Origin of the sequence: Thalassolituus sp. ST750PaO-4, from assembly GCF_020320405.1 — a bacterium.
GTDB lineage: Bacteria > Pseudomonadota > Gammaproteobacteria > Pseudomonadales > Oceanobacteraceae > Venatoribacter > Venatoribacter alkanivorans.
Map to the genome: position 1 here is coordinate 238,490 of NZ_JABVCB010000012.1, position 54,763 is coordinate 293,252.

The 54,763-nt window shown below is 53.5% G+C and carries 59 protein-coding genes (2 of these 59 cut by a window edge); 27 read left to right on the forward strand and 32 right to left on the reverse strand.

The features are described 5' to 3' along the window. Positions 1–72, forward strand: the 3' portion of a protein-coding gene (gene dnaQ / locus HUF18_RS14185; RefSeq protein WP_145468534.1) for a DNA polymerase III subunit epsilon. 627 nt of this gene lie to the left of the window's left edge; only the last 72 of its 699 coding nucleotides appear in the window; the start codon falls outside the window, past its left edge; its stop codon occupies positions 70–72. A gap of 31 nt (positions 73–103) precedes the next feature. Here the strand turns inward: dnaQ and nhaB are convergent, their stop codons facing one another. Beyond that, positions 104–1,615: a sodium/proton antiporter NhaB gene (gene nhaB, locus HUF18_RS14190; RefSeq protein ID WP_145468536.1), complete on the reverse strand. Its 1,512-nt coding sequence runs from the start codon at positions 1,613–1,615 to the stop codon at positions 104–106. A 259-nt stretch (positions 1,616–1,874) separates the two neighbouring features. On the opposite strand from nhaB, the gene HUF18_RS14195 reads away from it, so the two are divergent. Beyond that, entirely contained in the window at positions 1,875–3,518 is a 1,644-nt protein-coding gene (locus HUF18_RS14195) for a hypothetical protein (protein WP_145468538.1), read from the forward strand. A gap of 1 nt (position 3,519) precedes the next feature. After that, complete coding sequence (locus HUF18_RS14200; protein WP_225692650.1) at positions 3,520–4,161, forward strand: hypothetical protein; 642 nt, start codon at positions 3,520–3,522, stop codon at positions 4,159–4,161. Between the two features lie 64 nt (positions 4,162–4,225). Here HUF18_RS14200 and HUF18_RS14205 read toward each other — a convergent pair whose 3' ends face one another. Further along, on the reverse strand, positions 4,226–4,540 hold the full coding sequence (locus HUF18_RS14205) for an SCP2 sterol-binding domain-containing protein (RefSeq protein WP_145468542.1): 315 nt from the start codon (positions 4,538–4,540) through the stop codon (positions 4,226–4,228). A gap of 234 nt (positions 4,541–4,774) precedes the next feature. On the opposite strand from HUF18_RS14205, the gene sohB reads away from it, so the two are divergent. The 4 genes from sohB (at position 4,775) to HUF18_RS14225 (ending at position 8,154) form a co-directional block, all read left to right on the forward strand. Then, the gene (sohB, locus tag HUF18_RS14210) at positions 4,775–5,836 is read left to right on the forward strand and encodes a protease SohB (RefSeq protein WP_225692651.1); all 1,062 of its coding nucleotides are present in this window, start codon (positions 4,775–4,777) and stop codon (positions 5,834–5,836) included. A gap of 25 nt (positions 5,837–5,861) precedes the next feature. Further along, positions 5,862–6,854 carry a YhdH/YhfP family quinone oxidoreductase gene (locus tag HUF18_RS14215; RefSeq protein WP_225692652.1) on the forward strand — a complete coding sequence of 331 codons (993 nt, stop codon included), beginning with the start codon at positions 5,862–5,864 and terminating at the stop codon, positions 6,852–6,854. A 132-nt stretch (positions 6,855–6,986) separates the two neighbouring features. Next, positions 6,987–7,700 carry a helix-turn-helix transcriptional regulator gene (locus HUF18_RS14220; protein ID WP_225692653.1) on the forward strand — a complete coding sequence of 238 codons (714 nt, stop codon included), beginning with the start codon at positions 6,987–6,989 and terminating at the stop codon, positions 7,698–7,700. Between the two features lie 73 nt (positions 7,701–7,773). Continuing rightward, positions 7,774–8,154 carry a VOC family protein gene (locus HUF18_RS14225; RefSeq protein ID WP_225692654.1) on the forward strand — a complete coding sequence of 127 codons (381 nt, stop codon included), beginning with the start codon at positions 7,774–7,776 and terminating at the stop codon, positions 8,152–8,154. A gap of 10 nt (positions 8,155–8,164) precedes the next feature. Here HUF18_RS14225 and HUF18_RS14230 read toward each other — a convergent pair whose 3' ends face one another. From HUF18_RS14230 to metH, 6 genes are all read right to left on the reverse strand, one after another. Then, positions 8,165–9,325, reverse strand: coding sequence for a cation:proton antiporter domain-containing protein (locus tag HUF18_RS14230; protein WP_225692655.1), 1,161 nt, complete (start codon positions 9,323–9,325; stop codon positions 8,165–8,167). Positions 9,326–9,431: 106 nt separating this feature from the next. Beyond that, positions 9,432–9,920 (reverse strand): DUF934 domain-containing protein, encoded by a 489-nt coding sequence (locus HUF18_RS14235; RefSeq protein ID WP_145468554.1) that lies wholly within the window; start codon positions 9,918–9,920, stop codon positions 9,432–9,434. Beyond that, on the reverse strand, positions 9,904–11,565 hold the full coding sequence (locus tag HUF18_RS14240; RefSeq protein WP_225692656.1) for a nitrite/sulfite reductase: 1,662 nt from the start codon (positions 11,563–11,565) through the stop codon (positions 9,904–9,906). The genes HUF18_RS14235 and HUF18_RS14240 overlap by 17 nt, the downstream gene beginning before the upstream one ends. Before the next feature lie 169 nt (positions 11,566–11,734). Further along, positions 11,735–12,526 carry a glycerophosphodiester phosphodiesterase family protein gene (locus HUF18_RS14245; protein ID WP_225692657.1) on the reverse strand — a complete coding sequence of 264 codons (792 nt, stop codon included), beginning with the start codon at positions 12,524–12,526 and terminating at the stop codon, positions 11,735–11,737. Positions 12,527–12,564: 38 nt separating this feature from the next. After that, positions 12,565–13,923 (reverse strand): MATE family efflux transporter, encoded by a 1,359-nt coding sequence (locus tag HUF18_RS14250; protein WP_225692658.1) that lies wholly within the window; start codon positions 13,921–13,923, stop codon positions 12,565–12,567. Between the two features lie 3 nt (positions 13,924–13,926). Next, positions 13,927–17,637, reverse strand: coding sequence for a methionine synthase (gene metH / locus HUF18_RS14255; RefSeq protein ID WP_225692659.1), 3,711 nt, complete (start codon positions 17,635–17,637; stop codon positions 13,927–13,929). Between the two features lie 143 nt (positions 17,638–17,780). Here metH and nfuA point away from each other — a divergent pair, with 143 nt between their 5' ends. Then, a complete protein-coding gene (nfuA, locus tag HUF18_RS14260) occupies positions 17,781–18,371 on the forward strand; it encodes a Fe-S biogenesis protein NfuA (protein WP_145468562.1) in 591 nt (196 codons plus the stop codon). Between the two features lie 68 nt (positions 18,372–18,439). Here the strand turns inward: nfuA and HUF18_RS14265 are convergent, their stop codons facing one another. After that, a complete protein-coding gene (locus tag HUF18_RS14265; RefSeq protein WP_186435864.1) occupies positions 18,440–18,742 on the reverse strand; it encodes a PilZ domain-containing protein in 303 nt (100 codons plus the stop codon). 269 nt (positions 18,743–19,011) lie between these two features. Here HUF18_RS14265 and HUF18_RS14270 point away from each other — a divergent pair, with 269 nt between their 5' ends. The 8 genes from HUF18_RS14270 (at position 19,012) to HUF18_RS14305 (ending at position 24,987) form a co-directional block, all read left to right on the forward strand. Then, positions 19,012–20,184, forward strand: a complete 1,173-nt coding sequence (locus HUF18_RS14270; RefSeq protein WP_145468566.1) for a fused response regulator/phosphatase — start codon at positions 19,012–19,014, stop codon at positions 20,182–20,184. Then, positions 20,181–20,675: an STAS domain-containing protein gene (locus HUF18_RS14275; RefSeq protein ID WP_145468568.1), complete on the forward strand. Its 495-nt coding sequence runs from the start codon at positions 20,181–20,183 to the stop codon at positions 20,673–20,675. The genes HUF18_RS14270 and HUF18_RS14275 overlap by 4 nt, the downstream gene beginning before the upstream one ends. A 36-nt stretch (positions 20,676–20,711) precedes the next feature. Beyond that, positions 20,712–21,737 (forward strand): NAD(P)H-dependent glycerol-3-phosphate dehydrogenase, encoded by a 1,026-nt coding sequence (locus HUF18_RS14280; RefSeq protein ID WP_225692660.1) that lies wholly within the window; start codon positions 20,712–20,714, stop codon positions 21,735–21,737. A gap of 51 nt (positions 21,738–21,788) precedes the next feature. Further along, the gene (locus tag HUF18_RS14285) at positions 21,789–22,082 is read left to right on the forward strand and encodes a DUF4389 domain-containing protein (RefSeq protein ID WP_186435865.1); all 294 of its coding nucleotides are present in this window, start codon (positions 21,789–21,791) and stop codon (positions 22,080–22,082) included. Continuing rightward, complete coding sequence (gene sixA, locus HUF18_RS14290) at positions 22,079–22,543, forward strand: phosphohistidine phosphatase SixA (RefSeq protein WP_145468574.1); 465 nt, start codon at positions 22,079–22,081, stop codon at positions 22,541–22,543. The genes HUF18_RS14285 and sixA overlap by 4 nt, the downstream gene beginning before the upstream one ends. A gap of 97 nt (positions 22,544–22,640) precedes the next feature. Beyond that, complete coding sequence (locus HUF18_RS14295) at positions 22,641–23,426, forward strand: alpha/beta fold hydrolase (protein WP_225692661.1); 786 nt, start codon at positions 22,641–22,643, stop codon at positions 23,424–23,426. Then, positions 23,423–24,265, forward strand: a complete 843-nt coding sequence (locus HUF18_RS14300; RefSeq protein ID WP_225692662.1) for an alpha/beta fold hydrolase — start codon at positions 23,423–23,425, stop codon at positions 24,263–24,265. The genes HUF18_RS14295 and HUF18_RS14300 overlap by 4 nt, the downstream gene beginning before the upstream one ends. After that, entirely contained in the window at positions 24,262–24,987 is a 726-nt protein-coding gene (locus HUF18_RS14305) for a lipoprotein intramolecular transacylase Lit (protein ID WP_225692663.1), read from the forward strand. The genes HUF18_RS14300 and HUF18_RS14305 overlap by 4 nt, the downstream gene beginning before the upstream one ends. Positions 24,988–25,012: 25 nt before the next feature. Here HUF18_RS14305 and HUF18_RS14310 read toward each other — a convergent pair whose 3' ends face one another. The 6 genes from HUF18_RS14310 to HUF18_RS14335 form a co-directional block, all read right to left on the reverse strand. Further along, the gene (locus tag HUF18_RS14310) at positions 25,013–25,630 is read right to left on the reverse strand and encodes an RluA family pseudouridine synthase (protein ID WP_145468581.1); all 618 of its coding nucleotides are present in this window, start codon (positions 25,628–25,630) and stop codon (positions 25,013–25,015) included. Then, positions 25,627–26,928 (reverse strand): ABC transporter substrate-binding protein, encoded by a 1,302-nt coding sequence (locus HUF18_RS14315; protein ID WP_225692664.1) that lies wholly within the window; start codon positions 26,926–26,928, stop codon positions 25,627–25,629. Before HUF18_RS14315 ends, HUF18_RS14310 begins: the two co-directional genes overlap by 4 nt. Before the next feature lie 98 nt (positions 26,929–27,026). Continuing rightward, entirely contained in the window at positions 27,027–28,361 is a 1,335-nt protein-coding gene (gene trhP / locus HUF18_RS14320; RefSeq protein ID WP_145468585.1) for a prephenate-dependent tRNA uridine(34) hydroxylase TrhP, read from the reverse strand. Positions 28,362–28,461: 100 nt separating this feature from the next. Next, on the reverse strand, positions 28,462–29,007 hold the full coding sequence (locus tag HUF18_RS14325) for a hypothetical protein (protein WP_225692665.1): 546 nt from the start codon (positions 29,005–29,007) through the stop codon (positions 28,462–28,464). A gap of 72 nt (positions 29,008–29,079) precedes the next feature. Next, complete coding sequence (locus tag HUF18_RS14330) at positions 29,080–29,598, reverse strand: hypothetical protein (protein WP_145468590.1); 519 nt, start codon at positions 29,596–29,598, stop codon at positions 29,080–29,082. Next, entirely contained in the window at positions 29,595–30,638 is a 1,044-nt protein-coding gene (locus HUF18_RS14335; protein WP_225692666.1) for an MBL fold metallo-hydrolase, read from the reverse strand. The genes HUF18_RS14330 and HUF18_RS14335 overlap by 4 nt, the downstream gene beginning before the upstream one ends. Before the next feature lie 447 nt (positions 30,639–31,085). On the opposite strand from HUF18_RS14335, the gene HUF18_RS14340 reads away from it, so the two are divergent. Then, positions 31,086–31,451: a hypothetical protein gene (locus tag HUF18_RS14340; RefSeq protein WP_145468594.1), complete on the forward strand. Its 366-nt coding sequence runs from the start codon at positions 31,086–31,088 to the stop codon at positions 31,449–31,451. Between the two features lies 1 nt (position 31,452). On the opposite strand, the gene HUF18_RS14345 is transcribed toward HUF18_RS14340, so the two are convergent. The 3 genes from HUF18_RS14345 to HUF18_RS14355 are packed head-to-tail and all read right to left on the reverse strand — an operon-like array spanning position 31,453 to position 33,529. Further along, positions 31,453–32,070: an IMPACT family protein gene (locus HUF18_RS14345; RefSeq protein ID WP_225692667.1), complete on the reverse strand. Its 618-nt coding sequence runs from the start codon at positions 32,068–32,070 to the stop codon at positions 31,453–31,455. Positions 32,071–32,078: 8 nt separating this feature from the next. Next, complete coding sequence (locus HUF18_RS14350) at positions 32,079–33,167, reverse strand: class I SAM-dependent methyltransferase (protein ID WP_225692668.1); 1,089 nt, start codon at positions 33,165–33,167, stop codon at positions 32,079–32,081. Further along, on the reverse strand, positions 33,167–33,529 hold the full coding sequence (locus HUF18_RS14355; protein WP_225692669.1) for a hypothetical protein: 363 nt from the start codon (positions 33,527–33,529) through the stop codon (positions 33,167–33,169). The genes HUF18_RS14350 and HUF18_RS14355 overlap by 1 nt, the downstream gene beginning before the upstream one ends. Positions 33,530–33,688: 159 nt before the next feature. Here HUF18_RS14355 and HUF18_RS14360 point away from each other — a divergent pair, with 159 nt between their 5' ends. After that, positions 33,689–34,633, forward strand: coding sequence for an AEC family transporter (locus tag HUF18_RS14360; RefSeq protein ID WP_225692670.1), 945 nt, complete (start codon positions 33,689–33,691; stop codon positions 34,631–34,633). A 64-nt stretch (positions 34,634–34,697) separates the two neighbouring features. Then, positions 34,698–35,627, forward strand: a complete 930-nt coding sequence (locus HUF18_RS14365; protein WP_225692671.1) for a DUF4062 domain-containing protein — start codon at positions 34,698–34,700, stop codon at positions 35,625–35,627. A 9-nt stretch (positions 35,628–35,636) separates the two neighbouring features. On the opposite strand, the gene HUF18_RS14370 is transcribed toward HUF18_RS14365, so the two are convergent. Beyond that, positions 35,637–35,975 carry an ArsR/SmtB family transcription factor gene (locus tag HUF18_RS14370; protein ID WP_145468606.1) on the reverse strand — a complete coding sequence of 113 codons (339 nt, stop codon included), beginning with the start codon at positions 35,973–35,975 and terminating at the stop codon, positions 35,637–35,639. Positions 35,976–36,192: 217 nt separating this feature from the next. Here HUF18_RS14370 and HUF18_RS14375 point away from each other — a divergent pair, with 217 nt between their 5' ends. The 3 genes from HUF18_RS14375 (at position 36,193) to sthA (ending at position 39,010) form a co-directional block, all read left to right on the forward strand. Beyond that, entirely contained in the window at positions 36,193–37,230 is a 1,038-nt protein-coding gene (locus tag HUF18_RS14375; protein WP_225692672.1) for an FAD:protein FMN transferase, read from the forward strand. 17 nt (positions 37,231–37,247) lie between these two features. Further along, the gene (gene nqrM / locus HUF18_RS14380) at positions 37,248–37,481 is read left to right on the forward strand and encodes a (Na+)-NQR maturation NqrM (RefSeq protein WP_225692673.1); all 234 of its coding nucleotides are present in this window, start codon (positions 37,248–37,250) and stop codon (positions 37,479–37,481) included. Between the two features lie 137 nt (positions 37,482–37,618). Continuing rightward, the gene (sthA, locus tag HUF18_RS14385; protein WP_145468612.1) at positions 37,619–39,010 is read left to right on the forward strand and encodes a Si-specific NAD(P)(+) transhydrogenase; all 1,392 of its coding nucleotides are present in this window, start codon (positions 37,619–37,621) and stop codon (positions 39,008–39,010) included. A gap of 78 nt (positions 39,011–39,088) precedes the next feature. On the opposite strand, the gene HUF18_RS14390 is transcribed toward sthA, so the two are convergent. The 3 genes from HUF18_RS14390 to tal are packed head-to-tail and all read right to left on the reverse strand — an operon-like array spanning position 39,089 to position 41,327. Further along, the gene (locus HUF18_RS14390; protein WP_225692674.1) at positions 39,089–39,946 is read right to left on the reverse strand and encodes a DNA replication terminus site-binding protein; all 858 of its coding nucleotides are present in this window, start codon (positions 39,944–39,946) and stop codon (positions 39,089–39,091) included. Next, positions 39,943–40,380: a tellurite resistance TerB family protein gene (locus HUF18_RS14395; protein WP_145468616.1), complete on the reverse strand. Its 438-nt coding sequence runs from the start codon at positions 40,378–40,380 to the stop codon at positions 39,943–39,945. Before HUF18_RS14395 ends, HUF18_RS14390 begins: the two co-directional genes overlap by 4 nt. Then, a complete protein-coding gene (gene tal / locus HUF18_RS14400; protein WP_225692675.1) occupies positions 40,377–41,327 on the reverse strand; it encodes a transaldolase in 951 nt (316 codons plus the stop codon). Before tal ends, HUF18_RS14395 begins: the two co-directional genes overlap by 4 nt. Before the next feature lie 165 nt (positions 41,328–41,492). On the opposite strand from tal, the gene HUF18_RS14405 reads away from it, so the two are divergent. Next, a complete protein-coding gene (locus tag HUF18_RS14405; RefSeq protein WP_225692676.1) occupies positions 41,493–41,831 on the forward strand; it encodes a rhodanese-like domain-containing protein in 339 nt (112 codons plus the stop codon). A 44-nt stretch (positions 41,832–41,875) separates the two neighbouring features. On the opposite strand, the gene dusA is transcribed toward HUF18_RS14405, so the two are convergent. Next, entirely contained in the window at positions 41,876–42,865 is a 990-nt protein-coding gene (gene dusA / locus HUF18_RS14410) for a tRNA dihydrouridine(20/20a) synthase DusA (RefSeq protein WP_225692677.1), read from the reverse strand. 227 nt (positions 42,866–43,092) lie between these two features. Between dusA and HUF18_RS14415 the strand changes: the two genes are divergently transcribed. After that, a complete protein-coding gene (locus HUF18_RS14415; protein WP_225692678.1) occupies positions 43,093–43,779 on the forward strand; it encodes a hypothetical protein in 687 nt (228 codons plus the stop codon). On the opposite strand, the gene HUF18_RS14420 is transcribed toward HUF18_RS14415, so the two are convergent. The 5 genes from HUF18_RS14420 to HUF18_RS14440 all read right to left on the reverse strand — a co-directional run bounded on the left by HUF18_RS14420 (position 43,774) and on the right by HUF18_RS14440 (position 47,458). Further along, positions 43,774–44,430 carry a hypothetical protein gene (locus HUF18_RS14420; RefSeq protein ID WP_225692679.1) on the reverse strand — a complete coding sequence of 219 codons (657 nt, stop codon included), beginning with the start codon at positions 44,428–44,430 and terminating at the stop codon, positions 43,774–43,776. The genes HUF18_RS14415 and HUF18_RS14420 overlap by 6 nt on opposite strands. 145 nt (positions 44,431–44,575) lie before the next feature. Continuing rightward, positions 44,576–45,226, reverse strand: a complete 651-nt coding sequence (hflD, locus tag HUF18_RS14425; RefSeq protein ID WP_225692680.1) for a high frequency lysogenization protein HflD — start codon at positions 45,224–45,226, stop codon at positions 44,576–44,578. Further along, on the reverse strand, positions 45,223–46,320 hold the full coding sequence (gene mnmA / locus HUF18_RS14430; protein WP_255606140.1) for a tRNA 2-thiouridine(34) synthase MnmA: 1,098 nt from the start codon (positions 46,318–46,320) through the stop codon (positions 45,223–45,225). The genes hflD and mnmA overlap by 4 nt, the downstream gene beginning before the upstream one ends. A 2-nt stretch (positions 46,321–46,322) precedes the next feature. Further along, on the reverse strand, positions 46,323–46,772 hold the full coding sequence (locus HUF18_RS14435; RefSeq protein WP_225692681.1) for an NUDIX hydrolase: 450 nt from the start codon (positions 46,770–46,772) through the stop codon (positions 46,323–46,325). A gap of 59 nt (positions 46,773–46,831) precedes the next feature. Beyond that, complete coding sequence (locus HUF18_RS14440; protein ID WP_225692682.1) at positions 46,832–47,458, reverse strand: pseudouridine synthase; 627 nt, start codon at positions 47,456–47,458, stop codon at positions 46,832–46,834. Positions 47,459–47,722: 264 nt separating this feature from the next. On the opposite strand from HUF18_RS14440, the gene HUF18_RS14445 reads away from it, so the two are divergent. Continuing rightward, positions 47,723–49,957, forward strand: a complete 2,235-nt coding sequence (locus tag HUF18_RS14445; RefSeq protein WP_225692683.1) for an NADP-dependent isocitrate dehydrogenase — start codon at positions 47,723–47,725, stop codon at positions 49,955–49,957. Between the two features lie 81 nt (positions 49,958–50,038). Here the strand turns inward: HUF18_RS14445 and cspD are convergent, their stop codons facing one another. Beyond that, on the reverse strand, positions 50,039–50,308 hold the full coding sequence (gene cspD, locus HUF18_RS14450) for a cold shock domain-containing protein CspD (RefSeq protein WP_225692684.1): 270 nt from the start codon (positions 50,306–50,308) through the stop codon (positions 50,039–50,041). 225 nt (positions 50,309–50,533) lie between these two features. On the opposite strand from cspD, the gene clpS reads away from it, so the two are divergent. After that, positions 50,534–50,914 (forward strand): ATP-dependent Clp protease adapter ClpS, encoded by a 381-nt coding sequence (gene clpS, locus HUF18_RS14455; RefSeq protein WP_225692685.1) that lies wholly within the window; start codon positions 50,534–50,536, stop codon positions 50,912–50,914. A 14-nt stretch (positions 50,915–50,928) separates the two neighbouring features. After that, positions 50,929–53,187 (forward strand): ATP-dependent Clp protease ATP-binding subunit ClpA, encoded by a 2,259-nt coding sequence (gene clpA, locus HUF18_RS14460; RefSeq protein WP_225692686.1) that lies wholly within the window; start codon positions 50,929–50,931, stop codon positions 53,185–53,187. 28 nt (positions 53,188–53,215) lie between these two features. Here clpA and infA read toward each other — a convergent pair whose 3' ends face one another. The 3 genes from infA to aat form a co-directional block, all read right to left on the reverse strand. Then, positions 53,216–53,434: a translation initiation factor IF-1 gene (gene infA, locus HUF18_RS14465; protein ID WP_028292799.1), complete on the reverse strand. Its 219-nt coding sequence runs from the start codon at positions 53,432–53,434 to the stop codon at positions 53,216–53,218. A gap of 100 nt (positions 53,435–53,534) precedes the next feature. After that, a complete protein-coding gene (locus HUF18_RS14470; RefSeq protein ID WP_225692687.1) occupies positions 53,535–54,239 on the reverse strand; it encodes an arginyltransferase in 705 nt (234 codons plus the stop codon). Beyond that, a protein-coding gene (aat, locus tag HUF18_RS14475; protein WP_225692688.1) for a leucyl/phenylalanyl-tRNA--protein transferase crosses the window boundary here: on the reverse strand, positions 54,236–54,763 show its 3' portion. It continues 168 nt past the right edge of the window; only the last 528 of its 696 coding nucleotides appear in the window; the start codon falls outside the window, past its right edge; the stop codon is at positions 54,236–54,238. Before aat ends, HUF18_RS14470 begins: the two co-directional genes overlap by 4 nt.

Sequence of the window (54,763 nt, forward strand, 5' to 3'; positions counted from 1 at the left end):
GAGACTGCCGCGCATGAGAAAATGCTCGATCTGATCGATAAAAAAAGCGGCGGCGCCATCTGGCGCCGCTGATATATGCTCTGTGCTTTCCGGCTCTGAAATCTCAGAGCCAGTGGGTTACCGCGATATAGCCAACACCGGTCATCACAACGGTGTAAGGCAGAGCCATAACCACCATGCGACCATAAGACAGGCGGATCAGCGGAGCCAGGGCCGAGGTCAGCAGGAACAGGAATGCGGCCTGACCGTTAGGTGTTGCGACACTTGGCAGGTTGGTACCGGTGTTAATTGCGGTGGCCAGCAGGTCGAAGTGCTCACGGGTGATATCACCGGCCGTCAGGGCAGCTTTTACTTCCGAGATGTAGACGGTTGCCACGAAAACATTATCACTGATCATCGACAGTACGCCGTTGGCCAGGAAAAACACACCCGGCTGAGCAGCGGTTGATACGTTGTCAGTATTCAGAATCCAGGTGATGATCGGCGTGAACAGATGCTGGGCATGGATAACGCCGACGATTGAGAAAAACACCACCAGCAGTGCGGTGAAAGGCAGGGCTTCTTCAAAGGCTTTGCCCAGCTGATGTTCTTCGATAATACCGTTAAATGCGGTCAGTAATACGATTACCAGCAAACCAATCAGACCAACTTCCGCCAGATGCATAGCCAGACCAATCACCAGGAATATAGCGACCAGTCCCTGTACCCAGAGCTGAGCTACACGCTTCTGAGTCATGTGCTGCTTCTGTTCTTCATTGAAGTTTTCCAGAATGCTGCGTACATCGTCTGGTAATTTGGCGCCGTAACCGAACCAGCTCATTTTCTCCAGTAACAGACAGGTCAGCAGGCCAGCTACCAGTACAGGCATTGTGACCGGTGCCATCATGGTGAAGAATTCACCGAACTCCCAGCCGGCAACTTTGGCAATCAGCAGATTCTGCGGTTCGCCTACCAGCGTGCAGACACCGCCGAGTGCGGTACCGACGGCACCGTGCATCATCAGGCTGCGCAGAAACGCGCGGAAGCTTTCCAGATCGACACGATGCTGTTCTTTCAGCTCATCATCGTTGCCATGGTCGTGGTCGTTGTTGAAGTTCTTGCCGCTCGCGACTTTGTGATAAACGCTGTAAAAACCCACCGATACACTGATCAGAACAGCCGTTACGGTTAAAGCATCAAGGAACGCTGATAAAACCGCGGCAACGGCACAAAACAGAAAGGACAGTGCCATTTTAGAGCGCACACCAAGCAGAATCTTGGTGAATACAAACAGCAGCAGGTCCTTCATAAAGTAAATGCCCGCCACCATAAACATCAGCAGCAGAATGACCGGGAAGTTAGCCAGAGTCTCCTCATACACGATCTCAGGGCTTGCCATTCCGAGCAGGATAGACTCAATGGCGAGCAGGCCGCCGGGCTGTAACGGGTAGCATTTCAGTGCCATCGCCAGGGTGAAAATGAATTCTACGATCAGAATCCAGCCCGTGATGTAAGAACCCAGGGTGTAAAGAAAGACGATGTTCAGGGCCAGAAAGGCCAGGATCGTTTTTTTGTACCAGAGCGGGGCGTTGCCAAGAAAATTACTGACAAAAGCAGCTGACAGGGAGGACTGCATGGTGGGATTCCTTTTGATCAGGCCGAAGGGCTAAGCGCGTGGGCAATTTAATGGGTTTTCAATTATTTGCAACTCATCCTTGAAGGGAATCGTACATATTGAGCCGTTGAAACCAAAGCTGACCCCGTTTGTCTGAATTGCCAAGTGGGTTTTTGTGTACTCAGTATAGTTGAAGGGCAAGGCTTTGCGGAAAACGCTTCGCGCTTTGCTCTTATAGTCGTTAGAATCACACAGATCATAACAATGAATGACGCTAGTAATGGCTGATATATCGACAGGAAGTGAAATCACACAATTTGCCGCCTCCCTGAATCTGGTGAAGGCTGAAATTGCCAATGCATTGGATCAGGCCGCTGCGCAGCTTGATGTGTACTCGGAACATGGAAACGCCGATAACCTGCGTGCCTTTCTTGAAGAGGTGCAGCAGGTTCGGGGTACCTTCAAAATGCTGGACTTCCGGGCAGGCGAGCGTCTGTGCGAAGAACTGGCAGAAACCGGACGGGTAGTGCGCAACCAGAGTGTAGCCGAATCTACACTGGCTGCTTTTACTCAGGCCATTGTTTTTCTGAAGCGATATGTAGACTTTGTGGTCAGCGGCGACCCGGTGGCACCGAGTCTGTTGCTGCCGACGATTAATCTTGTCCGCAAAGAGCGCCACGAAAAGCCGCTGCCGGAAGCTTATTTCTTTCTGGTTAACCTGCGGCCCAAACTGGCCGTTCCGGCGGCAGAAGCCGGAGCTGCCAGTTTTCCCTATCGCCGCGCGCGTCAGCTATATCAGCTGGGGCTGATTGGTCTGATGCGGGGGAATGGGCGTCGCGGACCGTTGCAGGTAATGCTGCGGGCAGTGCGTCGTTTTGAGCGTGCCAGCCGTGGTGGAGCGGCCTGGTTGTTCTGGCATGTTGTCAGCGGTGCGCTTGATGCTTTATCGCAGGATTCATTTGAGATGACACCGCAGCGCCTGTTGCTGCTGGGCACCCTGGATCGTCAGGTGCGTAAAATTCAGGATACTGAAGGTAAGGCGTTTAACGAGAAACTGCCTGACTGGCTGCTGAAAGAATTTTTGTATCTGGTTGCTTTAGCTGAACCGGAAACGGATCTGCTGAGCCAGCTGCAGCAGGAATTCCATATTGACCGCAGCATCAAAGAAAAGCAGCTGGCTGTATCGCGGGCTAAATTATCCGGCCCTGATCAGTCAGCGCTGGAGTCATTGTCGGATGCTTTGCAGGAAGAACTGCAATCGGTAAAAGATCTGGCCGATCTGTTTGAACGTACGGACGTTAGTGAAGCTAACTTTGACGAGTTAGTTTCATCGCTGGCGCGTATTGGTGACACCCTGCAGATAGCCAACCTGGCTGAAGCGGCGGAGCGTACAGGTCATCTGTGTCAGCGTTTGCGTGCCGCGGGTCCGAAAGGTGTGCTGGCTGATATGGCCTTTATTGCCGATGAAATCATTCATATCGAACAGGCAATGCGGGCTCTGACGCATAAAGGGCTGGAAAAGGACTCTCTGGTTGACCCGGTCAGCCTCAGTGAAGCCAAGATTGCCGTATTGTCGGAATCTATGACTGCTCTGACCATGATCAAGCGCGCCATTGGAGCTTACCTTGATTCCAGTGGTGACAAGTTACACGTACGTAATGTTGGGAAGAGCCTGATTGATGTGGCCGGCGCCATGATGTTTCTGGAAAAAGAGCCGGTATACAACATGCTGCTTGATCTGGATACCTTTGTAACCAAACAGGTTCTGGAAGAAGATCTGCCGCCGTCAGAAGCCAAAATGGAGGCTTTTGCTGACGCAATTACCGCCATTGAATACTTCCTTGACTCCCTTAATGGGCAGTCTGCCGGAGCGGAAGAAGCGTTGCAGCTGGCCAGAGAAAGTATTGCGCATCTGAGGAAATAACATGCTGCAGGGAAGCCTGACGGGCTTTACGCTCGTCTTTCTTTTGGTCGCGCTGGCGGTCATTGTTGTGTTGTGGTGGGGGCGTGATTGGTTCATTCAGTGGCTTAAGGGGACTGTTGGTCTGGTCCTGCTGGTCAGCAGTATTGTCGCCGTATTCATGCTGGTTGATATCTGGAGTTACAAGCAGCTGCTCAAAGAAGAGCCGCTGGTCAGTGTCAGTGTTTATCAGCTGGATGATCAGGTGTTCGATCTGACTCTGGTCGATACTGATAATCATGAACGCCGGTTTAAAATTCTGGGTGATCAGTGGCAGCTGGATGTTCGCTTGCTGGTCTGGAATGGGCCTTTTGCTGCGCTGGGCGCGACACCGCTGTATCGCCTTGACCGCTTATCCGGACGCTACCTGTCTCTGGAGCAGGAGCGTACAGCAGAACGCAGTGTCTACAGCCTGGCTGAGTCACGCTGGTTTGATCTCTGGGATTCCCTGCGTCATCACAAACACTGGCTGGATGCTCAGTTTGGCAGTGCGGTTTATATGCCATTGGTGAATGGCGCTGTTTATTCTGTGCAGTTGAGTCCCAAGGGGTTGATTGCGCGGCCACTGAATGACGTGGCGGAGCAGGCTCTACAGGGTGAGTGGTAACAGTGTCTGAACCGCAGGCATAAAAAAAGCGACCGTATGGTCGCTTTTTTTATGCTGTCAGCAATTAAGCAGGGAAGAATTCGCCCAGCTTGGTTGCCAGCATCATGTCGCCTTCAACGCGCAGTTGACCAGACATGAAAGCCTGCATGCCGTCAGTCTCACCAGAAGCGATACCTGCGAAGGTTTCGGTGTTCATGATCAGAGTAACGTTAGCGTCATCGTTTGCACCTTCAGCAACAGCACAAGTGCCATCTTTAACGATCAGGTGATAGGTTTCGCCATCTTCGATGTTGAATTGGAAGATCAGGTCAACACCGGCAGCAGCCGCGGCGTTGAACTTGCTGTTCATGGTTTCGATGATTTCTGCAACAGATGCCATAACGGTTTCCTTATTATTGCTACAAAAGACAGGAGATCTGCTGATGGGTGATGCGCATATCAGCATCCTGTCAGGACTTTGTCTTGCGTCAGACCGCACAACTCTATGGGCTGGCAATGCGGGTGTCAACGAAAAATCATACGATTGTTTGAAACGCACAAAGTGCGCTTACTTGTACGCGCCTGCCATTCAGTTATGCTTGCGGACTATTTTAAATTCATTAAGGAACAAAGCGTGGAATTCCTGGCAGAGTACGGAGCTTTTCTGTTGAAGGCGGTCACCGTTGTGGTGGCCATTCTGGTGGTCGTTGGGGGCGTGGTTTCTATCGGCATGCGTAACCGCCGTTCAGAGGACGGCGAGCTGGTTGTGAAGAAGCTCAATGATGAGCTCGATAACCACAAAGAAGATCTTGAGTATGCGCTGTATTCGAAAGAAGAGCTGAAAGCGCTGGAAAAAGACAAGAAGAAAGAAGAAAAAGCCAAAGAAAAAGCGGAAAAGAAACGTATTAAAGACGGTATCGAAAATACCGAAAAGCGCAAGCGCGTGTATGTGCTCGACTTTGATGGCGATATTCAGGCCAGCCAGGTTGAGCTGCTGCGCCAGGAGATTACTGCGGTACTGACCATGGCTACCGGTGATGATGAGATCGTTGTTCGTCTGGAAAGTGGCGGTGGTATGGTACATACCTACGGCCTTGGAGCTTCGCAGCTCAAGCGTATCCGTGACCGCGGCATCCCGCTGACGGTCTGTGTCGATAAAGTCGCTGCCAGTGGTGGCTATATGATGGCATGTCTGGCTAACCGTATCATTGCTGCGCCCTTTGCTATTGTTGGTTCTATTGGTGTGGTCGCTCAGTTGCCTAACTTTAATCGCTTGCTGAAAAAGCACGATGTCGATTACGAGTTATTCACTGCCGGTGAATACAAGCGTACGGTGACGATGTTTGGCCATAACTCAGCAAAAGCCAAAGATAAGTTCCAGTCTGACCTGGAAGATACCCATGAACTGTTCAAACAGCATGTGAAGCACAGCCGTCCACGCATCGATATCGAGGCCGTGGCTACCGGAGATATCTGGTATGGCCAGCAGGCCTTGGATCATCGTCTGATTGATGATGTCGGCACCAGCGATGATTATCTGGTGGCGGCCTGCGCTAATTCTGATGTTTACAGCGTGCGCTATGAATACAAAAAGTCGCTGCAGGAAAAGCTGGGACTGGCGGTACAGAAGGGGGCAGAGGGCGCCTTTACCCGCCTGCTGACCCTGCTGAACAAACAGCAGCAAAGCAAAGGCTGATACTGATAAAAAATAAGGAGTAACTATGACTTTTCTCGCATACCGGGTAGAAGAAACCGAACAGGGCATGAAGGCCGCCTGGCAGACTCTGAACGATGACGATCTGCCCGCAGGGGATGTGCTGATTAACGTGGCTTACTCCTCGGTCAATTACAAAGACGCACTGTCCGCCAGTGGTAATAAAGGTGTGACCCGTGCTTACCCGCATACGCCGGGCATTGATGTTGCCGGCACTGTGCTGGCCAGTAACGACCCGCAGTTTAAAACCGGTGACGAAGTTGTGGTCTTTGGTTACGACCTGGGTATGAATACCGCCGGTGGTTTTGGCCAGCACGTTCGTGTGCCGGCCGGCTGGGTGCTGCATAAACCGCAGACACTGAGCATGGCGGAAAGTATGGCCTGGGGTACCGCTGGTTTTACGGCCGCCCTGAGTCTGCAAAAGCTGGAGCGTGCCGGTATTCGCCCGGATGCTGGTCCTGTGGTTGTGACCGGTGCAACCGGTGGTGTGGGTTCGGTGGCGGTGGCATTGCTCGCCGCTCAGGGTTACGAGGTTGTGGCGCTGTCTGGTAAGCCTGAGCAGGAAGCTTTTCTCAAAGGTCTGGGAGCAAGCAGGGTTATCGGCCGCGATGAGGTGCTGGCACTGAAGGGCAAGGCCATGGCCAAGCCTTTGTATCAGGCAGCCATTGATACCGTTGGTGGTGATCTGGTCTCTGCACTGATTCCGCAGATCCAGCCGGAAGGCGCGGTGACTACCTGTGGCATGATTGCCGGCGTCAAAGTCGAAGCCAGTGTGTTTCCGTTTATTTTGCGCGGCGTCAGCCTGCTGGGTGTGGACTCGGTTGAAATCCCGCTGGCCGATAAGCAGGCGGTACTGAATAAGGTGGCTTCTGCCTGGCGTCTGCCGCAGCTCGAAGAGATGACCACCGAGATTGGCCGTGCAGAATTACCTGCGGTTCTGGCAGCCATTCTGGCGGGCCAGGGCGTTGGTCGTTACCGGGTGAATTTGCAGCGCGACTGAAGAGTTGTTATCTGATGAGCTGACAAGCCCCGCCATGCGGGGCTTTTTTGTGCCTGCGTTTTAGTGTTCAGTTTTTAGCTTTTCTTGCTGCCATTTTCTGGCAGTATGGCGTTTTTACCGGCCGGAAATTGTATGAGCCGTTCTCAACGTTTGCTTGATCTTATCCAGTTGCTGCGCAGTTACCGCTTTCCTGTGTCCGGAGCAGAGCTGGCGGAGCGGCTGGGCATCTCATTGCGTACTCTTTATCGCGATATCGCCACGCTGCAGCAGCAGGGGGCGAATATTGAGGGAGAAGCCGGAGTTGGCTATATGCTTAGGCCCGGTTTTATGTTGCCGCCGCTGATGTTCAGTGAAGAAGAACTGGAAGCACTGGTTCTGGGAATGCGCTGGGTCGCGGGCCGTACCGACAGACAGATGGCGGTTGCTGCCAGCAGTGCACTGAGCCGGATTGCAGCGGTATTGCCACAGGATTTACGCGATGCTCTGGATGCCAATGCGCTGCTGGTCGGGCCTGCGGCTGAGCGGATGGAAGACAGTGTTGATGTCGCCACCCTGCGTCAGGCTATCCGCAGCGGACATAAAGTGAATATCGATTATCGCGATCAGAACGGCCAGCAGTCGCAGCGGCTGATCTGGCCTTTTGCGCTGGGATATTTTGATCGTGTACGGGTGCTGGTTGCCTGGTGTGAAATGCGCGGGGATTTTCGCCATTTCCGTACCGACCGGGTTCTGGCGCTGATGCCACTGGAAGAGCGCTACCCGCGCCGGCGTCAGCAGTTGCTGGCGGAATGGCGCAGGGTCACCGGGGTGCCTGCACAGGCAATTCACGCTGCTGACAAAAACTGACAGCAGGCTTTTATATTCTGTACGGACTGGGGCAGGAGCCCCGGATTATTTAACACCGCACAGGAATATCCTTATGTTAAACCCGAACCTTGTCATTCTTTACGTTAATGATGCCCGTCGCAGCACCGATTTTTACACCGGGCTGCTTGATTGTGTACCGGTTGAAGCCACGGAACATTTTGCTCTGTTTGCCCTGAACCCGGCATTTCGTTTCGGTGTCTGGTCGCGCAGTGACGTACAGCCGAAAGTAAGCGGCACACAGCTTTCAGGTGGCGGAGAGATCGCCATTCCGGTGGCCGATGTTGCTCAGGTGGATGCACTGTATGCCGATTGGTCTGCGCGGCAGATTGCGGTGGCACAGGCGCCGGTCATGATGGAATTTGGTTATACCTTTACCGTGCTGGACCCGGATGGCCACCGTCTGCGCATCTATGCACCGTCAGGCGCGAACTGATTAACAGGCCCTAATCCCGGCGCAGCTTATCGCTGACAGCAATGGGATTGGGCAGACTGAACACCACGATGTAGCTTGAAATGACAAAGGTCAGAATGGCCGTTGCCTGAATCAGCAATGAGCCCTGTTCACTGAGCAGGGCACTTTGCACGGCGACAAAGCCGATCAGCAGCGAAAACTCACTGATCTGGCCGAGGCGCAGGCCAACGTCCCAGGCCAGCTCGTGTCGTTCGCTGAAACGCCCCAGCAACAGCCTGAAACTCACCGGTTTCAGCACCAGTACCAACAGGGCCAGCAGACTTGCCGGCAGGGCCACATCGGCCAGTAACTGCAGATTGAAGCGCGCGCCCAAAGCAAAGAAAAACATCACCAGAAAGAAATCCCGTAACGGCTTCAGGCTGATAGCAATAAACTGCGCTATCGGACTGGTGGCGAGGGTAACGCCGGCGATAAAAGCACCAATTTCATGGGTCAGGCCAACCAGTTTGGCACTTTCTGCCACAGCCAGGCACCAGCCGATGGCCAGAATAAACAGGTATTCGTGGTAGCGGTCGAAACGCACTATCAATGGCAGCAGAACGCCTTTAACCAGAAGGTAGCAGGCGGCAGCAAGCAGAGGCAGCGCAACAAAGGGCTGCCAGACCGGCATACTGCTACCGCCTTCGAGCACGCCGAGCAGAATCAGTACCAGAATGGCCAGCATGTCCTGAATCAGCAGCAGGCCGATCATCAGCTCGCCGATGTGCTTATGGTGCAGAACCGTGGTGGGCAGCAGTTTAAGGCCGATAATGGTGCTGGAAAACATCATCGCCAGACCGATGATGATGCTGTCCATGGTGCTGAACCCAAAGGCCTGAGTCAGGCCAAAGCCCGCTGCAAAAAACACCAGCGAACTGGCCAGCGCCACCAGCATCGCTTTACGCAACATCGCCAGCAGAGCAGATGGCTGCATATCCAGACCCAGCAGAAACAGCAGGAAAATAATGCCGATATCGGCCATGTCGGCCAGTTCATCCGGGTGTTCAATCCAGCCCATGCCAAAAGGGCCAACGATGGCGCCGAGGGCAATATAAGCAATCAGTAATGGTTGGCGGGTAAACAGTGCGAAGGTCGCCAGTACGAGAGCGCCGGCAAAGACGAGAAAAAACGAAAAAACGATATCTTGTGGCATGAAAAATCCCCGGGTTCAGCCATAAGGGTAAGGCAGGGGGCGGGGATGTGCCATGCCCCCGGCGCAGAATCTGACATTGTCAGCACTGCGCGGGGGCCGGAAAGAACTAGCGGCGACGGAACAGCGGGCGCTGATCGTTAACGTCGTTCTGATAGCAGACGGTGAAGGTCGCGAACGCAGCCAGAGCGTCGTTCAGATCCTGATCGTCACGCAGTGCAAAGCTGTTGAAGCCACAGCGGTTCATAAAGAACAGCTGGTCGATCAGTACGTCACCGACAGAACGCAGTTCGCCTTTAAAACCATGACGTTCACGCAGCAGGCGGGCGGTGCTGTAACCACGGCCGTCGCTGAATTTCGGGAAGTTCACGGCAATCAGTACAAACTGACGGCAATCATCGCCAATCAGGTCGGCGGTTTCATCACTGTTCAGCAGCAGGCCGATTTTACCGGCCTGGGCCAGCGGCAGCAGGGCAGCAGCGTTTTCCTGCCAGCGCTTGAGGCTGATGATGCCGTAGTCAGCGATGATGGCATCGTCTTCGATCAGGTGCCATTCGTCGTTGCTGACGAGCTGGCCTTGTTTAATGAGCTGGGCCATAGATCGCCTCCTTGAATGGGTCATGACCGATACGACGGTAGGTTTCGAGGAAGGTTTCACCTTCGCTGCGCTTGGCGACATAGAAGTCGAGAATCTTGGCGATGATGTCCGGCATCTGATCGCGGGCGAAAGATGGCCCAAGGATCTTGCCCAGTGACGTGTTCTCGCCAGCGTTGCCGCCGAGAGAGATCTGATAGAACTCTTCGCCTTTCTTATCGACACCCAGTACGCCGATATTACCAACGTGGTGGTGACCACAGGCATTCATACAACCGGAAATGTTCAGGTCGATTTCACCCAGATCGTGCAGATAATCCAGATCATCGAAGCGCAGCTGAATGGCTTCGGCAACCGGAATGGACTTGGCGTTGGCCAGAGCACAGAAATCGCCGCCCGGGCAGCAGATCATATCGGTCAGCAGACCCAGAGTCGGCGTGGCCAGACCCAGCGCTTTCGCTTCCTGCCACAGGGCAAACAGTTCACTCTGTTCGACATCGGCCAGTACCAGATTCTGCTGGTGCGTAGAGCGGATTTCACCAAAGCTGTATTTGTCGGCCAGCATGGCGATCTGATCCATCTGCTCTGCAGTTACATCACCCGGTGGTGTGCCTTTCTGCTTCAGCGTCAGGGTCACGATGGCGTAACCGGCCTGCTTGTGGGCGCGCACGTTGCGCTGCAGCCAGCGGGCAAAGACGGCATTTTCAGCGCGGGCTGAGGTCAGCTCGGCGGGTTCATCGCTCAGTGTTTTGTACGCCGGGTCGGTGAAGTGTTTTTTCACGCGTTCCAGTTCGGCCGAGGTCAGTTTGCTGTCACCGTTTTTAATGCGTTCCCACTCGGCTTCAACCAGCTCAGCCATACGCTCAACACCCAGTGCTTTCACCAGAATCTTGATACGGGCTTTGTACTTGTTATCACGGCGACCAAACTGGTTGTACACACGGATAACAGCATCGAGATAGGTCAGCAGGTCTTCTTCTGGCAGGAAGCTGCGGATTTCTTCACCCACGATCGGCGTACGGCCGAGGCCACCACCGACCAGAATGCGATAGCCGATCTGGCCTTCGGCATTGCGGATAATGTTCACGCCAATGTCGTGTACCTGAATGGCAGCGCGGTCAGCACCGGGCACCGCGTTCACGGCAATTTTGAACTTACGCGGCAGGAAGGCGAATTCCGGGTGGAAGGTCGACCACTGGCGGATGATTTCGCAGTACGGACGCGGATCAACGGTTTCTTCCGCAATGACCCCGGCATATTCGTCGGTGGTGGTGTTACGGATACAGTTACCGCTGGTCTGCACGGCGTGCATCTGAACTTCAGCCAGATCGGCCAGAATCTGCGGGCACTGCTCCAGTTTCGGCCAGTTGAACTGCACGTTCTGACGGGTCGAGAAGTGGGCATAGCCTTTGTCATATTCACGTGCGACACGCGCCAGGGCACGCATCTGAGCCGAGTTCATCTGACCGTAAGGCACAGCAACACGCAGCATAGGCGCGTAGCGCTGCACGTAAATGCCATTTTGCAGGCGCAGTGGCAGGAACTCGTCATCGGCGATCTTGCCGGCGAGATAGCGCTCCATTTGCCCCTTAAACTGGGCGACGCGCTCATTCAGCAGTTGCTGATCGTACTCATCGTATACGTACATAAAAAAACCGGTTGCTAACCTGTGGTTATTAGAAAAGTCGTTATGGCGGCGAACGATAGCAGAGCTTGTATATTCTTAAAATTAATATTTATCTATATACAAATAACCGTTTGATCTAGCAGCGATCAGCTGGCTGCGGCATTCCGGCGCCATATTTTTCAGCGCGGTATCAGTGGCTGACACTGCCGCCGCGGGCATTGCCCAGTGCCTGCTCCAGGGCCTGCGGCAGATCGGTAAAGACACCGTCGACACCGGCCTGCAGCAGGCGCTGGGCGGTGTCCGCATCATTCACGGTAAACACCAGCATATGGTAGCCCGCCTCACGGATGGCACTCACCTGTGCGGCATCGAAAAATTCTTTGGCGAAATGCAGTCCGGCGCAGTCGGCTTCTTCCAGGCGATGCTGCCAGTCGGCCGGAATGGCTTCGACGTTCAGCGCGCGGGTGATGTGGGGCATATGCCGGCGCGCAGATTGCAGTGCGTGGATACTGAAGCTGCTGAGCAGCAGTGGCTGCTCAAAGTGAACCTGCTGTAAGGCTTTATGAATGGCCCAGACGGTTTCCGGCTCGCGCCCTATGGTCGGTTTGATCTCAAGATTCAGTCCCAGCTCCAGATGATTGGCCAGCACCAGCAATTCCGACAAAGTCAGGATCTGTTCGCCACGATACTGCTCAGCAAACCAACTACCGACATCGAGCTGCTTCAGCTCAGCCAGACGCTTCTGAATCACCAGTCCGTCACCGTCCGAGCAGCGCTTAAGATCGGCGTCGTGGTGAATAACGGCAATGCCGTCGGCAGAAATGGTGACATCAACCTCGGCCCAGCGTGCTCCCTGACGTGCCGCCAGCTCAATGGCTGCGCGGGTATTTTCCGGCGCATGGCCGCTGGCACCACGATGGGCAATAACAGGGCTTATCTCTTCGTAGGCGTCAGGGCTGGAAAAAGGAATCATGGTAGGCATGGCTGGACTCGGTGTGGTTGATCCGGAGTTGATGATCGTTAAATAGAAATATGAGCCCAGCGGCGGGAGCGCCAGATCAGGCCATAAATCAGCGACAACGTAATACGTTGGCCGCCCTGAAGCAACCAGATTCCCAACAGACCGAAGCCCGCGACAGGCCCTGCCAGAAAGGCCAGCGGCAGCAGTATGCCCCATTGCATCAGCAGGTTAATGTGCATCACCTGACGGCTGGCACCGGCGCCCAGCAGTGCCTGGGTCAGCACCATGGCGGTGACTTCAAATACGATATTGATGCCGGTAATGCGCAGTGGCCAGAGTCCCAGCTCGATCAGGTGCTGCTCCGGAGTAAACAGGCGCAGCACCAGCTCAGGGAATAGCCACAACGGCAGACCGAGCAGGGCCATCATCAGCATGGCCACCCGTACCACCTCCCAGCCCCAGCGGTAAGCGTCATCGCGGTCACCACGTCCCAGCGCATGACCAACCAGACTGGTGGAAGCAATGCCGAGCCCCACGGCTGGCAGAATCAGCAGCAGTGCGAGGCTGATCAGAATATGGCCGATGGCCTGCTCCTGAGTGCCGACCTGGCCGATGATCCAGAACAGCACACTGACACCAAGAGCGAACAGTGTTTGCTGGGTCGAGTTGGGCAGGGCAAGGCGCATCACGCTCAGAATGGTGCCGCGGCGGGTGCGGTTATGGCCATGGAAGCGCTGACGGTGACGGGTAAAGGTCTGCCAGAAATACAGCGCACAACCAAAGAACAGGGCGATGGTGGTGCCGATGCCGGAACCGACGGCGCCCAGTCCCTGCCAGCTGCCAATACCAAAAATCAGCAGATAGCTGACGCCGACGTTCACCAGATGCATCACCAGCAGTGTCTGCAGATAGGTTTTGCCTTCTCCTATGCCGTTCCAGAAACCACGGAAGACAAAGTTCATGCCTACGGCAACGGTGGCCAGTGTGCGCCATTCAAAATAAGGCACTGCAATATCAAGCACTTGCTGGTCGGAATTAAAGAGCGGAATCAGGTAGGGCGCGATCAGAACAAACAGCAGCGTAAGCGGCAGGCTGATGGCGAGGGCGAGGATAAGACCGGCGATTAAGGGTTCGAACAGGCGCTCATGTTCACCGGCGCCGAAGCGTCTGGCGACCAGTGCCTGCACACCGGCAGATAAACCCATCACCATCGACACGGTAATAAAGGTGGCATAACCGCCGACACCAACACCGGCGAGAGCGGCATCGCCGAGGCGCCCGACCATGGCCGCATCGACCAGATTGATCAGGCTCTGTGACAGCATGCCGCCGATAATCGGCACGCCTATGGTGAGGATGCGCAGCAGCCGCTGCGGTTCAATCCGCAGCAGGCTGCTTAACGGCTGCAGCCAGTTCACAACTCAGCGGTCGTAGCTGAGGTTGGGGGCCAGCCAGCGCTCCATCTGCTCCAGATCCATTCCTTTACGGGCGGCAATATCCGTTACCTGATCTTTATCGATCTTGCCCAGACCGAAGTATTTGGCGTCCGGATGTGAGAAATACCAGCCGCTGACGGAGGCTGCCGGGGTCATGGCGAAGTTTTCGGTCAGGCTGACGCCGGTATTGGCTTCGGCATTGAGCAGGCGGAACAGGGTGGCTTTTTCAGTATGATCCGGGCAGGCCGGGTAACCCGGTGCCGGACGGGTACCTTTGTAGTTTTCTTTGATCAGCTCTTCATTGCTCAGCTGTTCATCACTGGCGTAGCCCCACAGCTCCTTACGCACAATTTCATGCAGACGTTCGGCAAAGGCTTCGGCCAGACGGTCGGCCAGTGCCTTGATCAGAATGCTGTTGTAATCGTCATGTGCTGCGTCGTAATCGTTGGCCAGTTTTTCGGCTTCGATACCGGCGGTGACCACGAAAGCGCCCATGTAGTCGTCGACACTGCCTTCCGGCGCCACAAAGTCAGCCAGCGAGTAGTTAGGCTGGTCGTTGGGCTTATCGGTCTGCTGACGCAGCTGATGCAGAACCGCCAGCTCAGCGCTGCGGTCTTCATTAAATACCGCAATATCGTCCGCACCTCGGCGCTGCGCCGGCCACAGGCCAACCACACCACGGGCATTGAAGAGTTTTTCATCGATGATGCGCGCCAGCATTGCCTGGGCATCTTTGAACAGGGCCGTGGCGGCTTCGCCAACCACTTCGTCTTCCAGAATGCGCGGGTATTTGCCGGCCAGTTCCCAGGACATAAAGAACGGTGTCCAGTCGATGTATTTGGCCAGATCGGCAATATCGAAGTCTTCGTAAACGGTGATGCCCAGCTTGTTAGGCTTGGGTGGCTGGTAGTTATCCCAGTCGCCCTGATAAGCGTTGGCGCAGGCCTGTTCGTAAGTCAGGAGGGCCTTGGCTTTACGGTTGGCATTGCGGATACGCACGGCTTCGTATTCGTCGCGGCGTTCGGCAATAAACTCGGCTTTGGCGGCCGGAGTCACCAGCTTCTGCGCTACGCCAACGGCGCGGGACGCATCGGCAACATAAACGGCGATGTCGTTTTTGTACTGCGGCTCAATTTTTACCGCGGTGTGTGCCTTGGACGTTGTGGCACCACCGATCATCAGTGGCAGATGGAAGTCGAGACGCTGCATCTCGCGCGCCACGTGCACCATTTCATCCAGCGACGGGGTAATCAGACCCGACAAACCGATGATGTCGACGTTTTCTTCTTTGGCAACCTTCAGAATCTTCTCCGCCGGCACCATCACGCCGAGGTCGATCACCTCAAAGTTATTACACTGCAGCACCACACCAACGATATTCTTGCCGATGTCGTGCACGTCGCCTTTAACGGTGGCCATCAGGATCTTGCCCTGGGTTTCCGACTTGCCGTTTTTCTCGGCTTCGATAAACGGCAGCAGGTAGGCCACGGCCTGCTTCATAACGCGGGCGCTTTTTACCACCTGCGGCAGGAACATTTTGCCCGAGCCGAACAGGTCGCCGACCACGTTCATGCCGTCCATCAGCGGACCTTCGATCACTTCGATCGGACGGGCGAAGCCTTTGCGGGCTTCTTCGGTGTCTTCTTCGACGTAAGCGTTGATGCCTTTTACCAGGGCATGGGTCAGGCGCTCACGCACCGGCAGGCTGCGCCACTCTTCGGTTTCTTTTTCCTGCACGCTGCCGTCGCCACGGTATTTCTCGGCGATTTCCAGCATGCGGTCGGTACCGTCGGCGCAGCGGTTGAGGATCACATCTTCAACGCGCTCTTTCAGTTCCGCCGGCAGGTCGTCGTATACCGCCAGCTGACCGGCGTTGACGATACCCATGCTCATGCCGTTCTGAATGGCGTGATAGAGGAACACGGAGTGAATGGCTTCACGTACCGGCTCGTTACCGCGGAAAGAGAACGATACGTTGGAGACGCCGCCGGAAATCTTGGCGTGGGGCAGGTTCTCGGTGATGTACTTACAGCTGTTGATGAAATCAACGGCGTAGTTGTTGTGTTCTTCGATGCCGGTGGCAACGGCAAAGATGTTCGGGTCGAAGATGATGTCTTCCGGCGGGAAGCCGACTTTATCGACCAGTACGCGGTAAGAGCGCTCGCAGATTTCATTCTTACGCGCTTCGGTATCGGCCTGGCCGTCTTCGTCAAAGGCCATCACCACCACGGCGGCGCCATAACGCAGGCAGCGCTTCGCTTTGGCTATAAATTCTTCTTCGCCTTCTTTCAGGCTGATGGAGTTCACCACCGCCTTGCCCTGAATGCACTTCAGGCCGGCTTCGATGATTTCCCACTTGGAGGAGTCGACCATGATCGGCACCCGGGCGATATCCGGCTCGGAGGCGATCAGGTTGAGGTAGCGCACCATGGCCGCCTGGGAGTCGAGCATCCCTTCGTCCATGTTGATATCGATGATCTGGGCGCCGTTCTCGACCTGCTGGCGGGCGATCTCCAGCGCTTCGTCATAGTTTTCTTCGATAATCAGACGCTTGAACTTAGCCGAGCCGGTGACGTTGGCGCGCTCGCCGACGTTCACAAACAGGCTGTCTTCGTCAAAGTTGAACGGCTCCAGACCCGCCAGGCGACAGGCAGGTTTGATGTCCGGCAGGGCGCGAGGCGGGTGTTTGGCCACCGCTTCGGCAACGGCTTTGATGTGCGCAGGGGTCGTGCCGCAGCAGCCGCCGACAATGTTCAGGAAGCCGGAGGCGGCAAATTCTTCGACGATCACGGCCATTTCGGCAGCGGACTGGTCGTATTCACCAAACTCGTTCGGCAGACCGGCATTCGGGTGGGCCGAAACAAAGGTGCTGACTTTTTTCGACAGTTCTTCAACGTGTGGGCGCAGTTCTTCGGCGCCCAGTGCGCAGTTCAGGCCGACCGACAGCGGACGGGCGTGGGCAACCGAGTTCCAGAAGGCTTCTGCGGTCTGGCCCGACAGGGTGCGGCCGGAAGCGTCGGTGATGGTGCCGGAAATCATAATCGGCAGCTCTTCGCCACGCTGTTCGAATACTTCCTGCGCGGCGTAAATCGCGGCCTTGGCGTTCAGGGTATCAAAGATGGTTTCGATCAGAATAATGTCGGCGCCACCGTCCATCAGGCCGTGAGTGGCTTCCACATATTCTTCCACCAGCTGATCAAAGCTGATGGCGCGGTAGCCGGGGTCGTTTACATCCGGGGAAATCGACGCGGTTTTGCTGGTTGGCCCAAGCACGCCGGCAACGTAGCGCGGAATACCGGTGTCACGCTCGACTTCGTCGGCCACGCGGCGGGCGAGAGCGGCGGCTTCGCGGTTCAGTTCCGGGACCAGATCTTCCATCTGATAATCGGCCTGGGAAACGCGGGTCGAGTTGAAGGTGTTGGTTTCAACGATGTCGGCGCCGGCCAGATAATACTGTTTGTGAATACCGGCAATAATGTCCGGCTGAGTCAGTACCAGCAGGTCGTTGTTGCCTTTGACATCCTGACTGATGTCGGCAAAACGGCTGCCACGGTAATCTTTTTCTTCCAGCATGTGCGACTGAATCAGTGTGCCCATGCCGCCGTCCAGAATATGGATACGCTGCTTCAGGTTGTCTTTCAGGCGGGCGATACGCTGTTGGCGAATGGCCGTAAGGGAAGAGGTAGTCTGACTCATAAATCTCTGATGTCTTAAACCGGAAAAATGGCGCCGGATTGTACCAGAGGTGGAAACACTTGTCTTATCCAACCATTTTGCTGGGGTATTTCGCCGCGCAGCGCCATTCGTTACAATGGCGACACTTGATAGAGGTAAAGACTATGACAACCTATGTAACCATCACCCCGGATGCGGAAGACTATCTGGCACAGTTGCTGGAAAAGCAGAATGTCGAGGGGATGGCTGTTCGTGTTTTTATTACTCAGCCCGGCACCAAATACGCTGAAACCTGCCTGGCCTACTGCCGTCCGGAAGAAGTTCATGCCTCAGACCAGTTGCAGGCAATGGACAAGCTGCGGGTGTTTGTTGAGGCGATGAGCATTCCTTATCTGGAAGAATCCATCATCGATTTTGCCAAGGACCGCATGGGTGGTCAGCTGACCATCAAGGCGCCGAATGCCAAAATGCCAAAGGTTACCGCCGACAGTCCGGTGGAAGAGCGCATCAACTATTTGCTGTATACCGAAATCAATCCTGGCCTGGCAGCACATGGTGGCGATGTCAGTCTGGTTGAACTGACCGAAGATGGCGTGGCTGTGCTGAAATTTGGCGGCGGCTGTCAGGGATGCAGTGCGGTGGATATGACTCTGAAAGATGGTGTCGAAGCGTCGCTGATTGCCAAGATCCCGGAAGTAAAAGCGGTACGTGACGTGACGGATCATACTCAGGCCGATAATGCTTATTTCAAATAATGCATAAGCACGTTGTCTGAAACAAAAAAGCCAGCAGATTGCTGGCTTTTTTGTTCCTGATTGAACCGTCAGAGAAAAGAATCGATGGTTGCGCCTATGCGGTAGTTTTCACTGCCGTCTTCTTCGATCCGGCAAACCGTTACCTGAGCTTCCAGCGGGGTGGTGTAGCCTCCGCCACTGGATACCGTCAGGCGGCCACTCATGCCCATGGGGATGGCCTCAAAGTGCTGCAGCTGTACGCCACTGCTGCTGAGGTCCAGACAGGTCAGGTCGTAGCTGTTGCCGTCATTGAGCGTCAGGGTCGCCGGAGCGGATACCTGCATGCGGATAAAATTCCGTTTTTCTTGGTAGTTTCTCGCCAGACTGGACATGGTTTTTCTCCTTATTAGAGTCTTTCCGATGCTATCGTGGTGACTAATTTTTGTACATTGAGAAAAATTCAGCATTCCCCGTGCCATAAGCGCCTTCAGCTAATAATTTAATCCCGCTAAAAGTCTGCTTTAAGAACCATTATCAGTGCTTAAATCAGGAACCTGACTGTGCGGAGAGTTTTTTGCCGGGCGGCTTAATTTTAGGGATTGCAAGGGGGGGCAGATGACGTTAGTGTTCGCCCCAATTGAGCGTATGCCGGGAGTTACTGATGGCCGCGAGTGTGCTGGTCATTGACGATGATTCGACTGTCCGCGATAGCATGGTTGCCTTTCTGGATGACTATGATTATCAGGTGCTGTCTGCCGCCTGTGGCCGCGAGGCTTTACAGCTGCTGGCCGAGCGCAGCGTGGATGCTGTTGTCTGTGACCTCAAGATGCCAGGTCTGAACGGCATTGAGCTGCTTGAAAAGCTGAAGCAGCAACAGCCTTTGTTACCGGTGATTGTCGTCTCTGGCGCCGGGGTGATGGATGATGTGGTGAAGGCTTTGCGCTTGGGAGCTGACGATTACCTGGTGAAGCCCATCCTGGATATGGAAGTGCTGCATCACTCGCTGAAAAAGTCCCTGCAACGTGCACAGCTTGAGGCAGATAATAATGCCTACCGCGAGCATCTTGAAAAAACCAACACCGAGCTTAAACGTGGCCTTGATGAGCTGCGTAATGATCAGCTTGCCGGCCGTCAGGCGCAGTTGCGCATGTTGCCCGAGCCGGTATTACTCGACGGCATCCGCTGCGACCATAAAATCATCCCTTCACTGATGCTCAGCGGCGACTTCCTCGACTATTTCGAACTGGACGATAAACGTCTGGTGTTTTACATCGCTGATGTGTCCGGCCATGGTGCATCTTCTGCATTCGTGACGGTGTTGCTGAAAAACCTGACTTACCGCCTGCGCCGCAATCTGCAGCGTGGTTCCAGTGATGACCTGCTGCATCCGTCGCAGGTATTGGCCCGTATCAATTCAGAACTGCTGGCCTCTGAGCTGGAAAAACACCTGACTATGTTTTACGGCGTGATTGATACCGCAACCCTGATGCTGGAATACAGCGTTGGCGGCCATTTTCCAATGCCGGTGCTGCTGCATGGTGATTCGGCTGAATATCTGACCGGGCGTGGTATGCCGGTGGGCATGTTCCGTGAAGCTGAATATCAGAATTATCAGTTGCAACTGCCGGAACCCTTCAGTCTGTTGTTGTTTTCGGATGGAATACTGGAAATCATGGCGGAACCGACCTTGAATGATAAAGAAGCCTTATTATTAAAGGTGGCGGCAAAAAGTCGCGGTAACCTTGAGCAGATCTGTGGGCAGCTGGGTATTGACGACCTCCCTGAGGTTCCGGATGACATCGCGATGGTTGCTATTGGCCGGGGTGTGTTATGACATCAGGTAAAGTGCAGGTAGCCTTTTGCAAAGGCATTCATGTGATCCGACTCATCGGTGATGTCCGTCTTAACCTGTGCTCTGCACTGGAGCACTACCTTGATGACATCCTGAACCATCCGGATTTTGATAACGTCATCGTTGATCTGTCACTGGCGGAAGGTGTCGACAGCACAACACTGGGTCAGATTGCCAAAATATCCATCATCTGCCGCGAACGTTTTGGCATTACTCCAACGATCTCCAGTCCTAATCCGGGCATTACCCGGATTCTGCTCAGCATGGGCTTTGACCAGGTTTTCCATATTATTAATGAACCGTTCTCGGATGAGGCCGATTTTCGCGAATGGGCAGCGGATGCTGTCGATGAAGATAAGGCACGCGAACAGGTTATTTCTGCTCATCGGGTTCTGATGAGCCTCAATGATAAAAATAAAGATGCATTCCGGGAGTTGGTTGATTCGCTTGAATCTGACCGTTTCCACTCTTAACAGCTGAAATTCATCCTGCGAACCCAAGGGGGCTAAGTGGTCATCCAGAAGGCGGCCGTAATCGGCGGTGGCAGCTTTGGCACAGTAGTGGCCAATATTCTTGCCGACAATCAAATACACACCGTGCAGTGGATGCGCAACGATGACGTTGCCCGCAGCATCAATGAGCAGCACACCAATCCACAGTACCTGCCGGATGTCAGTCTGAATCCGTCACTGACGGCGACCACTGATCTGCTTGAGGCGATTCGCGGAGCGGAGGTGATTTTTGTTTCTGTGCCGAGCAAATCGGTACGTGAAGTAGTGTCGTCATTTGCAGCTGAACTGACACCGGATCAGGCGCTGGTCAGCACCACCAAAGGTATTGAACCGGACGGTTTCCTGTTGATGAGCCAGGTACTGGCGGAGATTTGCCCGGACAATCCGGTCGGTGTCCTCAGCGGCCCCAATCTGGCCAAAGAGATTGCCAAACGCGAGTTGGCGGCAACTGTTATTGCCAGTGAAAACAGTGACTTACGACGCAATATTCAGGAAGCGCTGAGCTGTCCTTACTTCCGTGTGTACGCATCCAACGACCTGTATGGGGTTGAGCTGAGTGGGGCTCTGAAAAATATCTACGCCATTGTGTCCGGTTTCGTCGCCGCTCTTGGCATGGGTGAGAACACCCGCAGCATGATTATTACCCGCTCGCTGGCCGAGATGAGCCGCTTTGCCGTAGCGCTGGGAGCCAACCCGCTGACATTCCTCGGCCTGGCAGGTGTGGGTGATCTGGTGGTGACCTGTACATCACCGCTGAGCCGCAATTACCGGGTTGGCTACGCCATTGGGCAGGGTAAAAGTCTGGCTGAGGCCGTGGACGAACTGGGCGAAGTGGCTGAAGGTGTTAATACCTTGCGTTATGTCAGGGCAAAAGCGCAGGAATTGAGTATTTATATGCCCCTGGTGATGGGCGCTTATGAGGTATTGTTCAATGCGGCCGATCCCCGGGTGGTTGCGCAGGGTCTGATGACCGGCGAGCATGCCTCTGATGTGGAGTTTGCCTTACCCCGCTGTGAAATATAACGCGGACAGGGTTGTCAGTATGGTTGCGCAATTTTATTCATGAGGTCAGAAATGAACGATTTTAAAGAAAATGTCACATCCGATGCGTTCTGGTTAAAAACGCTCTATATCATCGGATTTTTCATCGTTTACCGTGTGCTGGATCTGGTTTTGCTGCTGATTACTCTGGTGCAGTGGGTGTTCCGTCTGGTATCCGGCGAGCCGAATGCGTCGCTGACGGAATTTGGCCAGGCACTGGGAGAGTATGTGAAGCAGATTATTCACTACCTGACTGGCGCCAGCGATGAAAAGCCTTTTCCGTTTCAGGACTGGCCTAACAGTAAAGAGAAGGCTTCTGCCGAGTGAAAATCTGTATTGTTCGTCATGGTTCTGCGGTCAGTGGGGCTGTTCAGGATCAGAATCGCGGCCTGACTGACAGGGGTGCCGGTCAGGCCGCAGGTGCCGGCCGCTGGCTGGCACAACAAACCTTTAACAATCCCCGCATTCTTGCCAGTCCTTTTCTGCGTGCACAGCAAACGGCACAGGCCATTGCCGGGAGTCTGGGATTGGCGGTTGAAACCATGCCGCATCTGGTGCCGGACGGTGATGTTCAGCAGTTGCTGAATGATCTTTCCGCCCAGGAGCAGGATCTGATTCTGGTGTCGCATTTACCCCTGGTCGGTCATCTGGCTGCCATGCTGGTTGATGGCCAGCTGTATGATCAGCCCTGGTCGCCGGCTGAATGCTGGATTCTGCAGGGGGATCTTGCTGCCGCCGCTTGTATGAGTGTCGATGCTGTCTGGTACCCGGTGCTCGACGGACTGTGAAATGTATTGTGGCCGTTAAGCTCCGATAACGGCCGCATTCCCCCTTGTGTTGTTTCCCGCATGGTTATAGCGTTGCGTTTTTTTATTGCGCGCGTTTATGAAAGATATTCTCCATTTTTCTCATGCCAATGGTTTTCCGGCTGGCACCTATCGGGTGTTATTCGAATCGCTGTCGGCCCATTACGATGTACGCAGCATCGATCGAATCGGACACAATCCGGATTACCCGGTCACCGATAACTGGCGCCATCTGGAAGCCGAGCTGATCCACTATTTTGAGCATCATTACCGGCAGCCTGTGATTGCCGTGGGGCACTCGCTCGGAGGGCTGCTGAGTCTGATGGTGGCAGTAAAGCGCCCTGATCTGGTAAAAGCCCTGGTCATGCTGGACTCTCCGGCATTGTCACCCCTGGAGGCTAATGGCCTGCGACTGGTTAAACGCCTGGGGCTGGTTGATAAAGTCACACCGGCCGGACGGACAGAAGGGCGGCGCAGTGAGTGGGCTTCGCAAGAGGATGCCATTGAGTACTTCCGCGGCAAGTCGTTGTTGCGCTATTTCGATGAGCGCTGTCTGAAGGACTATGTGCAAAGCGGAACTGAGGCGACAGCGAATGGCGTCGCTCTGCGTTTTGATCCGGATATTGAAATGAAGATTTACCGCACGGTGCCGCATAACCTGCGTATCCGTTCCGGACTTCAGGTTCCTGGCGCTGCGCTCGGCGGTGAGCACAGCAAAGTATTCCGCCGTCTTAATGGCGCTTACATGCAAAGCCGCCTCGGTATGAAAGTGCGCTGGCTACCGGGCAGTCATATGTTTCCACTGGAGCGTCCGGAGCGGACGGCGGCGGTGATTCATCAGTTATTAGGAGAGTTGCTGGCATGACATCCATTGAATGGCGGTGCCGCTTTGGTACTTTGCGTGGATTGCAGTGGGGGGAGCAGGTAAAGCCTAAAGTGCTGGCTTTGCATGGCTGGCTGGACAATGCCGCAACCTTTTCGCGGCTGGCGCCACTGCTGCAGGACGTCTGTGTTCTTGCCCCGGATTTGCCGGGGCACGGCCATTCCGACTGGTTGGGCGAAGGTGCCGATTATGCCATCTGGTCTTCGCTGGAAGCTTTATACGATCTGTTGCTGTCCGTGGATGAGCCTGTACACCTGCTGGGGCATTCAATGGGCTCGGCAGCAGGCATGCTGCTGGCTGGTGCTTTTCCTGACAGGATCGCTTCTTATGTTGCTCTGGACGCGCTGGGGCCGCTGACTACGCCGCCAGTTCAGGCGCCGGAGCAGCTGGCTAAAGCCATTACGGCGCCGGTAAAAACCACAACGCTGAAGGTGCATGCCGGTGCCGAGGACGCATTGGCCGCCAGAGTGCGGCAGAACCCGGAGTTGAGTCCGGAGTGCATCTGGCCGGTGGTCGAGCGTAACCTGCAATCACTGGAAGGCGGTGTCGGCTGGCGTACCGATGGGCGCCTGCGGGCGATCTCAAAGGTACGCCTGACCGAACCGCAGATCGAAGCCTTTATGGCCGCGATGAATATGCCTGCTCTGGTGTTGCGTGCCGAACAAGGGCTGATTCCGCGTGCGATGTTTGATCTGCGTATTAAGCACTTGCCACGGGCCACACTGGAAGAATTTCCGGGACACCATCATTTCCATCTGGAGGAATCCACGGTGACCGCTCTGGCAGCCCGGATTAACCGTTTCTGGCAGGATCTGGCATGAAGAGAATTCAGGGGCTGTGGTTTCTGACCTTACTGGGTGGATTTATCAGCTGCCTGGCGCTGGGCTGGCTGGTACAGGCCAAGCAGAATTACAGTTATGGCTTCTGGTATGACTGGTACAACATCGGCGCCCATATTGAGCGCTTCGGCCCGAAAAACCGCTATATCGCCGGACTGGAGCTTCTGGACAAAGAAGAGCATGTACGTCTTTTTGATGACATCAGTATTGCGGTACACCGGCATGGTGAGGGGCTGGCGGATATTCAGTTTGAGCATAATGGTCAGGCCGTGGGTCTGCTGCACCGGGCGGAAATAATTCATCTGCAGGATGTGGCCAACCTGATTGATGTGCTGTACAGCGCATCGCTGCTGATTGCTTTTGTCACATTATTGATGCTGGCTGGCTTGCTATGGCGGGGTACAGCACCGCTTTGGAAGCAGCAGCTGTTCTGGCTGCTGGGTACTTTGCTGATGGCCGGGGCTGTGGTGCTGATTATTGGCCCCAAAGAGGTGTTCTATCAGCTGCATGTATGGATTTTCCCGGATAATCATCAGTGGTTTTTTTATTATCAGGATTCGCTGATGAGCACACTGATGAAAGCGCCTGTGCTGTTTGGCGGCATTGCTCTGGCGATTATTGCTGGCGGGGTGCTGTTTTTTGCACTGTTTGTGTTATTGCTGCGCTGGCTTCTGAGGCTCCGCTCAGGGGCTGTACCTGCCTGAGCGGAGTTGCTGATAAGGTCCGGCGTCAGAACGGCGTTGGGCAAACAATCTGCAACGCTTCGCCGCTGCCGGGGTGGGTGAAATCCAGCTCACGGGCGTGCAGCATCATACGCGGCTGCTCTTTGGCACTTTCACCGGCGTAGAACACGTCGCCGACAATCGGATGACCCAGATTCAGCATATGCAGGCGCAGCTGATGGGAGCGTCCGGTTTTCGGATACATTTCCACCCGGGTTGTTTCTTCATCCTGTGCCAGTCGTTTCCAGCGGGTCAGGGCATAGCGGCCATTAACGTGGCTGATTTTCTGCAGTGGCCGGTTGGGCCAGTCCACGCAAATCGGCAGGTTCACGCAGCCCCAGTTGCCTTTCAGCTGGCCGATTACCAGGCTTTCATACACTTTGCGGGTCTTCTGCTTTTCGAACTGTTGCTGCACATGGGTAAGCGCGGCCTTATGGCGGGCGAAAACAATAATCCCTGATGTATCGCGGTCGAGGCGGTGGATCACATGCAGTTCGCCGAACTGTTCAGCCAGCAGAGAGAAGGCCGATTCGGGTATGTAGCGTCCGGGGACGCTCAGCAGACCGGCGGGCTTGTTCAGAATGATGATGTCGTCATCGGCCAGAATGATATCAAGGGGGGTCATTGTGGGTAGTTGTGTTTTTTCAGCAAAGATTGGTATGTACCGTCGGCTTTAATGCGTTCCAGTCCGGTATTGAATGCCTGAATCAGGGCTTCGGCCCCGGTTGCAGAGCGCGCGATACTAACACGCAGCTCGCGGCTCGCCAAAGGCGTAGCGATTCTCTGCAGGTGATTGGCAATATGTTCTTTGCTGTTCAGCTCAATATCCGCCATCCAGGAATCAACCAGGGCCAGGTCAATGGATTTGTTGGCCACTTCGCGGAACAGCTGGGAGCAATAATCCAGCTTCTGCAGATGAAACAGAGGGGCTATCTGGCTGAACGCCTGGCCATAATCGACACCATTGAAAACTCCGAGGCGGTAGCCTTTGTTTGTCAGGTGCTGCTTAAGCATATCCGGACTGGCATAGTCAAAGGGATCGTCGTCGCGCTTGATAAATACCAGGGTATTCTCCAGATAAGGGACGGAATAAAGCTGTGTGGCTGACGCTTGCTGAGGTTGCCAGGCGGCAATTTCTCCCTGCAGCTGACCTGCGCTGGTGTTTTCTTCGATCTTCAGGGCCGGAGCAAACACCAGTTCGACCTGATAGCCGGCACGCGCGAATGCAGTCGTTACAATATCGGCTGCAAGACCAAAACCGGGCAGGTTACTGCCCAGATAAGGTCCCCACGCGCGTGCCCCCAGCTTTACCGTTGGGGCGGCACTCTTGTATTCATCGGCCAGCTTTGAAATAGCCTGTGCCAGGCCATCCTGTTCGATGCTCAGGGATACCTGATCACGGAAGCTCTTGGTCAGGCTGACTCCTTCGATAATGACGTCAAATACCTGCCATTGCTTCTGCTTCAGATAAAGTTTGTAGTCGACCCGGATCGGTGGTGCGCCAACCCGCTGAATCTGGCTTTTAACAATGGCCTGATTGCCTTCGTCATTCAGACGGGAGTCTTCAAATAAAATGGTCTGGCCGTCAAAGGCGCGGAAAGCTCCGGCATAAGTGCGGATGACTTTCTCTTTAAAGGCAATGGTGAAGGTTTTTTGCTGCTCCATGGATGCCCGTTTCCAGTATTTACCCAGAACACGCTTGGCCATATAAACGTGGTCGACCACTGGCAACAGCAGCTCATCGACCAGTTGTTCAACGTAGTTCTCCTGATTCTGGACTAATTCCCGGTCACTGATCAGACGATCGGTCATGGCTTTGGCCGTGGTCTCGACCGTGGTTCGTGGTGCATCGTCTGCGGCCTGTACGGTCAGTCCGAACAGCAGGCAGGCGACAAACAGCACAGATTGCAGCGCGTATTTCATAACGTCCCCGTTTTTTGTTGTTTATCCGTGAGTTTACTCAGGTGAACTATAGAGAAGGCTTCTCTGACAGAGAAGCCCTGGCGCAGTTTGACCCTGATTCAGGCGGTTAATTCCGGCAGATTGCGGATCAGCAGCGCTTTGCTCAGATCTTCTGTGCAGACGCCCTGAGGACGGGGGATTTTGACAACAAAACCAGAACCGGGGGCATCATCGCGCGGCTTATTGTTACGGTCGAGAATGCTGTTCAGGGTAAAGCTGATGTTGCCTGCGGGGGTCATCAATTCCATTGAATCGCCACTTTCGAAACGGTTTTTAACGTCAAGCGTCAGTTCTTTATCGTCGCTGGCAACGACTTCAGCAACAAATTGCTGACGGGTACTGAGTGAACTGCCACGCTCATAATTCTGGTACTCGTCATGTACATGGCGACGGAAGAAGCCTTCGGTGTAACCACGGTTGGACATGTTTTCCAGGGTGTCCATCAGGTTTTTATCAAAGCGGCGACCGGCAACGGCATCGTCGATTGCCTTGCGGTAGGCCTGGGCGGTGCGCGCTACGTAGTAGTGTGATTTGGTGCGGCCTTCAATTTTGAGCGAGTGCACACCCAGCTCCACCAGCTTTTCGATATGCTGGATGGCGCGCAGATCCTTTGAATTCATGATGTAAGTGCCATGCTCGTCTTCGAAGGCTGGCATGTATTCGTTATCGCGGTTGCCTTCCTGCAGCAGGAAAATCTTATCAGATGGCTGACCAATCCCCAGTGTCGGGTCAAATTCGTTTACACCGGCCGGGATAACATCACCGGACAGGGTTTCCTGCGCTTCGTGAGCATCGTACTTCCAGCGGCAGGCGTTGGTGCAGGTACCCTGATTCGGATCACGGTGGTTCATATAGCCAGACAGCAGGCAGCGACCGGAATAGGCAATGCACAGTGCGCCGTGGACGAACACTTCGATTTCCATTTCCGGGCAGCGCTGGCGGATTTCAGCAATTTCTTCCAGAGACAGCTCGCGCGACAGAATGATGCGGCTTACGCCCTGGCGGCGCCAGAATTCAACCGAGGCGTAGTTCACCACGTTGGCCTGCACCGACAGGTGAATCACCTGATCCGGCCAGCGGTCTTTGACCATCATGATCAGGCCCGGATCGGACATGATCAGTGCGTCCGGGTTCATACCGATCACCGGCTCAATATCGCGCATATAAGTATCGATTTTACTGTTGTGTGGCGCGATGTTGCTGGCGACGTAAAACTGTTTACCCAGCTCGTGAGCACGGCCGATGCCATAGGCCAGATTGTCGAGGGTGAAATCGTTGTTGCGCACGCGCAGGCTGTAACGCGGCTGGCCGGCGTAAACGGCATCGGCGCCATAGGCAAAGGCGTATTCCATGTTACGTACGGTGCCGGCGGGAGAGAGTAATTCAGGTGTCATAAAAACAAATGCCCGGATAGAAAATCCGGGCATTATATCAGGCTGGCGGAAAGCTCCGCAGCCCGGGTCGGGCAAAAGCTGCGCGAAACTTGCGCTGGATCTATTCGCCGGCCGGTGTTTCCGTGTTGCTCTCTTCGGTCGGTGTTTGCGGAGCTTCTGTAACCGCTTCTGCGGCACGGTTAATGGCTTCGTTCAGAGCCTCCGGAGTATCAATAAACTCGTAGCCGGTAACGGCAAATTCCTGCAGGCGGAACAGGGTAACGGCCGAGTCCTGACGCTCCCAGTCACCGGTGCGGCTGCCGACTTCGTCAATCAGAATCTGATAGGGTGCTTTACGCATGGCGGGGTAGGCGAACATTCGGGCGATGATGCGCGGCATGCCACTGACATCGGCAACAAACACGACGTGATGTTCGGTCAGGTAGTTTTCGCCGGCTTTGGCCAGCATCTCTTTCACCAGATCTTTGCCTGGCATGTCGTGGGCAAAGATGACAAAGCGCACGTTGGCGGACATCTTAATAGGGGTGTCATGCTGATCGCGCAGGCGCAGGGTTTCCATTGAGGCTGGCGAGGCATAGCTCAGTGTACTGGCAAGCAGTGTCAGGCTCAGCGTGAATGCTTTGAGGGCTGAAGGCATCTTTCTCATAACAGTTCCTTGGTCGTTAGTGCGCGGGCTTCCGGGCAGTTTATCCTGAAAGCCCGCGGGCAGCATCCTGCTTTAATCAGCCAGTCCGAACAGGCTGACATCCGCTTCTTTCAGCCATGCGAAATAGGCTTTAGGCAGCGGAATGCGGCTGCTGTCGGTGATCATGTCGCGCCATTCTGACTGCAGGCTCTGCCAGTATTCGCGCAGATCACCCGTTTCGGCGCCCAGTTCGTCCATTTCATCGTAAATAGCGCTCAGGCTCTGGCGCAGCAGCTCAAGATCGTCACATTCGGCGTCGAACAGGGTTTCGGTGGCACTGTACAGGGCGGCGCAGCTGGCTTCCAGAATGCGATAGGAGAGCGAGTCTTCTTCGTTCTGTGCCAGACGCCACTCGGAAAAGGCCTCGTGAAAGCGCAGCAGGTTGGCTTCCGATTTCAGCTCGCCGCGCAGGTAGGACAGCACTTTGCTCAACAGCTTGCGGTAGGCTTCCGGATCGCCGTTTTGCTGCTCACACCAGAAATGGATATGTGGCAGGTTGATGCTGGCAATAGCGGCGCACAGACTGGCGCGCTGAATCGGAGTGGTGGTCACTGTGCAGATGCTCCTTCGGGGGCAAAGTATTGAATGCTGAATAAAGCAGGCAAGGTCCAGTCGCTGCCGGCAGGCAGGACGGCATTTAACCGCTCAATAAATTCATCCTGATTGGTGTTGCGGACAAAGCGCTGCTCGCCACTGAGGTCGTTGGCAAAAAAGTCTTCCCAGTGGCCCAGAATAAAATGTTTGGCTTGGGTGTTTTTCACGATGGACTCAGGGTAGTTATCAACCTGAGAGAATGACGCCGGACAAAGAATCGCGATGTCGATGTCTTTCTGATCATCCAGTTCTGGCACCAGACCCAGTGGTTCCTGACTGGCTGAATCCTGATAAAAAATACGGTAAGCGGGCTCTTTATTCTGATCAAGAAAATCGATCAGGAAGGCCAGCGTCTGACCTTCTTTCCAGCCAAAGGCATGCCATGGCAGCGATTCCTGCGGCTCATCATAGGTACCCTGCATAAACTTCATGCCCATAAAGTGGGGGGCATGAAAAGACTCCAGCGCCATGATGCGGATACGCCCGCTATGGCTGTATACCCATTCGCCGGGTTTGCTGATGTTGCCCATAAGATCGTTCATCACATGAATCCGCTCGGCAGGTACTGCAGGCATCAGCGTATTGGCCATGGTACGGGAACCATAGACATCTGCCTTGGTGGCGTACTGATTCATGATGTAAGGAACGTCCATCAGGTGATCATAATGAGCATGACCCACCAGAATCATTTCGGCATCGGACACATCCGGCAGGTATTGGTCGACACGCTCTTTATCGGTGCTGATCGGCATAAAAGGGCCGACGCGCATAAAGTGCGGGTTGGTAAAAGAAGGTGCTGTCAGCAGAGTGACGTCATCGTATTTGATCAGGTGGCCGCCAACGCCCAGATACTGAATGCTCAGCGGATGCTGCATGGTCGCTGGTGCTGTTTCCGGTGCATCAGCGTAGGTTGGAATGTGCAGCTTGCTGGAGCAACCGGACAGCAGAATAAGGATGGCTGAGATCAGCATCAGCAGATGAGAATGTTTTTTTGTCATTGTTGTTATGTCAGGTCAGGGAATGAAGGGCGGAATTGTAGCCTTGACGACCGCAGGAGGTAAGGGGGAATTGAACTTACTTGTCGCTCATGGGTCCGAGACCCGCGAATAAGGAAATGGTATTTAACGGTGGATATGATTTGGCCATATTACGCCATTGCGGTAATTCGCCGTTATTGTCAGGCTGGTTAAGTTATTCGCTAATACAGAGGATTTCCGGATAAATGAGCAGTAGGTCACGTTATCGCGAAGATATTTGTGAATATTGTATAAATCAGGGTTAATGATGGACGATCAGCGTTATATGTTTGGCGTCAAAGCACAAAGATTAGCGATGTGTATGCAATTCATTACAGGGCATTACGCATTCACGTTTTTGTGAGCTTGGCATAAAAATGTATATAGGCTATTGTCTGTTTTGTGTACAGCTGGCAGGTGTGTATTGGCATGGCAACCGTATTATTAAAAGAAAAAGACGACATATTAGTGCGAGGCAATATTATTGAGATAACCCCGCTGGGTTTTCAATGTGAATTGCAATTGTGTGAAATGGAACGTCTGCGTGACGAAGCCGGGCGCTATAAGAGCCTTGAGCTTGAGTTAACGGTTCGCAGTTATGCCGGCGAATGTACAATAAATGGTAATGGCAGTGTTTATTCTGTTCGCCGCGCCTCACAGACGCTGAGCGTGGTAACGGTTCGTTTTGGTGAACTTGAGCAAAACGCATATCGCCTTATATCCGAGCATTTAACACCCAATCCGGTATTTGATATTGACCAGGCCCGCTCTGCCCGCAAAAGCCGTCTGGCCTGAATTATTCTTTGATATATACGCCTGCCCGGACAAGGACGTCCTGCCTTAAACGATCATCCCCCTCTTTAATATCCACTTCCAGAATGACCCCCTGCGTATCATATTGTGTGTTTTGCAGTACACCGTCATAGCGTTCGGCCAGATATCTGATATGGGCCTCCTCGGCAAAATCACAGGCGATACGTAGACGCTGGCGGGGAATAATATGTTCGCAACTCTCTTCGTTCAGTTGTGCCAGAACGTCCTGTGCACTGCGGCTGTAGGCACGCTGCAGTCCGCCGGTGCCGAGCTTGGTGCCGCCGTAATAGCGAATGACAAACAGGGCACAATTTATCAGGTTTCCATGCCGTAATTGTTTAAGAATGGGCATGCCTGCGGTGCCGGATGGTTCGCCATCATCACTATAGCCTTCCTGCAATTGAAGGTTGCCATCCGCATTGGCAGGCGTTGGCTGCACACGGAAAGCCCAGCATATATGGCTGGCTTTCGGATGTGCCTGCCACTCGGTAGCCAGGCGGTTGCGTACGGACTCTTCGGAAGTAACAGGAATAATCAGGCTGATAAAACGGCTGCGCTTTTCTTCAGTTTCGGCCTGCAGACTGATCAATGGTTGCTGCATGTGCGGAATCAGCGTTTCTGGCAAAGGTAAACCGAGAAGCGGCTGTCGGAAGACAAAACCTCAACTGCGTGGAATTCCTTGCGCAGTTTGCCTGCGTAAGGGAGGTGGCGGTTGGCAATTACCAGTAGATGGCCACCTGATACCAGAGCCGCTGCGCTTTGCTCAAACATGCGCTCGGCAATATTGGTGAGTTGCTTATGACCATCGTGGAATGGTGGGTTGCAGACAATCCAGTCCAGAGGCTCTTCAATGCCGGCGAGAATGTCGCCATGATTCAGGGATACATCCAGCTTGTTCTGAATAGCATTGTGGCGGGCGGAACACACCGCCAGCCAGGAGTCATCGGTGAGAATGACGTCGAGTTCCGGATGCGCCTGTTTCAGCGTCAGGCCCAGCAGACCATTGCCGCAACCCAGATCGCACAGGCGCCCGGCAAAGGGTAAGTCGGTGTGCTGCAGCAAAACCCGGCTGCCAATATCATGCTGTTGACGGGAAAACACGCCGGGCAGGCCGGAAAGTGTCAGGCCTGTAGCGGTCTGATAGCCGCGCCAGATATCGGTTCTTTTTACGGCCGGTGCAAAGGTCAGTTCAAGCAGGCGCGCCTTCCTGACAACTCTTTCCTGGCGGTAGGTTGCGGCTTCCTGTTCCAGCCAGTTAAGCCAGCTGACCGGCATATGTTTCACCATGCCGGCCAGCAGGTAGCGGGTGTCTGCTGGCAGGCGCTCGCGACAGCACTGCAGCCAGTATTTCAGCTGTTCAAGGTTTTTCGGCAGTTTGATCAGAACCTGGCGTACTGTCGACGGGATCTGATCTTCGTCCAGAATCAGTTGATCGTTCGCCAGAGGGAGCTGGTTGTTGTAGTGATTGCGGCGGGTTGCTTCGCAGGCGCAGGCGCTGTCATGCCAGTTGATACCGTCCATGCCGCGAGCGGCCAGTGCACAGCTCAGTGCACCATGCCGGTCGTTGATCGTCAGGGTTTTGAGTGGCTCAATCCGGGTCAGCAGATAATCGTCTGCAGCATCCCAGGGCAGGGCGATATGATCAGGTACGAGCGGATGACAGGACAGTGTCAGTCCGGTGTTTTCCCAGACTGGCATCAGTAGAAATTGTCAAAATCTTTGCTGTCGAGCTGCTCAAGCAGGGTTTTGCTGCGCTCGGTGCGTTCTTCTGCTTTTTCCGCAACGGAGGATTCATTGCTTTGTTTTTTGGCTTTGTCGTCTTTTTTCTTGTCAGCGCCTTTGGCGGCAGGTCGTTCGGCACCAGCCGCTGGCTGGGTCAGCGCTTCTTTGGCTTCCGGATTTTCAAGCAGATATTTTTCAAATACAGACAGCGTTTTACGGCCTTTAAGGCGTTTGGTGTTCTGACGGTCTGCACCAGCTTCGCGCTTCAGTTTGGAAATGCTGCCGGTCTTTACTTTGTGGATGCGCTTCAGGGAGCGGGTTTTCTTAATGCGGGTCATCGGAATTATGCTGCGAGGTGCGTAGCCCGCCATTTTAGCGCAGTCCGTGAGGGGTTGTAATGCGGATTTACTTTTTTCGTGTAAAGCGTAAGGTGGCGCTCCGCTCGCTGATTGTCTGCATACGCTGCGGACATCAGACCATTATTGACGGTAACCGGAATGGATATGTACTGGCAGTCGTTGCTGTTTACGCTGGAAACAACTCTCCCTATTTTTATCCTTGTTTTGCTCGGATTACTGCTGCGGCGGCGTAGCGTGATTGATGATGCGTTCATCGCCACGTCATCAAAGCTGGTTTTCAATATTACCCTGCCGGTTCTGATGTTTATGGCTGTTGCCCGTTCGGACAGCGGCGCCGGGCAGCATTTACCCCTGATTGGTTTTGTTCTGTCGGCGGCACTGCTGGGAGCGCTGCTGTCTGCTTTGTGGGCAGGGGCGCTTATGTTGTCTGTGCCGCAACGCGGGGCTTTTATTCAGGCGTCGTTTCGCAGCAACCTCGGCATCATCGGTCTGGCGCTCTGTATTAGTGCTTATGGTGAGGAAGGCGGTGTGTTGGGTGCCTTGCTGCTGGCGGTGATTACCCCGGTGTACAATCTGCTGGCTGTATTTTTTCTTACCCGGCAGCAACAGGTTCGCTGGCTGGCTCAGTTGCGTCTTATCTTGTCGAATCCCCTGATCATCGCCATTGTCCTGGCTGTGCCATTCAGTGCGTTGCAGTGGCCTCTGCCGGAGGTTGCGTTGCGGGTCGGTAACTCTCTGGCGGCGATGACATTGCCTCTGGCATTAATCGGAGTCGGTGGGTCGCTTAGTTTTGCCGCGTTGCGACGTGGCAGTGCCGTCGTGTTGCATATCGTTACTCTTAAATTGCTGGTCGTGCCTGTTATTATTGCAGTGGCGGCATGGGTGTGTGGCTTTCGAGGCGTTGAGCTGGGTGTTATCTGTCTGATGTTTGCCAGCCCAACTGCCGCTGCGGCATTCGTGATGGCCAGAAGTATGGGGGCGGATGCGGAATTGACGGCTAATGCCATTGCATTGACAACAATTGGCTCTGTGCTGACGGTCAGTGGATTTGTCTATGTCCTCAGTCTTTTGCCGCTGGTATAGTTGACGTCAGAAAACAATTCAAATTGCTTTGCCAAATAAAAGGGAATCGCTGTCGGTGAGCTCAATGCCTGTAGATAAACGCTATCTGGTCTATCTGGCCTCAAATTCTCAGGGTCTGGATCTGGAACGTTATGAAGTACAAAGGCAGCTTGCCCGTCACGGTATGGTCAATGTCGGCTTTGCCTGTCGTGAAGATGCCGGCCCTTATGACTGGAATCTGGTGCGCTCGCAAATTGAAAGCGCAGACCTGTTTATTCTGTTGCTGGGTGACGATTACGGCCCGATGGCACCGACAGGTATCAGCTATCTGCATCGTGAATTTGTTCATGCCAAATCGCTGAATAAACCAACTCTGGCTTTTATTAAAAATACTCTGCCGGAAAAGAATCTGACTGAAGATCAGCGTCGTCTTGCCGGTTTTCATCGGATTGTGGCTCAGCAGTCACCCTACAAACTGTGGCACCTGCGCGAAGAGCTGATGTCCCATGTGCGGGCTTCTCTGTCCAGTTCCATGCTGGTGCTTGGTCCGGGCTGGGTGCCTGCCGGAGCAGGGAAGGTGGCAGAAATGCCTATCGCCGCTGAACCTGCAAAAGAGACGGCGGAGCCATTATCAGCACGTCAGCGTCTTGCCCGCAGCCGTCAGGTGGTGAATCTGCAGATTGCTGCCAAGGTCTATCAGGGAGGAAATCTGTCGCAGGAAGAGGTGTTGCTGCCGGTGCGGCTGGATCAGTTGCTGCAGGGCGTGATGCCGCTGCTGAAAAGCGGTGCCAGTGAAGATCGTTTACGCGCGCAACTGGAGGGCGTCGTGGCCGGAACGGTGAAATCACAGCTGTTAAAGCGTAACACTCAGGCGCATGCAGTGGATGATATCCGTATCAGTCGCGGGCAGTTTCAGCAAATTCTGCGGCAATGGCAGAGCTTGGGTTTTGTGGCTGTCAGTGGCGAAGGTGTGCGGGCGCTGTGGAAGGCTCTGGCGGATGTCGCCAAAGCCTGACAGGTGGTTTCAGGCGTTATTGAACTGGCCAAGCAGGGAGTTACGCTGCTCCCATTCACTTTTCATGCTGTCGCAGACGGTATTGCACACATCAAAAATGAACGGTGCCCCGATACTGAAGTAAGCCATATTGCCTTCCTGGCGACGGCGAACCAGGCCGTGGGTACGGAGAGTTGAAAGGTGCTTGGATACATTAGGTTGTGACGCACCGGTCGCCTCAACCAGCTCGCTGACGGATTTTTCTCCCCCCTGCAACTGGTGCAGGATTCGCAGGCGCATTGGGTCCGACAGCAGTCGGAAGCGCTGGGCGATCAGTTCCAGCATTTCATCAGACATTACTTCTTGCATATAGCTCTCTCCGGTATGTACGCGGATTTTAAATCAACTGCTGCACTGAGAATATAATTATGTAGTCATCCTGTGTAATGATTATTTCTATGGATATTCTGTTTTGTTATTAGTTGCCGGGCGGCTGGCTGCCGCTGAGAAAGGTATTTTCCATTCGGGTGTCATGCAAGCCACGGCAACAATAGGTATACTGCGGCCAGCCTTTATGGGAACTGTTATGCGTAATTTTGTTGTTTTGCTTTTGGTGTTTCTGGCCGGGTGTTCTCAACCAGCGGATGATGTCATCCGTATCAGTGGACCGACCATGGGGACGTCCTATCATATTCTCTGGGTCGGGCAGGACCAGAAGGCTGCAGCCGGTATTCAGGCGCAGATTGATCAGCGCCTGGCGGATATCAACCGCAGCATGTCAACTTACGACCCGGACTCCGAGTTATCTAAGCTGAATCAGGGGCGTTTGCCTGTGTCTGACGGCGGCTGGACAGTATTATCTGAAGACCTCTTTGCAGTCCTCACTGACGCTGCGGAAATTCATACGAAAAGTCGTGGGCTGTTTGATGTTACCGTTGGCCCTTTGGTGAATCTCTGGGGATTTGGCCCGACTCCGGCCACTGATGAGGTGCCTTCGGATGCTGCTATTGCTGCGGCGCTGGCGCAAACCGGGCCGGAAGCCATTGAACTGAATGCCGCAACATCAGCGGTCCGGCTGCAAAAACCCCTGTATATCGACTTGTCAGCTATTGCCAAAGGCTGGGCGGTAGACGAACTGGCGGATCTTTTGCGTACTCAGGGCATCTCACGTTTTATGGTTGAAGTGGGAGGCGAGGTGCATACCTCAGGTGTGAAGCCGGATGGTTCTCTCTGGCGTATTGCGGTAGAGCGCCCGGGCAGTATGCCCGATGTACGCGGCATAGAACTGGTGATTGAGCCTGGTGAGATGGCGGTCGCAACGTCCGGTGATTACCGCAATTATTTTGAAGAAAATGGTGTGCGCTATTCTCACACCATCAATCCTTTTACCGGTCGCCCGATTGTTCATCGTCTGGCGTCGGTAACCGTTGTCCATGAGTCTGCCGGTATGGCCGATGGATGGGCAACCGCTTTAAATGTTGCAGGCCCGGATGTCGGAATGCAACTGGCCGAGCAGGAGCAACTGGCTGTTTTTATGATTGTGCGCGCTGATGATGGCTTTTATGAACTGGCTTCCAGTCGTTTTCGTCAGCTGTTTCCACATTATCAGTCAGCTGAACACTGACTTACGAGGATCTGATTATGTTAACAATGTTGGTTGCGTTCGCCGTTATGCTGCTGATCGTTGCAGCAATGGCCATTGGTGTATTAGTTGGCCGCAAGCCGATCAGTGGTTCCTGTGGCGGCATGAGTGCTATCGGTATGGATGGCGCCTGTGATGTTTGCGGTGGCGACAAGAATAAATGCGAAAAAGAAAGCAAAGAGGCTGCTAAGCAGTCCTCTGGCGCAGATTTTTATGATGCGACTAAGCGCTAATCATGCGGAATAGGTATTTTCACCTACAATAACAGCTGTCTATGATAGCTGCGGCAGGCCTCAATATACGGCCTGTCGCACACTTTAAACCGCAGTCTATTCTGCGGAAATCCGACGGAATGATGGAGTAAACAGGCATGGCAGATTATCACTACGACGTCGTTGTTATAGGTGCAGGCCCCGCCGGGGAAGGTGCCGCAATGAACGCCGCCAAAAAAGGCAAAAAGGTGGCGGTCGTCGAGGATAAAAGCATGGTCGGCGGAAACTGTACCCACTGGGGCACAATTCCTTCAAAAGCGTTGCGTCATGCTGTTAAACAAATCATTCAGTTCAACACCAATCCGATGTTCCGGGAGATTGGCGAGCCGCGCTGGTTTTCTTTCCCGCGGGTATTAAAAAATGCTGAGCGTGTAATTGCCAAACAGGTAAAGCTGCGCACTGAATTTTACGGGCGTAACCGCATCAGCGTGTACACCGGTAACGCAAAATTTGCCGACGCCAATACCATTGATGTTTATCATGGCAGCATGAGCAATACCCGTTTGCATGCGCAGGAAATTGTTATTGCCACCGGTTCCAGCCCATGGCGTCCGGACAATATTGATTTCACCCATCCGCGTATTTACGACTCAGACACTATTCTGCAACTGGAGCACACGCCGCGCACCATTATTATTTATGGCGCCGGGGTTATTGGCTGCGAATACGCCTCTATTTTTTCCGGTCTGGGTGTGAAGGTAGACTTAATTCACCCGGGTGATCGTCTGCTGAATTTCCTGGATGATGAAATTTCAGATGCCCTCAGTTATCACCTGCGTGATAAAGGTGCATTAATCCGTCACAACGAGCAATTCGATTCGGTCGAAGGCAATGAGCGTTATGTGACGATGGTGATGGCCTCTGGCAAGAAAGTAAAAGCGGATGCCTTTCTATGGGCAGCGGGACGCAGCGGTAATACCAAGGGGTTGGGACTGGAAAATATCGGCCTGAAACCAAATGGCCGCGGTCAGATCGATGTCGATCACGAATATCGCACGGCCATTTCCAATGTCTATGCGGTAGGCGATGTGATTGGCTGGCCATCACTGGCTTCTGCAGCCTACGATCAGGGGCGTGCAGCGGCAGCCATTATTGCTTCACCGGAAGATTTCCGTTTTGTCGATTCGGTTCCAACCGGGATTTATACCATTCCGGAAATCAGCTCGGTCGGTAAAACTGAGCGTCAGCTGACGGAAGAAAAAATCCCGTACGAGGTAGGGCAGGCTTTCTTCAAAAATCTGGCCCGCGCACAAATCACCGCCGAAGGCGTTGGTATGCTGAAAATATTATTCCATCGCCAGACGCTGGAAATCCTCGGCATTCATTGCTTTGGTGATCAGGCGGCTGAAATTGTGCACATCGGTCAGGCAATTATGAGTCAGAAGGGCGAAGGGAATTCACTGAAATATTTTGTGAACACCACCTTTAACTATCCGACCATGGCAGAAGCTTACCGGGTTGCAGCACTGAATGGTCTGAACCGCCTGTAAGTGTTCAGATGCATGTTCAGAGCAATAAAAAAGCCGCTTTTGCGGCTTTTTTATTGCTCTGTTTTTATTGCCCGGGTTTTATGCCTGATAAGTATGAATGCGCAGGCTGGGCAAAAATGCTTCGGCGCTGATTTTCTGATCACCACGTTGCTGGCGGGTGCGTCCGCTTGGTGGTTCGGGTGGTATTTCATTAAACGCCGGCAGTTGTGCGTCGGAGTCGGCAATAAATAATGGCAGCGCCAGATTCATGGCTTTTCTGCTCAGGCCTGACTCAGGTTTAAATACCAGATTAGCCCGCACCACGGGTGCCAGGGTTTGTATCTGTGCCAGTTGCAGGTGAGGCGGTAACTGCGCCAGTTTATTCAGTTGCATCTGGATATGTGTTTTTTCTTCTCCCAGCTCCAGCAGTTTTTCCTGCGCCTGCTGAACACTGATTTTTTTAATGCTGCGGCCGTTGACGTACCAGCTGAAGCCGACTTTTTGCGGGCAATGTTCAAGCAGCGGAATATGACGGAAACACTGTTTTAAATGGATGCGTTTAAGGCCGGCAAAGGTCAGGGATTCACGCAGAGAATCGTGGCGCTGGCCAAGCTGGCTGTAATGTTCCAGCCAGTCATTATTGTCCAATTCCTGACGCACCTGCTGCACGGCTTTGCGGAAACGGTCTTTCTGCAGATTGATGGCCCGGATTTGTTCTGCAATTTCTGCATTGGCCATGACTAAGCCGTGGCGGCTGCGGGTTTCGCGGCCATCCTGACCATCGCGATACCACAGGTCACAGATAATATCGGTCAGAAACTGCAGCTGGCTGGTTGCTTTCTGCTCGCCGGGATTAAGCGGAATCCAGAGGGCGGGGCGGGCGTCCTGTAATTGCTGGCGCAGTGTCTGTAATGCAGCCACCAGGGCATCAAATTCGCTGGTCAGATCGCTGATCACTGAGAATCCCGAGCTTCCAGTTTGGCACGGATAAACTCGCTGTGAGGAACGTACAGCAGTTCTGCGATGCGGCGGATAATGTGCTCTTCGTATTTATCCAGCCCGTTGCTGCTGTAGGCAACCTGCCACAGCCCGGTCATCAGCCGGAACTTGGCTGCGGCATCCAGTTGCTGATTGATGACCGCAGTAAACTGAAACAGGTCGCTGGATATTTCCACCCGCTGCAGAGCATCCTGCAGCAGTTCGCTGCACTCGCTGCTGCTCAGGTTAAACAGGTTTTTCAGCACCAAAGCCAGTGCCTGTTCTTCCTCTGCATCGATGCTGTGATCAGCGCGCATGACTTCGGCCAGCAGCGCTGCACAGGCCAGATTGATGTGGTGGGGTTCCGGACGCTTTTGTTCGTCACGAAACAGGCTCAGCAGGCGTTCAATCACAGTAACTGACTCAGGCGTTGTTCAAGTAATTGCTGATCCGCGGCAAAGCGGCGGATGCCGTCGGCCAGTTTTTCGGTGGCCATGGCATCTTCATTCATCGCCCAGCGGAACTGCGCTTCGCTGACGCTGTGTTTGGCGATTTCAGAGTGGGCTTGCGCTGGGTTCAGCTGTTGCGGCAAATCGCCATTGGCACTGCTGAGCTGAGCCAGAAGCTCCGGGCTGATAGTCAGCTTGTCGCAACCGGCCAGCGCTTCCACTTCGCCGGTGTTGCGGAAGCTGGCACCCATTACCACCGTCTTGTAGCCGTGAGCTTTGTAATGGTTGTAAATCTGGCTGACGGAAATAACACCCGGATCGGCTTTGCCGCTGTAATCGGCGTCCGGCTTGCTGGCTTTGTACCAGTCGAGAATACGACCGACAAACGGAGAAATAAGTGTTGCCCCGGCTTCGGCGCAGGCTACGGCCTGGCTGAAGTTGAACAGCAGGGTCAGGTTACAGTGAATGCCTTCCTGCTCAAGGATGCGCGCGGCCTGAATACCTTCCCAGGTGGAAGCGATTTTGATCAGAATGCGTTCGCGGCCAATGCCGGCATCGGCGTACATCTGAATCAGCTTGCGTGCTTTGGCAACGGTTGCGGCGGTATCAAAGGATAAACGGGCGTCGACCTCGGTGGAGATCAGGCCGGGGATGATGTTCAGGATTTCGCAGCCAATCGCCACGGCGATTTTGTCACAGGCGTTCACAATCAGGCTGTCGCTGTTATGGATGCCTTGCGCCCACTGCAGTGAGTGACGGATGAGATCCTGGTAAGCCGGCAGTTCAGCCGCTTTCAGAATCAGTGACGGGTTGGTGGTGGCATCCTGCGGCTTGTGCTGGCGGATGGCGTCGATATCACCGGTGTCGGCAACGACAACGGTCATGGCTCTCAGGGCGTCCAGTTTGCTCATGGGGTTCCAAAACCTTATTTGCGGCAGCAGGGCCTTGCTGTGGCGGGCTATGCTGAAGTTTGATCGGATACTGAGTAGAGTGTCGCAATGAAGGTACAAGGTCAATGCGGCCCTTGCCTTTCTCTGTTAAAAAAGCATTTCAATACAAACACTTGGGGATGGATTATGAAAGTTTTCAGCAGCATTGCGTTATGGCTGATCAGTGTGGTTGCTCTGGCCGGTGAGCCGGTCTGGATTGATGTGCGCACCGCCGATGAATTCAATGCCGGACATGTTGGTGCCGCGCATCACATTCCTCACCAGCAGATGGCGGAGCAGATTGGCAAACTGAAGCTGGAAAAAGACGCCGACATCTACCTGTACTGTAAGTCCGGCCGCCGGGCTGGCATTGCCCGTGATGCGCTGCTGGAACTCGGTTACACCCAGGTCACGAATGTTGGCGGTCTGGGCGATGCGTTACGTCTGAAAGCGGAGATGGATAAGAAAGCAAAGGCGACTCAGTAAGCCGTCAAAGTCCGGCCGTTGGCAACCGAAATTGGCGCTGCGGGTTAATAACCCATCAGCGCCAGTGCCTGTTCAAGCACCTCAACCCCGGAAGTACGCTTCGGTGCCTGCTCGCTCAGATGGCGACGGTAGAGACGCGCACCAGGCTGACCATTGAACAGCCCCAGAGTATGACGGCTGATATGGTGCAGCGTTGCGCCTTTGCTCAGCTGCTGTTCGATATAAGGGTAGAGACTGCGCACGATGGTGGCTTTATCGATGGCAGCTGGGCTTTCGCTGTGTTCTGACGTCGCGGCGTAATAACGCTGGTCCACCTCGGCCAGAACCGACGGGTTATGGTAAGCCTCGCGACCAAGCATCACACCATCAACATGGGGCATCAGCTCTGCAATCTGCTCGTGGGTGGTGATGCCGCCGTTGATCAGAATCTCCAGCTGCGGAAATTCCTGTTTCAGGCGGAATACGGTGTCGTATTTCAGCGGTGGAATCTCGCGGTTTTCCTTCGGTGACAGGCCCTGCAGAATGGCTTTGCGCGCATGCACGATAAAGGTCTCACAGCCGGCATCGGCAACGGTGCCGACAAAATCACGCAGCTGTTCATAGCTGTCCTGATCATCGATGCCGATACGGTGTTTAACCGTAACATCAATACTGGTTGAGTCTTTCATGGCCTTAACACAGTCGGCCACCAGCTGCGGGTGAGCCATCAGGCAGGCGCCGATCATATTGTTCTGCACCCGGTCGCTGGGGCAGCCCACGTTCAGGTTAACTTCGTCATAGCCCCATTCTTCAGCAAAGCGTGCGCACTGGCCCAGCGCCTGCGGATTGCTGCCACCCAACTGCAGAGCGACAGGATGCTCAAGCTCGCTGTACTCAAGGAAGCGTTCGCGGTTGCCGTGAATCAGGGCGCCGGTTGTAACCATTTCGGTATAGAGCACGGCATGACGTGTCAGCTGGCGCCAGAAATAGCGGCAATGACGGTCGGACCACTCCATCATCGGTGCTGTCGAAAATTTTCTTTTAAAATCAGTCATTTACGGGTTTTTTGAGTGTGGTGTTGGCTGCAGAAGACGGATTTTAACACGTTAGGCGCTAGTTCGTATGGGATGCGTACCCTTGGGGGTGCCAAAAGTGCGCCAGCATCCGGAATGTGTAGCTCTGGCGCACCGGGCAGAAGGCCTTGGACTCGTAGCTCAATTAGCTGACGTTGCTTGTTACTATGAATATGATGTCGCTTATAGAAGCACACTAAGGAATCAGCATGAGTAAATATAAAGACATCCTCCTAAAGCCTAATTTAACACCAGTCAATGAGGTGGCTGCGCGTTATAGAAAGAGGCTGGTTTCTATATCGGTTGTCTTGTTGCTTCTTTCGACCGCCTCTAGCGGTATCAACTCTGGAAGTTCTTTTTTGGGCGTGAGGTTTGATGGTCTGGATGTGGAGGCCATAGAAACTTTCTTCTGGTTCACCACACTCTACTTTCTATTAGCTTTTTTTCTGGAAGCGATAGATGACTTTAGGGAGTGCAGTCTACGGCTAACCGGTGTGGCTATTCCTATGGTCTCAAATGGGTCATTTCTAGCCGATGTGGAGAGTCTGGCACCAGGTGTGGATGACTTTCGTCAATCGACTATTTTCTCTTGGTGGGCCGTTAGTAAAGAGCGAATGGAGAGTGCTTCGACATCGCTGCACGACCTCATGAATGCAGCGCAACCTTCAGGGGGAGAACTGAACGACCTCCGGCAGCGAGTGAATGCAGCATTGGCCAATATCGCAACAATAACTAATGGGCACGAATATTTACAGGAAAGCGTTCGGAGAATGGAGCTTGGTTTCTGGGAGTTGCAGCGAGGACGACTAATTCGGTGGATTGCTTTTGAAATGCTTTTTCCAGTGGTTTTAGCCTTGGTGTCGTTGATCTTAATGGGAGCGAAGCTGTGGTTATAAAGCCTTGGGAGGGGAGGTTTGGTTACTAGGGGGAAGGGCGGTCGATTGATCGCGCTTTGTAGATATTTGGTCGAGTTCTGTTGAAAGGTTTTCTATAGCTGTTGTCGCTAGTTTGTATATGTTTGCATATGTGAGAAGTATGTATGTGGAAACAATCGCAACAAATGCGATACTGACAAACGTGTTCGCGTTTATACCTTGTGTGGCGGAGACAATTGCTCCTGAAACGGCAGTTCTATATTCGAAAAGGTAAAGGTTTGTCTCTAAAGCTTGATGGCAAGTTTTATTGAGTGTGTCTGAAATGGTTTCAACTAGCTCATCGATTATTTCTCTATCCTCTTTAGTGTACTTTCTCTTTCCCGTCTCATCTCTGATGTTTCGCGAAGCGATTATGCCGCGCATAGTCGACTTTGCTTTGTTCGTTAAAATTACTGAAAACTCATCTTTGTGCTGAGATTTTTTGTAGGTAACAAAGATTGATAGTACAAGTATGACTGTTCCGGATTTAGCGAAAACGTCTGTTGCACCAAAAATAGTAACTCCAATGTATTGTAAAATTGCAGCCGTAATTATGATTAGTACGGACGCTGAGGGAAGCAGTAAGCCGGATATAAGGAACAATTCTTCATTAGAAAAGTCTTTTTTTATCATGAAAAGTTCCTTTTGAGTGCGCCAAGGGTGCGCCTCTAGATTTTTTTGTATTTGCTAAGGCTTTGAATTTATTGAGTTTTTATTGGTTGTCTGTTCCCTTCCATCATCGGAGCGGTGGTAAAGGTTCGGTCGATGTGTTTTCTGGTCATGGCTGGCGATCGTTATCCGCAGGGTTTTGCAGCAGGGTGGTACAGGCTTTCAGGTAGCGACTGCGGTTTATCAGCAGGTGCCAGCGTTTGCCGCCAACCTGACGCCAGAGAATGGCGCCGCGGATCCCGGCCAGCAGCAGCGCGCGTACGCGGTTGGCAGTGTGGGCATTCTGCAGGTGTGTCGGGTTGCCGGTGACGTGAATGCGGAAGCTGAGATTGCTCAGTGTCTGCTTATACAGGCCTGCCAGTGCGGCGACGGTGTTCTCGTGGCCAACTGAAAAATGATCCGCCTGGCGCGAGGCACTCTGGATACCATCGCCCAGCGCGGCCATCATCGCTGGTTTCTGACGCAGCTTGCGCTCCAGATGCAACAGGCTCAGGGCGTAGCGGGTAACGTCAGGGCTGACGCCCTGCATTGAGCGATTGAGCATGGTACCCAGGTGGTTCAGGCCAACGTTCAGACTGGCATGAGGGTTACCGTAAACATCGCTGAAATGCTGCGGCGACTGAATAAACAGGGCGCGTAACAATGGCTCCGATGAATCGGCAGGGATGTCACCGGTCCGGGCCAACTGTTCAACCAGCACCGCAGCCTGTACCACGGCAGCCAGGGCAATGGCTTGCTCTTCATTGCGGGAAAGCATCATTCGTTGTCACCGGTCTGTTCAATAACCCCGCCACCGAGGCAGGTTTCGCCAACATAAAACACCACCGACTGGCCCGGCGTAATAGCGCGCTGTGGCTGATCAAAGGTAATGCGGTACTGGTTGCCATCACGTTCGATCAGGCAGGCCTGATCATCCTGGCGGTAGCGCACTTTGGCGCTGCAGCGCAGTGGCAGCTCAGGTTCGCCGTTGACCCAGAAAACCTGTTCGGTGGTCAGCCAGTCTTTGAACAATAGTGGGTGGTTTTTACCCTGAACGGCGATCAGAACATTCCGTTCCAGATCTTTGCCGGCAACAAACCAGGGTTCATCCGGATAGCCGGCCAAACCACCGATGCCGAGTCCCTGACGCTGACCCAGGGTGTGGTACATCAACCCCTGATGGGCACCAATGTCCTCACCTTTATCGGTTTCAATGCGGCCGGGCTGGGCAGGCAGATATTGCTTAAGAAAATCGCTGAAACGGCGCTCGCCAATAAAGCAGATGCCAGTGGAATCTTTTTTGCCCGCAGTGATCAGCCCCTGTTCTTCGGCGAGACGGCGTACTTCCGGTTTTTCCAGTTCACCAACCGGAAACAGGGTCTGGCGGATTTCGGCTTCACCGACGGCATGCAGGAAGTAGCTCTGATCTTTGTTAGCGTCGAGCCCTTTAAGCAGATAAGTGTGGCCGTCTTTATCAAGGCGACGCACATAGTGTCCGGTGGCGATCAGGTCGGCACCCAGCACCTTGGCGTAATCGAGGAAAGCTTTGAACTTGATTTCACGGTTACACAGGATATCCGGATTGGGCGTACGGCCGGCTTTGTATTCGTTGAGGAAATACTCGAACACATTGTCCCAGTATTCGGCAGCAAAGTTGGCCTGATGCAGCTTAATACCCAGGGTGTCGCATACCTGCTGGGCATCGGCCAGATCTTCTTTGGCGGTGCAGTATTCGGTACCGTCGTCTTCGTCCCAGTTCTTCATGAACAGGCCTTCGACCTGATAGCCCTGCTCAAGCAGAAGGTAAGCGGAAACAGAGGAGTCGACGCCGCCGGACATGCCGACAATGACTTTGGTTTCAGAAGGCGTTTTCATGATTAAGGGTGCTCTACAATAACGTCCAGAGGGTAACGCTTCCCGGCGAGATAATCCTCAATACAGGTCAGAACCATCGGACTGCGCAGCTGTGTGCTTGCGCGCAGTTCATCAATGCTCAGCCAGCGCGGGCCAATAATGCCATCATCGAGCACAGCGCCTTCCACCGCATGCAGCGCCCGGGCGAACAGGCAGTAGCGGTGGTAGGTCACCTGATTGGCCGGGGCGGTGTAGGTGTACAGGCCAACCAGGCCCTCAGGCTCCACCAGCCAGCCGGTTTCTTCCAGGGTCTCGCGCCGTGCCGCGTCGATAACGGTTTCGCCTTCTTCTATATGTCCGGCTGGCTGATTGATTACCTGCTGGCCGAGGCTGATTTCTTCAACCATAAGGAAGCGGCCTTCGTGTTCAACGATGGTGGCAACGGTGGCATGTGGAGTCCAGCGCTCAGACATGAGACATCCTGACAAAAAAGGGGCAGGGAGTTTACCCGAAATAAGGGCGCTTGCTCAAATCAGCGCGGTTTGCGTGCCGGGTTGATTTTGCGCCTGTCACGCGGCTGTGTGGAGGGACGGGATTTGCCCGGCGGTGGTGCTGGCATGTGTATAGTTTCTTTGCGGTATTCGCCGGGCTGCAGATCCCCCAGAGACCAGGGGCCAATACTGGCGCGCACCAGGCGCAGGGTCGGGTGTCCGATATGAGCGGTCATGCGCCGCACCTGACGGTTGCGGCCTTCACGGATGCGGATCTCAAGCCAGCTGGTGATGTCGTTGGCGCGCTGGCGGATGGGCGGATGGCGGGGCCATAGTGGCGGTTCTTCAATAATGCGGGCGCCAGCGGGGCGGGTCGGCCCGTCTTTTAAGGTGATGCCGCTGCGCAAGGCCTGAAGGGCGGCATCATCCGGAATCCCCTCAACCTGAACCCAGTAGGTTTTTTCCATCTTGTGCTGCGGGTCGGCGATACGCGCCTGCAGCTGGCCGTTGTCGGTCAGAAGCAGCAGACCTTCGGAGTCGTAATCGAGACGGCCGGCCGGATAAACGCCGGGTAGGACAATATGCGCCTTGAGCGTGCAGCGCCCCTCAGAGTCACTAAACTGGGAGAGGACGTTAAAAGGCTTGTTGAGCAGTATCAGGGTGGCCATGGCTTTGTCTGGTTGGTTCTGTAAGAAAACTACTTATTCTTTCGTCTAGCTTGCATTTTTTGTAGAAAAACTACAAATTACCGCCCCGGACTCTATGAGTCGCCGGAACTAATCCCCGGCACCGATGCGGTTGACTGTCCCAGCATAAGCAGGACAGATCCCGAACCGGAGGCTTTATTGTACAGGAAATGCGGTGGCCAAAAGCTACCCGCCTGTTAAGCCTCATGCGAAACAGCAATCAGCTACCATGCGATAGGAGTAACAATGTCCACCGATACCCCAAAGATCATTTACACAGAGACCGATGAAGCGCCGGCACTGGCAACCTATTCTCTGCTTCCGATCGTTAAGGCATTTACTCAGTCTGCTGGTATTGCTGTTGAAACCCGCGACATCTCTCTTGCCGGCCGTATTCTGGCTGCTTTCCCGGAATACCTGACCGAAGAACAACGTCAGTCTGACGACCTGGCAGAGCTGGGTGCTCTGGCGAACCGTCCTGAAGCCAACATCATTAAGCTGCCAAATATCAGTGCCTCTGTGCCGCAGCTGATTGATGCCATCAAAGAATTAAAAGCCAAGGGTTTTAAAATCCCCCGTTATCTGGAAGAGCCGGAAACTGAGGAAGAAAAAGAAGCCAAGCGCCGTTACGACAAAATCAAAGGCAGTGCGGTAAACCCGGTATTGCGTGAAGGCAACTCAGACCGTCGCGCGCCAGCCTCGGTTAAACAGTACGCCCGCAATAATCCTCACAGCATGGGTGAATGGTCTGCGGATTCTAAAACCCATGTTGCCCACATGGATCATGGCGATTTCTACGGCAGTGAAAAGTCGGTAACCATGGCAGCGGCGACCGATGCCCGTATTGAATTCATCACCGCTGATGGTGAAAAAACGGTTCTTAAAGCCAAACTGCCGCTGCTGGCTGATGAAGTTATCGATGCTTCAGTGATGAGTCGTAAGGCGCTGCGTGAATTTTTTGCCCGTGAGTTTGAAGATGCGCGTCAGCAGGGTGTACTGCTGTCTGTGCACCTGAAAGCCACCATGATGAAAGTATCCGATCCGATCATCTTTGGTCATGCGGTATCTGTATTCTTCTCTGATGTGTTTGAAAAATACGCCGAAACCTTTGATGAGCTGGGCATTAATCCAAATAACGGTCTGGGTGATTTGCTGTGGAAGCTGCGCCACCTGCCAGAAGAGCAGCGCGCTGCCATCGAAGCCGATATTCAGGCGTGTTACAGCAAGCGTCCTGAGCTGGGTATGGTGAATTCCGATAAGGGTATCACCAACCTGCATGTACCAAACGATGTGATTGTTGATGCGTCTATGCCCGCGATGATCCGGGCGTCTGGTAAGTTCTGGGATAAAGAAGGTGGTCTGCAGGACACCAAAGCCATTATTCCGGATCGCTGCTATGCCGGCGTGTATCAGGAAACCATTAACTTCTGTAAGAAAAATGGTGCGTTCGATCCGCGCACAATGGGCAGCGTGCCTAATGTTGGCCTGATGGCGCAGAAGGCGGAAGAATACGGTTCACACGATAAAACCTTCGAGATTCAGGCGGATGGCCGCGTTCAGGTTGTCGACGCTGGCGGTAACGTATTGCTTGAGCATGCCGTAGAAGAAGGCGATATCTGGCGTATGTGTCAGGCCAAAGATGCACCGATTCAGGACTGGGTGAAGCTTGCAGTAACCCGTGCCCGTCTGAGTGATACGCCAGCGATTTTCTGGCTGGATAAAAACCGTGCTCATGATGCACAGCTGATTGCCAAGGTTGAGAAATATCTGGCGCAGCATGATACCTCGGGTCTGGATATCAGCATTATGACCCCGGAAGAAGCGACCCGTGTAACCCTGCAGCGCCTGAAAGAAGGCAAAGATACGATTTCCGTTACCGGTAACGTTCTGCGTGATTACCTGACGGATCTGTTCCCGATTATGGAGCTGGGCACCAGCGCCAAAATGCTCTCTATCGTGCCATTAATGGCTGGCGGTGGTCTGTTTGAAACAGGTGCCGGTGGTTCTGCACCTAAGCATGTACAGCAGTTACTGGAAGAAGATTTCCTGCGCTGGGATTCGCTGGGTGAATTTATGGCATTGTCGGCCTCTCTTGAGCATCTGGCGCATGCTACCGGCAATGATAAAGCTCACGTGCTGGCAGAAACACTGGATCTCGCAACAGGTCAGGTGCTCGACAATAACAAATCGCCATCCCGTAAAGTGGGTGATATTGATAACCGCGGCAGTCATTTTTATCTGGCGCTGTATTGGGCAAAAGCACTGGCTGAGCAGACTAAAGATGCTGACCTTCAGTCATGCTTTGCGCCGCTGGCGAAAAAACTCTCGGATAACGAAGCGGCAATTATGGCTGAGCTGTCCGCAGTGCAGGGTAGCAAAGTTGACATTGGCGGTTACTATCGTCCGGTGCCGGCTTTGGCAGAGAAGGCGATGCGTCCAAGTGCAACGTTGAATGCGGCCATTGATGGCCACTCCTGCTGATCAGTTAAGCAACATAAAAAAACCGCCGAAAGGCGGTTTTTTTATGTCCGTTTGTCTTGTCGTGTATGTAGCCTGATGAGATCAGGCTCCCTCGGGAGCAAATGAATGCTCGTCTGAGGTTTCGTTATCAGCCGAAGCTGCATCAGTCTCTAGAGCGCGGATATTAATAGCATGGGTGCCTTTATCGCTGGGCTTGGTGTCAAACTGAACGGCCTGGCCGGCTTTCAGTGTGCGGTAGCCATCCATCTGGATCGTTGAGTAATGGGCGAACAGGTCTTCATTGCTGTCATCAGCAAGAATGAAACCGTAGCCTTTTGCGTTGTTGAACCACTTTACCTTCCCTGTTTTCATTATTATGCCTCCCTTGCATGCCTTACGACTGAAATAAGCTCTGGCTTACTACCCATGGCTGAATAACACACTAACCCCACAAAAACAGAGCGTCAAGCGTCCATAAGTGGTCTTTATTTGCATTCATACTTGTTATTGTTTGGGGCGCCCGCATTTAACAAATAACACCCTGGAAGCATTGCTGTGCTAGAGGTGAGGGGGGCAGAGGGTTATCATGCCAGCAAAATGCAACGATTCTATCAGGCTATGCACCACATCTTTGATTCTCAACTAAACTTACAAGCAGAAGATCCTTACTCCAATGATCATGGCGGGGTGGTAACTGAAGCGGTAAAGCCAGCTCTGAAAAAGCCCCCTATGTATTGTGTGGTTATGATGAATGATGACTACACACCCATGGAGTTCGTAGTTGAAGTGTTGCAGCGTTTTTTCAGTAAAACGCCAGAGCAGGCAACGCAGATTATGTTAACGGTTCACACTAAAGGCAGTGCAGTTTGCGCAATACATACGAAAGACGTAGCGGAAACTAAAGCGGCTGTAGTGAATCAATATGCAAGAGATTGTCAGCATCCGTTGATGTGTGAAATTTCTCCGGCAGATGACTGAGGTTAGGAGGCAATATGCTGAACCGAGAGTTAGAGCAAACACTGAATGATGCATTTAAGGATGCTCGCTCGAAACGTCATGAGTTTATGACGGTAGAACACCTGCTTCTGGCCTTGCTGGATAATGAGGCGGCAGCGTCTGTGCTGGAGGCCTGTGGTGCAGATATCACCAAACTGCGCAAAGAGCTGCAGGAGTTTGTTGACTCCACTACGCCACTGATTCCTGAGCATGATGGTGAGCGGGAAACCCAGCCAACGCTGGGATTCCAGCGCGTACTGCAGCGGGCCGTATTTCATGTTCAGTCGTCAGGAAAGTCTGAAGTTACCGGGGCAAATGTTCTGGTTGCTATTTTCTCTGAACAGGAAAGTCAGGCTGTTTACTTCCTGAAACAACAGAATATCGCCCGTATTGATGTGGTGAATTACATCTCTCATGGAATTTCTAAAGTATCCGGCCCGGATGAGTCTTCTGACCACCTGTCCGAAGGGTCGGAAGAGGAAGCTGAGAACAGCAGTAAAAGTGCGCTGGAAGGATATGCAACCAACCTGAACCGTTTGGCGCGGGAAGGTAAGATTGATCCGCTGATTGGTCGTGATTACGAGGTCAGTCGTCTAGTGCAGACACTGGCCCGTCGGCGCAAAAATAATCCACTGTTAGTCGGCGACTCCGGTGTTGGTAAAACCGCCATTGTTGAAGGTCTGGCCAAGCGGATTGTTGATCACGATGTGCCTGAGGTTATTGAGGATGCCGTTGTTTACAGTCTGGATATGGGCGCGCTTCTTGCGGGAACAAAATATCGCGGCGATTTTGAAAAACGTTTTAAAGCCTTGCTTGCCGAACTGAAAAAGCAACCGCATGGAATTTTATTTATTGATGAAATTCATACCATCATCGGTGCCGGTGCTGCATCCGGTGGTGTTATGGATGCCAGTAATTTATTAAAACCTCTGCTGAGTTCCGGTGAGATACGCTGCATTGGCTCTACAACCTTTACCGAATTCCGCGGAATTTTTGAAAAGGACAGCGCACTGACCCGTCGCTTCCAGAAAATAGATGTAGCTCAGCCATCGGTTGAAGATACCTATAAAATTCTTAAGGGGCTGAAATCCCGTTTTGAAGAGCATCACAATATCCGCTACACCGATAAGGCGTTAAAAGCTGCGGCTGAGTTGGCGGAGCGCTATATCACAGACCGTAATCTGCCGGATAAAGCGATTGACGTAATTGATGAAGTCGGTGCGCTGCAGCATCTGTTGCCAGCGAACAAACGCAAGAAAGTAATCGGCGTGACTGAGGTTGAACAGGTCGTTGCGGCGATTGCCCGTATTCCGCCAAAAACCGTATCGGCTTCGGATAAAGAACTTCTGTTTAAACTGGAAGATAAATTATCCATGGTGGTGTTTGGTCAGGATGAGGCGATCCAGACTTTATCGACAGCGATTAAAATGTCGCGTGCCGGACTTAATTCTCCGCAAAAACCCATTGGCTCATTCCTGTTTGCCGGGCCTACCGGTGTCGGTAAAACCGAGGTGTCGCGACAGCTGGCGAATGTTATGGGGATGGAATTAATCCGCTTTGATATGTCTGAGTATATGGAGCGCCATACCGTTTCCCGTCTGATTGGTGCGCCTCCGGGTTATGTCGGTTATGACCAGGGTGGCCTGCTTACTGAGGCAATCAATAAGAATCCACACTGCGTATTGTTGTTGGACGAAATTGAGAAGGCCCACCCGGAAGTGTTCAATATTCTGCTGCAGGTGATGGATCACGGCACGCTTACGGATAACAACGGTCGCAAAACCGATTTCCGTAACGTGATTCTGATCATGACAACCAACGCCGGGGCGGAGCAGATGAGCCGCTCGAGCATTGGCTTTACCTTCCAGGATCACAGTACGGATGGTATGGAGGCGCTGAAGAAAACCTTTACGCCGGAATTCCGCAACCGGATCGACAGTATTATTCAGTTCTCGCCATTATCGCGCGATACCATCCTGCACGTTGTCGATAAGTTTTTGGCAGAACTGCAGGGGCAGCTGGACGACAAACGCGTGCTGCTGAATGTCGATGACGATGCGCGCCAGTGGCTGGCTGAGCACGGCTATGACGAACGCATGGGAGCTCGCCCAATGAGTCGTCTGGTTCAGGATAAAGTGAAAAAACCATTGGCCGAGAAAATTCTGTTTGGCGAGCTTGCTCAGGGCGGGGAAGTGGATATTGCAGTCGAGGATGGAGAGTTGGTTCTGACAGTGCCCGAGGAGGTGCCAGCCTGATTGCTGTCACCTGCCGGGCATGTTGGCATCAGCGTGCCCGGTAGGTGATACGACCTTTGCTTAAGTCGTAAGGTGTTAATTCTACTTTCACCTTGTCGCCGGTCAGAATGCGGATGTAGTTCTTACGCATTTTTCCTGAAATATGAGCAGTCACAACGTGCCCGTTCTCCAGCTTTACCCGGAACATCGTATTTGGAAGCGTGTCGATTACTTCACCTTCCATTTCAATGTGATCATCTTTTGCCATTCGTCACCTGTTTAGACCTTGCACAACGCGGGCGCATTCTGCCTTAAATTTCAACAATAAGCAAAGCGCTATCCGTTTGTTGCGTTTCGGATGGTGGGAATCAGCTGTTGAGGAGGGACCATTGGCCTGCGCGGTAAGCCTCTAATGGCACAAACTGTCGCTTATAGTTCATCTTTCTGCTGCCATTAACCAGATAGCCCAGATAGTTGAAAGACAGCCCGAGAGGTTGGCAGAGCTGGGTTAGCCTGAGAATCATCAGGGTGCCAAGGGAGCGTTGTGGCAATTCATCGCTGTAGAAGCAATAAACCGCTGACAACCCATCCTGCAAATGATCAAAAACCATGCAAGCAACCAGCTTTCCTCCCAGGCGCGCTGTCAGAAAGTCTGTTGTGCCGAAGTCGCTGACCAGAAAATCCGTGAATTGTCGGCGACTGGGTGGATACATATCACCATCGGCGTGCTGAGCATTAATGTACTGTTCAAACAGGTTGTATATTTCATCGCTGTCGCTGGGTTTTTCGATGCGCAGCTGCAGGTCGGTATTTTTATTAAGAATGCGCCGCTGACTGCGGGAGGGCTGAAAGTCTTTAACCCGCAGGCGTACGGAAATGCAGGCCGAACAGGCCGGGCAGTCAGGGCGGTATACCAGGCGGCCACTGCGGCGGAAACCGTTAAGGCTGAGCAGCGTCAGGGTTTCCTGGTCGAGTTCGGCGCGTGGGTCTACATATAAACTCCGCGACTCCTGATCTTCAAGATAACTGCAGCTGTGGGTCTCCGGTGGTTGGAATAACATGATTTTTTTCATGCCAGCCACCCTGGCAGCGTCAGTTGCAGTGGCTGCTCTGTTGCTTTCTGTAATATGCCTTCAAAAGCTTTGCGCTCAAGTTCAATAAGGCCAAATTGCCCCAGATGATCGGTTTTCATCTGACAGTCAATCAGCGTTACTCCGGCGGCAAACAATATCGGCGCTGCAGTGGCGAAAGCCAGTTTTGATGCGTTGCTGCGTCTCGAGAACATCGATTCTCCGAATACGGCTCTGCCGATGGTCAGACCATAAAAGCCGCCACATAGGTATCCGTCTGTGTCCCAGCATTCCACGCTGAACGCCCGCCCGGCACGCTGTAATCTGCCGTAGCAGTCGATGATTTCATCGCAGATCCAGGTGCCGCTTTCATAGTCACGTGGCTGTGCGCAGGCCTGAATAACGCTGTCAAAAGCCAGGTTGCAGCTGATACTGAGTTGCTCGCGGCGCAACAGTTTGCGCACCGTACGCGGCAGATGAAAACTTTCGGCGGTAATGACCGCGCGCGGGGCAGGGCTCCACCATAG

What these genes read in the sequence shown, in the direction of transcription:
- HUF18_RS14270 (WP_145468566.1), top strand. Translation starts at nt 19,012, where the DNA reads ATGGCCGCGAGTGTGCTGGTCATTGACGATGATTCGACTGTCCGCGAT.
- HUF18_RS14360 (WP_225692670.1), top strand. Translation starts at nt 33,689, where the DNA reads ATGGATATGTACTGGCAGTCGTTGCTGTTTACGCTGGAAACAACTCTC.
- HUF18_RS14305 (WP_225692663.1), top strand. Translation starts at nt 24,262, where the DNA reads ATGAAGAGAATTCAGGGGCTGTGGTTTCTGACCTTACTGGGTGGATTT.
- dusA (WP_225692677.1), bottom strand. Translation starts at nt 42,865, where the DNA reads ATGACTGATTTTAAAAGAAAATTTTCGACAGCACCGATGATGGAGTGG.
- HUF18_RS14420 (WP_225692679.1), bottom strand. Translation starts at nt 44,430, where the DNA reads ATGATAAAAAAAGACTTTTCTAATGAAGAATTGTTCCTTATATCCGGC.
- HUF18_RS14435 (WP_225692681.1), bottom strand. Translation starts at nt 46,772, where the DNA reads ATGTCTGAGCGCTGGACTCCACATGCCACCGTTGCCACCATCGTTGAA.
- HUF18_RS14375 (WP_225692672.1), top strand. Translation starts at nt 36,193, where the DNA reads ATGCGTAATTTTGTTGTTTTGCTTTTGGTGTTTCTGGCCGGGTGTTCT.
- HUF18_RS14415 (WP_225692678.1), top strand. Translation starts at nt 43,093, where the DNA reads ATGAGTAAATATAAAGACATCCTCCTAAAGCCTAATTTAACACCAGTC.
- cspD (WP_225692684.1), bottom strand. Translation starts at nt 50,308, where the DNA reads ATGAAAACAGGGAAGGTAAAGTGGTTCAACAACGCAAAAGGCTACGGT.
- HUF18_RS14200 (WP_225692650.1), top strand. Translation starts at nt 3,520, where the DNA reads ATGCTGCAGGGAAGCCTGACGGGCTTTACGCTCGTCTTTCTTTTGGTC.
- HUF18_RS14215 (WP_225692652.1), top strand. Translation starts at nt 5,862, where the DNA reads ATGACTTTTCTCGCATACCGGGTAGAAGAAACCGAACAGGGCATGAAG.
- HUF18_RS14275 (WP_145468568.1), top strand. Translation starts at nt 20,181, where the DNA reads ATGACATCAGGTAAAGTGCAGGTAGCCTTTTGCAAAGGCATTCATGTG.
- HUF18_RS14240 (WP_225692656.1), bottom strand. Translation starts at nt 11,565, where the DNA reads ATGTACGTATACGATGAGTACGATCAGCAACTGCTGAATGAGCGCGTC.
- nfuA (WP_145468562.1), top strand. Translation starts at nt 17,781, where the DNA reads ATGACAACCTATGTAACCATCACCCCGGATGCGGAAGACTATCTGGCA.
- HUF18_RS14440 (WP_225692682.1), bottom strand. Translation starts at nt 47,458, where the DNA reads ATGGCCACCCTGATACTGCTCAACAAGCCTTTTAACGTCCTCTCCCAG.
- HUF18_RS14325 (WP_225692665.1), bottom strand. Translation starts at nt 29,007, where the DNA reads ATGAGAAAGATGCCTTCAGCCCTCAAAGCATTCACGCTGAGCCTGACA.
- HUF18_RS14235 (WP_145468554.1), bottom strand. Translation starts at nt 9,920, where the DNA reads ATGGCCCAGCTCATTAAACAAGGCCAGCTCGTCAGCAACGACGAATGG.
- HUF18_RS14350 (WP_225692668.1), bottom strand. Translation starts at nt 33,167, where the DNA reads ATGCCAGTCTGGGAAAACACCGGACTGACACTGTCCTGTCATCCGCTC.
- HUF18_RS14245 (WP_225692657.1), bottom strand. Translation starts at nt 12,526, where the DNA reads ATGCCTACCATGATTCCTTTTTCCAGCCCTGACGCCTACGAAGAGATA.
- metH (WP_225692659.1), bottom strand. Translation starts at nt 17,637, where the DNA reads ATGAGTCAGACTACCTCTTCCCTTACGGCCATTCGCCAACAGCGTATC.
- HUF18_RS14370 (WP_145468606.1), bottom strand. Translation starts at nt 35,975, where the DNA reads ATGCAAGAAGTAATGTCTGATGAAATGCTGGAACTGATCGCCCAGCGC.
- HUF18_RS14345 (WP_225692667.1), bottom strand. Translation starts at nt 32,070, where the DNA reads ATGCAGCAACCATTGATCAGTCTGCAGGCCGAAACTGAAGAAAAGCGC.
- HUF18_RS14225 (WP_225692654.1), top strand. Translation starts at nt 7,774, where the DNA reads ATGTTAAACCCGAACCTTGTCATTCTTTACGTTAATGATGCCCGTCGC.
- HUF18_RS14195 (WP_145468538.1), top strand. Translation starts at nt 1,875, where the DNA reads ATGGCTGATATATCGACAGGAAGTGAAATCACACAATTTGCCGCCTCC.
- hflD (WP_225692680.1), bottom strand. Translation starts at nt 45,226, where the DNA reads ATGATGCTTTCCCGCAATGAAGAGCAAGCCATTGCCCTGGCTGCCGTG.
- HUF18_RS14265 (WP_186435864.1), bottom strand. Translation starts at nt 18,742, where the DNA reads ATGTCCAGTCTGGCGAGAAACTACCAAGAAAAACGGAATTTTATCCGC.
- infA (WP_028292799.1), bottom strand. Translation starts at nt 53,434, where the DNA reads ATGGCAAAAGATGATCACATTGAAATGGAAGGTGAAGTAATCGACACG.
- HUF18_RS14295 (WP_225692661.1), top strand. Translation starts at nt 22,641, where the DNA reads ATGAAAGATATTCTCCATTTTTCTCATGCCAATGGTTTTCCGGCTGGC.
- nqrM (WP_225692673.1), top strand. Translation starts at nt 37,248, where the DNA reads ATGTTAACAATGTTGGTTGCGTTCGCCGTTATGCTGCTGATCGTTGCA.
- HUF18_RS14220 (WP_225692653.1), top strand. Translation starts at nt 6,987, where the DNA reads ATGAGCCGTTCTCAACGTTTGCTTGATCTTATCCAGTTGCTGCGCAGT.
- clpA (WP_225692686.1), top strand. Translation starts at nt 50,929, where the DNA reads ATGCTGAACCGAGAGTTAGAGCAAACACTGAATGATGCATTTAAGGAT.
- HUF18_RS14340 (WP_145468594.1), top strand. Translation starts at nt 31,086, where the DNA reads ATGGCAACCGTATTATTAAAAGAAAAAGACGACATATTAGTGCGAGGC.
- HUF18_RS14205 (WP_145468542.1), bottom strand. Translation starts at nt 4,540, where the DNA reads ATGGCATCTGTTGCAGAAATCATCGAAACCATGAACAGCAAGTTCAAC.
- HUF18_RS14335 (WP_225692666.1), bottom strand. Translation starts at nt 30,638, where the DNA reads ATGACAAAAAAACATTCTCATCTGCTGATGCTGATCTCAGCCATCCTT.
- HUF18_RS14470 (WP_225692687.1), bottom strand. Translation starts at nt 54,239, where the DNA reads ATGAAAAAAATCATGTTATTCCAACCACCGGAGACCCACAGCTGCAGT.
- HUF18_RS14355 (WP_225692669.1), bottom strand. Translation starts at nt 33,529, where the DNA reads ATGACCCGCATTAAGAAAACCCGCTCCCTGAAGCGCATCCACAAAGTA.
- HUF18_RS14285 (WP_186435865.1), top strand. Translation starts at nt 21,789, where the DNA reads ATGAACGATTTTAAAGAAAATGTCACATCCGATGCGTTCTGGTTAAAA.
- HUF18_RS14365 (WP_225692671.1), top strand. Translation starts at nt 34,698, where the DNA reads ATGCCTGTAGATAAACGCTATCTGGTCTATCTGGCCTCAAATTCTCAG.
- HUF18_RS14405 (WP_225692676.1), top strand. Translation starts at nt 41,493, where the DNA reads ATGAAAGTTTTCAGCAGCATTGCGTTATGGCTGATCAGTGTGGTTGCT.
- mnmA (WP_255606140.1), bottom strand. Translation starts at nt 46,320, where the DNA reads ATGAAAACGCCTTCTGAAACCAAAGTCATTGTCGGCATGTCCGGCGGC.
- clpS (WP_225692685.1), top strand. Translation starts at nt 50,534, where the DNA reads ATGCAACGATTCTATCAGGCTATGCACCACATCTTTGATTCTCAACTA.
- HUF18_RS14315 (WP_225692664.1), bottom strand. Translation starts at nt 26,928, where the DNA reads ATGAAATACGCGCTGCAATCTGTGCTGTTTGTCGCCTGCCTGCTGTTC.
- HUF18_RS14310 (WP_145468581.1), bottom strand. Translation starts at nt 25,630, where the DNA reads ATGACCCCCCTTGATATCATTCTGGCCGATGACGACATCATCATTCTG.
- HUF18_RS14230 (WP_225692655.1), bottom strand. Translation starts at nt 9,325, where the DNA reads ATGCCACAAGATATCGTTTTTTCGTTTTTTCTCGTCTTTGCCGGCGCT.
- sthA (WP_145468612.1), top strand. Translation starts at nt 37,619, where the DNA reads ATGGCAGATTATCACTACGACGTCGTTGTTATAGGTGCAGGCCCCGCC.
- HUF18_RS14300 (WP_225692662.1), top strand. Translation starts at nt 23,423, where the DNA reads ATGACATCCATTGAATGGCGGTGCCGCTTTGGTACTTTGCGTGGATTG.
- nhaB (WP_145468536.1), bottom strand. Translation starts at nt 1,615, where the DNA reads ATGCAGTCCTCCCTGTCAGCTGCTTTTGTCAGTAATTTTCTTGGCAAC.
- HUF18_RS14445 (WP_225692683.1), top strand. Translation starts at nt 47,723, where the DNA reads ATGTCCACCGATACCCCAAAGATCATTTACACAGAGACCGATGAAGCG.
- trhP (WP_145468585.1), bottom strand. Translation starts at nt 28,361, where the DNA reads ATGACACCTGAATTACTCTCTCCCGCCGGCACCGTACGTAACATGGAA.
- tal (WP_225692675.1), bottom strand. Translation starts at nt 41,327, where the DNA reads ATGAGCAAACTGGACGCCCTGAGAGCCATGACCGTTGTCGTTGCCGAC.